A 53997-nucleotide genomic window follows, 5' to 3' on the forward strand; every position below is an offset into this window, starting at 1 on the left:
CCGTCTCAAGCAGAAACTCAAGGACACCACCGGCATCGGTACCGAGGCGACGCGCGCCGGGATCATTCAGGGATTGCTCAATCGGGGCTATCTGATCAAGCAGGGCAAGGCATTAGCCGCCACCCCGGCAGCCTTCAGCCTGATCGACGCCGTGCCCCGAGCCATCGCCGATCCCGGAACCACCGCCATCTGGGAGCAGGCGCTGGATATGGTTCAGAGCGGCGAGATGAGCCTGGAGGACTTTGTGGCCAAACAGTCAGCCTGGATGAGCAAACAAGTGGATCGTTGTGCTGGCTTGGGCCTGAGCATTGCCGGACCTGCGAGCCCGGCGGGTCGCGGCACTACGCCCTGGAAGAAGAAGCGCAGTGCAGCCGCACCCAAGACCGCGACCGCCAGTAAGCGCCGCAAAGCCAAATAGCCTGGCTTGATTGAGACGCGGGTCCCAAAAAACGGGTGATGGGGCGACCTCACCGAATCCACTGCGACGGGAGAAATAGGCAAAAGATGCAACGTTTGCCGCTGCAGGCGCTCATAGAAGTAGGCAACAGCGCAGACAGGATTGGTTCAAGGATGTTCATATCGCTTTAGGCATTCTTCTCCAATCCACCTTAAAGAGGGAGTGACTGAACAGATGACAACCCCGGACAAGCAGTATGTGGAGTGGCTGGTTGAGCAGTCGATGCTCAATGCCGCCAAGCAGCGCGCCAAATTGTATTCGGGGCAGGGCAGGCTCTGGCAGAGGCCTTATGCGCAGACTCGTCCCCGAGATGCTTCGGCCATTGCATCGGTCTGGTTCACCGCTTACCCGGCATCGATTGTGACCCGTGAGGGCGGCTCTGTGTTGGAGGCGCTTGCCGATGAGACGCTGTGGCACGCCTTGTCCGAAATCGGTATTGAAGGCATTCACAACGGCCCACTCAAAACCTCCGGTGGTTTGCAAGGGCGTCTTCGTACACCCAGCATTGATGGCAACTTCGACAGGATCAGTTTCGAGATCGATCCAGAGTTGGGCACCGACGCGCAATTTCAAAGTTTGAGCCGCATCGCCGCTGCGCACAACGCCGTCATCATCGACGATGTGATCCCCTCTCACACGGGCAAAGGCGCTGATTTTCGTCTGGCTGAAATGGCTTACGAAGACTATCCAGGCCTCTACCACATGGTCGAGATCAGGGAAGAGGACTGGCACCTGTTACCTGACATTCCGCAAGGTCGGGATGCGGTGAATCTCACGCCGGAAATCGTCGATTGTCTCAGAGACAAGCATTACATCGTGGGGCAATTGCAGCGGGTTATTTTCTTCGAGCCGGGTATCAAGGATACCGATTGGAGTGCCACGTCGGTGGTTCAGGGCGTGGACGGAAAGGACCGGCGCTGGGTGTATCTGCACTATTTCAAAGAAGGCCAGCCATCACTCAATTGGCTGGACCCAAGCTTTGCCGCACAACAGATGATCATCGGCGATGCGTTGCATGCCATCGATGTCATGGGCGCACGGGTCTTGCGTCTCGACGCCAATGGTTTTCTCGGGGTCGAGCGCAAGGCTGAAGGCAATGCCTGGTCAGAGAGTCACCCGTTGTCGATCACCGGTAATCAACTGCTGGGCGGGGCCATTCGCAAAGCCGGAGGGTTCAGCTTTCAGGAGCTGAACCTGACCCTGGATGACATCGCCGCCATGTCCCACGGCGGTGCCGATCTGTCCTACGACTTCATTACCCGACCGGCTTATCAGCACGCGTTACTGACCGGCAATACTGAGTTCTTGCGCCTGATGCTGCGTCAGGTCCATGTGTTCGGGATTGATCCTGCGTCGCTGATTCACGCGCTGCAAAACCATGATGAGTTGACCCTTGAACTGGTGCACTTCTGGACGCTGCACGCCCACGATACTTATCACTATCAGGGGCAGACCTTCCCCGGAAACATCTTGCGCGAACACATCCGCGAAGAAATGTACGAACGGCTGGCAGGGGAGCACGCGCCCTACAATCTCAAGTTCGTCACTAACGGCGTGTCCTGCACCACGGCCAGTATCATCACGGCCGCCTTGGGCATTCGGGACCTTGAGGCCATCACTGAGGCAGACATTCAGCGGATCCAGCACATTCATGTGCTGTTGGTGATGTACAACGCGATGCAGCCGGGGGTTTTCGCCTTGTCCGGCTGGGACTTGGTGGGCGCGCTGACACTGCCGGCCGAACAGGTTCAACATTTGATGCAGGACGGCGATACGCGCTGGATTCATCGGGGGGCTTACGATCTGGTCGACCTCGACCCTGACGCGGAGTTTTCGGCCGGCAACATGCCGCGTCCGAAGACCCTATACGGCAGCCTGGTCGATCAATTGCAGCGGCCGGACTCCTTTGTTTCTCTGCTCAAGAAAATACTGGCTGTGCGGCGCGCGTATGACATCGCCGCCAGTCGCCAGATTTTGATCCCTGACGTGCAGCATCCAGGTCTGCTGATCATGGTTCACGAACTGCCAGCCGGGAAGGGCACCCAGATCACCGCACTGAACTTCAGTGCTGAACCCGTCGTCGAGACCTTGCATCTGCCCGACATCGCCCCCGGCCCGGTCGTTGACATCATCAATGAACGAGTCGAGGGGGATCTGACCGAGCAAGGCGAATTCACCATCACCCTGGACGCTTATGAAGGCCTCGCGTTACGGGTGGTGAGTACATCGCCGATGGTTTGAGGATGACCGGCTGGCTTCGCTCCTGTGGTCCATAGGTTTACTGACCCTAGGGGCGCTCTGGCGCCGTTTGCCCAAACAGGATTTTCTTGCCGTCCTCGGTGACGGCAGGGCGGCTAGAGAAGGGTTCGCCTTTGGCGTAAGCCCGTATCGTCGCCGGACGGGCTTGCACGGCTTCAAACCAGCGACGCAGGTTGGGGAAGTCGTCAAGGTTCTGTTGCTGTTGTTTCCATGGGACAACCCAAGGGTAAGATGCCATGTCCGCGATGGTGTAGTGCTCGCCGGCAATAAACTCCCGACCGGCCAGCCGACGGTCGAGCACGCCGTACAGTCGCTTCGTCTCGTTGACGTAGCGATTGATCGCGTAAGGGATTTTTTCGGGCGCATAGAGGCCGAAGTGATGGTTTTGTCCAGCCATGGGGCCCAAGCCGCCTACTTGCCAGAACAGCCACTCAGACACGGTTTTACGACCGCGAACATCGCTGGGCAGGAATAGCCCGGTCTTCTCCGCGAGGTACATCAGGATGGCGCCAGATTCAAAAATCGTTATTGGCTCACCGCCGTCCGCCGGTGCAGTGTCGATGATGGCGGGCATTCTGTTGTTGGGCGAGAAAGCCAGAAACTCTGGTTTGAACTGATCGCCCGCACTGATATCGACCGGGTGGAGGGTGTAATCCAGCCCGGCCTCTTCGAGAAATAGGGTGATTTTATGGCCATTGGGGGTGGGCCAGTAATAGAGCTCAATCATGGCGGATGCTTCCCATTGCAGTGGTGTGATGGTCGAGTAGGGCGAGGGCTGGACGCACCAAGCCTTCCAGCAGGTCGCGCTCTGGCCGTGCGCGGGCGAGGACGCGAATGCCCAGTAGGACGCCCAGAAGAAGGCGCGCCAAGTCATCGGCAGGCTGTGAGGTGGAAATTGCCCCGGTGTGCTGACCCGTTACCACGCACCGGCGAAAAAAAGCCTCCATCTGTGTGAAGACTTCGGCAATGGCGCGTTGGAACTCCGGGTCAAGGGGGGAGGCTTCGAGCGCCCCGTTCACCAGCATGCAGCCTTTGTTCTGCGGGTCGTTCAGGGACCGTTCGATGATTTCGCTAAAGAATGCACCAATCGCTTCACGCGGGGGCAGCTTCTCCAGACGATTGATGCGCTCAACCAGGCGTTGCTTCAGATAGTGGTCCAGCGCGCGTCGATACAGTAAACGCTTATCACCGAACGCGTTGTAAAGGCTGGCGCCCGTGATCCCCATTTTCTGGGCAAGGTCGCGAATCGAGGTCGCTTCATACCCTCGTACCCAGAAGCATTGCACGGCTGCATCGAGCACTGCGGCTTCATCAAATTCTCTTGGTCGAGCCATCTCGCGGTTCCTCAGCATGCGGCAGACAAAGCTGTTGCCCCTTTGTCGTTTCCAAACTATTCTAAATCAATCGTTCTAGAACGCAAAGGCGAGCAGCACCCCCGAGTTCCGCGCCATCTTGCTCTACCTCAGTGAGAAAACCGGACGCTTTATCGGCACGCCTGTTGATCTTCCCGAGCTGCTGTCGTGGCTGTTGTTCATCTGCACGGGCCAGGCCTTGCATTTCCAATACGCAGCGCCAAGATGCGAGTCTCGGATTTAACCATGCATCCATGACCCTATTCCCTGTCGCGACGTATTCAACCTATTAATTGCCCCTTGGCGTGCGTTATCCATGGCTATCAATTTCGACCTGAACGATCTCCAGGCTTTCCGCGCCGTGGTGGAAAAAGGCAGCTTTGGAAAAGCTGCCGAAGCGATTCATATTTCTCAGCCCGCCCTGAGCCGACGTATCGAAAAGCTTGAGGATGCATTGGGCGTCAAGCTGTTTGAACGCACCACTCGCCGTGTCAGTCTGACCATGGTCGGGCGTGCGTTCGCACCGCGTGCCGAACGTTTGCTCGACGACCTCGACGACGCATTACTGGGTATCAGCGATGTCGCGTCGACACGCCTGGGCCATGTCACGATCGCATGTGTGCCGTCGGCGGCCTATTACTTCATGCCGCGGGTGGTCGCTCGCTATCATCAGCTCTACCCAAAAATCAGAGTAAGGGTGCTTGATGCCAGCGCTCACGATGTACACGACGCGGTGGTCAGTGGCGAAGCCGATCTGGGCCTCAGTTTCATGGGTAATCTGGATGTCGGGCTTGAGTTTGAGTTATTGGTACAGGATACCTATGTGCTGGCCTGCCGCCGTGACCATGCACTGGCGAGTCGGGAGGCCGTGACGTGGAGCGAGTTTTTTGAGCACGACTACATTGCGGTAGATAAAACGTCAGGCAATCGCTTCCTGCTCGATCAGGCGCTGATTCACATTAAACCGGCGCGGCCGAGTGTCTGCGAAACACGGCATGTGGTGACGATGCTGGGGTTGGTCGAGGCGGGCCTGGGGATTGCTGCCGCGCCAGCGATGGCGATGCCGACCGCCGGACATCCGATTTTAATGAGTGTGCCGCTGACCGCGCCGCAGGTGATACGTAGCGTTGGCTTGATCAAGCGCCGGGGGCGCACGTTGACGCCGGCGGCGCTGGAGCTGGAGCGACTGATTGTCGAGATGAAAGCGCTGCCGCCGTCAGTCCAGGGGCCGACGGCGGTGCATTAAGACTGCGTGCCGTCAGTTATGGCTGACGGAATCGAGTCCGGTCGCACGCACCTCCGATTGGACGCCAGGTGATGCAAGGTAATCGAGCAAGGCCTTTGCTTGCTGTGGATTCTGGGCATCGACAGGGATCCCTGCGGCGAAGCGCGTGACCGACTGCAGCGACTCCGGGATCTTGCCAATGAAGATTACGCCGGAAACCGGTAGCAGTTCGCTGACCTGCTGGAAGCCCAGTTCGTAGTCGCCTGTTGCGACCACGGAGGCGACTGGGGTTTTCACAATCATCTTGGATTTTGGCTGCAATTGGCTTTCGACTCCCAGGCGCTTGAACAGTTGATCCTGGATATATACTCCGCTGGCGCTGTCGGAGTAAGCGACTGAGCGAGCCTTGAGCAAGGCCGCTTTGAGTTGGTCTTCGGACGCGATTTTCGGCGTGTCCGCCCCTGCACGTACGACGGCACCGATTCTCGAATCTGCAAGCTCGACCCGTGAGCCAGGTATCACTTTGCCTTGCTTGATCAGATCGTCGAGTGCATACCCGACCATGATCACCACGTCAGCTTTTTCACCGCGCTCAAGCCTATTGGGAATGGCTTCAGGCGCCTTGCCCATGGATGGACCCAGCGTGGTATCCAGCGTATTGCCGGTGTTTGCGGCGAATTTTGGGCTAAGTGCCTTATAAGCAGCGGTAAAGCCGCCGGACGTCATCACGTGGATTTCGGCGGCGTGCACTGCCGCCGTCATGCTCAGGCTGCCGAGCAATACCCATGCGGCAAATCTCAAACATTGTGCTTTCATAAACTGTTTCTCCACGCCGGGAAGTAAGGCTTATTACACTGCAAGGCGCAGTTGCACGGCTTTGCTGCGGTACAGAAACAGAGTCGCGGACAACGCGCAGACGGCGGCAAAACTCATCCAGTAGCCGGGTGCTGCCTTGTCACCGGTGAGGTGGATAAGTGCCGTGGAAATGGCCGGTGTGAAACCGCCGAACACCGCAGTGGCAAGGCTGTAGGCCAAGGAAAAACCAGCGACGCGAACTTCAACGGGCATAATTTCGGTCAGGGCCGCGATCATTGCCCCGTTGTACATGCCGTATAGAAAGGACAACCACAACAGCGTTTCCAGCATATGGCCGAAGCTGGGTGCCTGGGCCAGAAATGACAGGGCAGGGTAGGACGTAACAATGGCCAGCGCGGCCATGGTCACAAGCACTGGTCGCCGCCCGACGCGGTCAGACAGCGCGCCGCCGATAGGCAGCCAGATGAAGTTAGAGACCCCCACCAACAGCGTCACCATCAAGGCATCGGCGGTGCTCAGGTTGAGTACGGTCTTGCCGAAAGTCGGCGCATAGACAGTGATCAGGTAAAAAGCCGTGGTGGTCATCGCGACCATCAGCATGCCTGCGACGACGATCCCCCAGTTCTGCATCAAGGTATTGAACACTTCACGCATGGTCGGGCGGTGCGTGCGCGCAGAAAACTCTTCGGTTTCCTCAAGTTTGCTGCGCAGGACGAAGATGAACGGGACGATCAGGCAACCTATCAGGAAGGGCACGCGCCAGCCCCAATCGGCGATCATCGATGAAGGCATCCACTGGTTCAAGGCGAAGCCTAGCCCGGCAGCGACGATGATCGCGACCTGCTGGCTTGCCGACTGCCAACTGGTGAAAAAGCCCTTTTTACCGGGAGTCGCCATCTCGGCCAGGTACACCGAAACGCCCCCCAATTCTGCGCCTGCAGAGAAACCTTGAAGCAAGCGCCCGATCAGCACCAGGGCCGGAGCCAGCAGGCCGATGCTCTCGTAGCCCGGTACCAACACGATCAGAATGGTGCCGCTGGCCATGATTGATAGCGTGACGATTAGTCCCTTGCGGCGGCCGACGTCATCGATATAGGCACCTAGAATGACTGCGCCCAGCGGGCGCATGAGAAACCCTGCACCGAACACGGCGAAGGTCATCATCAACGATGCAAATTCGCTGCTCGCCGGGAAAAAGGCGGCTGCGATATAGGTGGCATAAAAACCGAAGAGGAAGAAATCGAACTGCTCGAGAAAGTTACCTGACGTTACCCGGAAAACCGCACTTGCTTTGGAACGGGCGGACGCTGTTACGCTTTGAGTTGAGCCCATCTACTTGTCTCCCGACACTTTTATGCATGCACCTGGCGTGCACGATTGTTATAGGAGCGAATAGTGTCTGAGAGGGGCTGAGTTGAGAAATGCATAGTTCGCATTCATTGATGCGTCATACGTATAAATAATCGGGATAAGCTTGGCGCTGGCAGTCCGGTCCGGCATGCCTTGAGTGGCAGGGGGTGCAGTGTCGGCACGGCCCCGCACAATCAAAAAAATCTGCTCAAACCGCTGCTTTCATCAGTGCCGCACACGCGGTTTTATAGGCCTCGTGCTGATATTTGTTTAGCGAGGTGGCCAGTGCAAAGTCATGTTTTTTATGTTGAGCGCTGACGGTTTGCGGCGAAACGAGGGACACCTCGCACTGACTCAGGAGCTGTAAAATCCCTTCGATTTTGAAGGTGGTCGGGCCGCCCGCGAATTCGCCTTTTTTGCTGCGTTTCTTGATCGCGATGTGGTCGATACCGTGATCACGAACAAACGCCTCGACGAGGGCCGCGAACGCTTTGACGTTCGCCGACTCGTCATCGTCCTCAAGGGTGATTTTTTTTGTGGTCAGAGGCAGATGTTCAAACGCGTTATTTTGACGCGTGGCGACCGCGAAAATGGCTTCGCTGCCTTTGATTTCGATACCGCAGATTTTCATGTGGCTGCCTTGCGCAAGTTAAAAGGCAGTCATTTTCTTCTCTTTTTTCATCGATGGCTAACTGATAAACACTCCGCGCGCCATGCCTGCGGCTGCCACGAGTATGACGATGATCAGACCCACTTCGATGTGGCTGATTTTGGAGTACAGCTGGGCGCGCCGGGTATCGATCGGGGTGCCATTTTTAAACGCGTTGCGCCACTTGATCAGGGCAACCATAGGCGCGATTTCAAGCAGGATGATCGCAATGAACGCCGTCATCTTCAGGTGAAACAGCGGTTGATGCAGATAGTAGAAGGTTCCCTTCTCAAGCCCGCCAAATGCACGCAACACCCCGGTTACCAGCAGCACTGCTACAGCAATACCCCAGAAGTTGTCGGCCACAAACACATCCCTAAGCTTGGAGGGGTTGGTGCGGCTCAGCCGCCGCAAAGATCTTCCACGGCTGAGTACCGCCCCCAGTGCAACGCCGTATGCCAATAGATGCAGTGTTGCCAGGAACCATTTGAAGAGCATGGTTGTGAATCTCCATTCATGACGATAAAAAAACAATCTATCCAGCAGCCGGTATTCAAGTCGTAGTGTACTGTTCGACATTTTGCCCGAACCTCACACTGTTCCGGGCTTTCATTGACGAGCAGCTCTTGCTGCGGTTTGCAGGAACATTGCATCGGAGCGCCGTCCGTTGACCCGGGCTTTCAGGAGAGGAAACAAACACGGTCGGCAAGTCCGAAAGTATCCTTGATTACTCTTTCGGCTGAATCCCTGCCTGCCTCATGGTCAGGTTTTTCTGAATCTTGTATTGCACGGCAACTTGCGGGGCCGGGTTGCTTTTCCCTGTTTCCATCCAATTGCGCAAACGAGTCGCATCGGCGAAGTGAGTGTATTTGCCGAATGCATCGAGAATCACCACCGACACCGGCCGATTGGCCATCGTGGTCAACAACACCAGGCAGTGGCCCGCTTGATTGGTGAACCCGGTCTTGGTCAGGGTGATGTTCCAGTTGGATTTTCTGATCAGGTGGTCGGTGTTGCTAAAGCCCAGGCTGTAGGTGGGCTTATGGAATGTCACGGTTTTTTCGGGGGTGGTGCTCAGTTCGCTCAGCATGGGGTATTTGCGCGAGGCGAGTACCAGTTTGGTCAGGTCGCGGGCGGTGGACACGTTGTAGATGGACAAACCGGTGGGCTCGACATAAACCGTGTGCTTCATACCCAGCGCCTTGGCCTTGGCATTCATCGCCAGGATGAACGCGTTATAGCCACCCGGATAACTGTGAGCGAGGCTCGCCGCGGCCCGGTTTTCCGAGGACATCAGGGAAATCAATAGCATGTTCTTGCGGTCTAGCTGACTGCCTAGCTTGACCCTGGAGAACACACCTTTCATTTCCTTGGTGTTGGTGATCGACACTGGAATCATTTCGTCCATGGGCAGTTTCGCGTCCAGCGTCACCATGGCCGTCATCAGCTTGGTCACCGAGGCGATAGGGACGACGATGTCCGGGTTGCTCGAATACAATACTTTGTCGGTTTGCAGGTCAACCACCATGGAGCTGCCCGAGGCCAGGTGAAGTTGTGAAGGGTCGCGATTAAGAGGGGCGGGTTCATTTGCCAACGCGCTCTGAGAGAGTGCGGCGCCTGTATATACAAATAATAGGCTCAGAATGGAATGACGAATTTTCACGAGCTGGGCTCACTAATAATGGAATATGCCGTTTAACACGGGGTCTCTACGCAAACACTTCATTTTATGAGCACGCTCCGGGCGCTGTCGATGGGTCTTGTCGGTTGAATTCAGGTTTAGAGCAGCAATGCGCTTTTATAGGTGAAAAAACCACGATTGCTAACCAAAACCAGCAATAGACATGGTGTCTGACGAGCACACCGATTAGCATCCTGTGCGGTTAATGCCACGTGTTCTCAAACGACTCAGGAGTCGCGCAATGCCCAAGAGTTTTATCAGCAAGGATTACCTCGCACTGGTAATAGTAGCGGCTGTGGTTGCAGTGCTCTTGCTTGGGGTTGGTTTTTTTCAGAAATCTGCGGATTGGGCGGGCTGGATTCAGGCGACCGGTCTTATTGTTGGCTTGATGGTCGCGATAGCGGTGCCGGGCATTCAGAAAAAGCAGGACGCTGCGAGCCAGCACAAACTAATGCGTGAGCGGGAGGTGGGGTACGCTCGCCGACTGCAATACTTGTGCGGTGAGCTCAATGAGCTGCTGGCAAAAATCAATATTAACCTGACGCATCTTCGCGCCACCGACAGGCATCGGCTGCAGCATACCCTTCAGGATTTCCTGCATCGCTTGTTCGAATCGCATAAGCGTGATCTGAATGATGACCGTGTGGTGATTGCTCACGAACTGCGGCAGGTGGCTAACGAGTTGGTCGATGAGCTTGAGAGCGGCCGTGCAGATCGAGTGGTCATGATGAATCTGGATAAGCGCCTGCAAAAACTGGCGCACCGGACTCAGGTCAATGCGGCAATGGCTGAGCGTCTCTGATCAGACTTTTTGCTGCGCATAAAAAAGCCCACATCAGAGATGCGGGCAAGGGGATGTGCGGAGCAACGCACGATGTCAGGGCAACACGATTCGCTAGAACGGGTATTTAATCAGTCAGCCCGCGTCAGGCGTTCATCTGGCACGTGTCGAACTTCTTGGACAAGGCCTGGGCCGCTGGCAGGGAGGCGAAGGGGCCGCTTATGGGCTCGCCTTCCTGTACCAGGTACCAGCAGGCAAGCAGGCCACACGCTCTGAGCTGGGCTGGAACTGCGCTACCGACTACCGACATGATCTGAACCTTGGTCATAAGTACCTCCATCAATCAATGCCGCTACTCTACGGCGCCCTGCGAGCGAGTGATAATCACTGCTCTCGATAGTGGACATTGATGATAATGGGGTTCGTTGCGGTTATTGCCGTTGCGTGTCCAGGGCTGATCAGTCGACGACCTGATCGAGCATTGCCATCACTTCATGATTGTTCAGAAGACCTTTTTCAACCAGGTTCTGTGCCAGCAAGGACAAAAACTTTGCGCTACGATGGCCTTCCAGACTCTTGAGTTCGGTCAGTGCGCGATACACTTTGTCCGATGTGCACAATCCCTCCGCATGGTGGGGATGCTGAGTCGGCATAGGGGCGTCCTTATTGTTATGAAGGCTGATGTCGTTGAGTAAGCGTTGCTGAAGAGCACCGTACTCACAACGATGACGTCAATAATGACGGACTCAAGCAAACACGCTGTCCCCCCAGCGACCTCCATCGAACTGATGTAGACGCTAAAAAAACAGCCCCGCCTTTTTGGGGGCAGGGCTATTTTTCAGAATGTTACCAGCGCCCAGGGCCGTCACCCCGGTAGCCTCGTTCATCCCTGTCATGACCATAATAGCCATGTGGACGACCGTAGTAGCCTGGCGGTGGGCCGTAATACCCAGGACGATAATAAACCGGGGCTGGAGCCACTACGACCGGCTGGTAGTACACCGGTGGCGGCGGTGCCTGATAGTAAACCGGTTGTGGTGCATAGACCGGTTGCGGTTCCACATAGACTGTCCGGGGTTGGTTGGATGACATCACGGCACCCGCCACGACGGCCCCGACCACGGCGCCTACCACTAGACCTGGACCACCCCAACCTCGCCCGTCTGCTGACGCTTGGCTTGCGATGGCTAGGGCACCTAACAACAAGGCAACCTTGGGGATGTGACGAATCATGAGTATTCCTCGGCTTTCAACCCCGTTGTCGCGAGCCTGCGTTACGCTCAGGCACTGCCACGGGATACTACTAAGACAGCGGTTTCGGAGAAATCTGCGAATCGCGTGAGTAAAGATTGTGTAAGTGTGTCCGGCGGCTATTATCGCGGACTTGGCCGCGTTGGCAAAGGCCATTCTGTGCGCCGCAGGGCGAGGTTATTCAAGCTTTGCCAAACGCTCTTCCAGCGCCGTAATCCGCGCTTCGAGTTCGTCCAGACGCTCTGTCGAGGCCGACCCGCCACCGGCGCGTTCGGGCTGATTTTGTCGGGCCGCGAGAATAGCCTCGATGTCTTCCGGGTCACCGAGTGAGTGCATATATCGATCTTCACGCTGGCCGGATTGACGCGGCAACAACGTCGCCAGCCCTCGGGCGATCAAGCGTTCCAGTTGATGGGCGACTTGCTCGATATCTTCAAAGTCGTGCATGCGGTTGCTTCGAGTGAGCAATTCATTGACCGTTTGCGGGCCTCGCAGGAACAACAAACCACTCAAGATAACTTGTGCAGGCACTAATTCCAGGGCTTTATCAGCGCGATGCTCCCAGCGATCAGCACGGCTGCCCATCACCAACCGTGTTAAGCCACGGCCTTCGAGGGCGCGCAGACTTTGGCCGACTTGGCCCTGAGTCAGGCTCATCACCGGTTCGCGGCTGGTTTTTTGATTGCAGGCAGTGACCAGCGCATTAAGGGTCAAGGGGTAGGTTTCGGGGTTGGTGGCCTTTTTTTCGATCAGGCAGCCGAGGATGCGAACTTCCACATTGTTGAGTTGCAGCTTATCGGCGGAGTCGGTAGACACGGGCTCGGTAGACATGGCGCTTTCCCTGGGCGTTTGAAGGCAACTAGCCTAGGGGCTCAGTGATATAAAAGACAAGCCGCTTTCGTGCGCCCTCCATGACTATAATCACGTCACCTTCAATTCAGGATCTGCCATGACTATTTCCTTGTACGCCGCTTCCGTCCCGGTTTTCAAACAAATGCTCACTGCTTTGAGTGACGTACTGGCCAAGGCTGAAGCCCATGCCACTTCAAAAAACATTGAACCTGACGCCTTGCTGCAAGCTCGCCTGTTCCCGGACATGTTCCAACTAATCCGTCAGGTACAAATCGCAGCTGATTTCGCCAAAGGCGTATCCGCCCGTCTGGCGGGTATAGAGCCACCGAAGTTTGACGACACCGAAAAAACCTTCGCCGACCTGCAAGCCTTGATCGCCAAGACCCTGGCCTTCATCGGTAGCATCAGCCCTGAGCTAATCAATGGCCAGGAAGGTCGCGAGATCGTCACGCGTCAGGGCACTCCTAAAGAGAAGCGCTTCGACGCTCAGACCTACCTGTTGGGTTATGGTCTGCCGCAGTTCTTCTTCCACATCACCACGACCTACGCCATCCTGCGCCACAACGGCGTTGAAGTCGGCAAGCGCGATTACATGGGCGCGTACTGATTCGTTGAGCGACCTGTTGGATTGACGCCAAGCCGTTGCACGAGATGTTTCGTGCCGCGGCTTTTTTATGCCCCGTGTCACGTGTAGATGTATTTACTGACAGATCGGTCCTTATGGCTTGATCTGCTTCGTTGTTCTGGAGTGTTCATGTTGTTGCCTATTTTGCTGTTGTCGGCTGCCGGTTTTACGGTATTGACCACAGAGTTCGTCATCGTCGGCCTGTTGCCTGCGATAGCCCGTGACCTGGATATCTCGGTGTCTCAGGCCGGTTTGTTGGTGACGTTGTTTGCTTTCACCGTGGCCGCTTTCGGGCCCTTCCTCACGGCGTATTTTTCGCGCTTTGAGCGCAAACGTCTGTTTATCACCATTTTGATCATGTTCGGTTTTTCCAACCTGTTGGCGGCATTGGCACCCAACATTGCCGTGATGGCGGTGGCGCGACTGATTCCCGCGCTCGGGCTGCCAGTGTTTTGGGCGCTGGCCAGTGAGACAGCAGTGGATATTGTGGGTCCGGAATACGCCGGGCGAGCCATTTCAAAGATTGGTTTCGGCATCGTCTGTGCGACGGTATTCGGCATTCCGGTCGGGACATTGATTTCTGATGCCTGGGGGTGGCGTAGCGCGTTCGCCATCCTGGCGGTGGTAGCGTTCGCCAAAGCATTGCTGTTGTTGATCTACCTGCCCACGACGAATAAGCACAAAGAGCCGGTTTCATTGCTCGCGCAGTTCAAGATTTTACGTAGCCCATTGATGCTCGGGCATGTGCTGTTGTCGGTGCTGGTGTTCAGTGGCATGTTCACAGCCTATACCTATCTGGCGGACATGCTGGAACGTCTGGCCGGGTTCAATGGCACGGTGGTGGGCTGGTGTCTGATGGGATTTGGCGCGGTCGGCTTGCTGGGTAACTCGTTGGGTGGGCGCATGGTTGACCACCACCCATTGATTGCCAGCCTGTTCTTCAGTGCGTTCATGATCACCGGCATGGTGGCCGTGGTGCCTAGCATGCATTCGACGCTTGGTCTTGGTCTGGCGTTAGCCGTCTGGGGCATCACGCAGGCAGCGTTGTTCCTCGTCAGCCACGTTCGGTTGATGAAGGCGGCTCCCCATGCGCCCGCTTTTGCGGCTTCGTTGAACATTGCCGGGGCGAATCTGGGGATTGGCATTGGCGCGATCATCGGTGGGCAGGTAATCGACAACTTCGGTCTGGGCAGTCTGGGGTTTGCGGCGGCGGGGATTATCCTGCTGTCGATTCTGCTGGCGCTGCTGTTGATGTCCGCCAAGCCCGTACCTGTTTGGGCTTAATCAGACTGGATGAATAATCCGCGTCGAGCGCCCTCGGTAATGGCAACAATGCCTGGGTGCTTGACCTTGCGTTCGACTGAGATCGCGTAGAAAGACTCGGTTACGGCGTTGGTCTGACCGATCATTTGCACCCCGTACTGCACCTGAACTTCATCGGCAATCACGCTCGGGGCGATGAAAATCCCACTGCCGGATTTTCCGAAAGCCTTCATCAGCGCGCTGTCGTCGAACTCGCCGATAATCCGTGGTTGCACATTTTGCTCGGCAAACCAACGCATGAGGCGGTTGCGGATTACGGTTTCCTGTCCCGGAATCAATAGTGGCGCGCCTTGCAAGCCGTGAGGGAAATTCGGCCCATAGCGCTCGGCCAGCGCCTGAGTCGCGAAAAAGCTGATCCCGCATTCGCCCAGCTTCTGGCTATAGCCTTTGATGTCCATGTGCGAAGGCATTGGACTGTCGGAGATCACAAGGTCCAAGCGCTGAATGGCCAGATCGGCCAGCAAGCGCTCAAGTTTGTCTTCGCGGCAGGTGATGCGGATTGGCTCGGCCAGCTGCATGGTCGGCGAAATCAGGCGGTACACAATCGACTTGGGCACCACATCTGCAACCCCGATGCGAAACAGGATTTGCTGCTCATTGGGCTGGGCGCGAAGCAGCGCTTCCAGTTCACCTCCAAGCTGAAACATTTGCTCGGCATAGGGCAGGGTAAGGCGACCTGCCTCTGTTAACTCCAATTGCCTACCCACCCGGCGAAACAAGTCGATACCGAAGGTTTGCTCCAGCAAACTGATCTGTCCGCTGATGGTCTGCGGCGTCAGGTTCAACTGCTCGCTAGCCCTTACGATGCTGCCGGTTTTAGCCACGACCCAGAAGTAATGCAGCTGTCGATAATTAAGCATGAGCAGCCCGATTCGTAAAAACCGAAGTATACACGGCAAAAATACGAATTTTTCTGATGTGTTTGTCTCCCTAGAATGCAGCGCTATCGCCGGGTCTACTTACGCCCCGGAAATTCATTCAATTTTTCAGGCTGAATCAGGGTTCACTCACATGGAATATCTATTACAACTGGCTGCAAGCCCTACCGCCTGGATCGCTTTGGCGACGCTGGTGGTGATGGAAATCGTGCTGGGCATCGATAACCTGATCTTCATCTCGATCCTGACCAACAAGCTGCCAGAGCATCAACGTGCCAAAGCACGGCGTCTGGGGATCGGCATGGCCTTGTTCCTGCGTCTGGGCTTGCTCAGCACCATCGCCTATATCGTGCAATTGACTGAGCCGGTGATCGAACTGTTTGGGCAGGTGTTCTCCTGGAAAGACATGATTCTGATTGCCGGTGGTCTGTTCCTGTTATGGAAAGCGACTACCGAAATTCACCACAACGTCGAAGCCAGGCATGAAGACGAGAAGGTGGCCTCTTCAGGCGTCACACTAGGCTTGGCTGCCGCCATCGGCCAGATTTTGATACTTGATATGGTGTTTTCCATCGACAGCATCATCACTGCCGTGGGCATGACCGAACACTTGCCGATCATGGTGATCGCTGTGGTGGCTGCCGTTGTGGTGATGCTGGTCGCGGCAGAGCCATTGGCGAAGTTCATCAATGACAATCCGACCGTTGTGATGCTGGCGCTGGGTTTCTTGATCATGATCGGCATGACACTGATCGCCGAGGGCTTTGGTGCGCACGTTCCGAAGGGCTATGTCTACGCGGCGATGACGTTCTCAGCGGTAATCGAAGGTCTGAATATGCTGTCGCGCAGGTCGAAGCTCAAGGCGAAGTCGAAGGCCGTGGCTGTCTGAGTGTGAGGGTTTGTTGCGGGTGAAAGTCCAAGGGTCGGTGTGGAGTTTTCCATTACCGGCCTTTTTCAACGCAAGCGGAAGGAGTTTGAAGTGGAGTGATCGTGCCTGGTCTCGATATTCGCGGGGTTTTCGTGTTCGATTTCACGGTGATGATGCCGGCGAGAAATGCGCATCACCCCCCACAGCATGGCTGCGGCGACTGCCAGCCAAGCGGCTATCAGCATTGCAATTGTTATTTCCGGGCCCATACGTGCCTCTGCTGTTTTCAGCGTCTCTGTGCATCTGACTGACAGTCTAGTACTGCGCATGTTTCCAACAATTGACTAATGGTCTGCAATGCATGATCGATTTGATCTATGTAAGGCAAAAGTCCGCACTAAATGAACTATGCCGAAGGCTTGAGCCGACCTATGATCAGGGTCCGAGCCGGGTCGCGGATTGCCCGGCGCTTGTTGAAGTGAGTGAAAATGCTGCTGGTATTACCTCGAATTCTTGCCGCTCGCTCGAAGCGGATGTACCTGGCCCTTGCCCTTCTATCGACCCTGACTGCCTGCGCTGGCAGCGTGGCCCCTGGGATCCAGCGTTTACCTGATCGGGTTGAGCTCAATTCGGTACCGTTCTTCAAAGGCAACGTTTACCAAAGCGGGCCAGGGGTATTGGCCAGCATGTTGTCGCAACAAGGGGTGATTATCACGCCTGGATTGCTGGACAAGCCCCTGCATTTGCCAGGTGGCGAAGCCAAGCTCGAGCAAAATATGCAGGCCGTGGCGCGTGGGTACGGATTTATGGTCTATCCCCTCGATGGGGAATTACAGGACCTGCTGACTCAGGTGTCGGCGGGATACCCCGTCATGCTGCGTTACACCGATGGCTCGGCCTGGTGGGCGGAGCCCCGTTACGCGGTGCTGATAGGCTACAACCGCAACAAGCAGACGGTCCTGCTGCACTCGGGCATGAACCGTCGTCAGTTGATGAGTTTCAGCAGCTTTACTTCTGCCTGGAAAGACGCAGGCAGTTGGGCTGTACTGGTGCAAGGTCCACGGCAGATCCCGGCGCAAGTCGACCAGCCGCGCTGGCTGAACGCGGCGAATGATTTGACCCAGGCTGGACAAGCGCAAGCGGCAGGCGAAGCGACCAAGGCATTAAAGGCGCGATAAATAGCACCGACTGAAATAATAAAACGGCGCCCTCGGCGCCGTTTTTATTGGAAGGCTGCTCAAAAGCCAAACTTGTCCCGCAGGGCGTAGTACCAAGCGCCCAGCGCCGTCAACGGTGTACGCAACAACTGGCCGCCAGGGAAGGGATAGTGGGGCAGGTCGGCAAAGGCATCAAAACGCTCTGCCTGCCCACGCAACGCTTCGGCCAATACCTTGCCGGCCAGGTGGGTATAGGTCACACCGTGACCGCTACAGCCTTGTGAGTAATAGATGTTGTCGCCCAGACGACCGACTTGTGGCAAACGCGACAGCGTCAGCAGGAAATTTCCGGTCCAGGCGTAATCAATTTTTACGTCCTTGAGCTGCGGAAAGGCTTTAAGCATCTTCGGCCGGATGATCGCTTCAATATTGGCCGGGTCCCGCGCGCCGTACACCACGCCGCCGCCAAAAATAAGGCGTTTGTCAGCGGACAGTCGATAGTAGTCGAGCAGGTAATTACAGTCTTCAACACAATAGTCCTGCGGCAACAGCGTCCTCGCCAGCGCCTCACCCAGCGGCTCGGTGGTGATCACCTGAGTACCGCAAGGCATCGACTTGGCCGCCAGCTCCGGCACCAGATTACCCAGGTAAGCGTTGCCGGCTACGATGACAAACCTGGCTCGGACTCGACCGTGTTCGGTATACACGACTGGATTGGCGCCGCGCTCGATTCGAATCGCCGCCGACTGCTCATGAATCACACCGCCCAGCGACTCCACCGCAGCAGCCTCACCCAACGCGAGGTTCAAGGGATGGACATGACCGCCGCTCATGTCGAGCATGCCGCCGATATACTCATCACAGGCCACCACCTCGCGAATACGGCGCTTGTCCATCAGTTCCAGCTGAGTGTGTCCGTATCGCTCCCAGAGCTTCTTCTGTGCTTCCAGGTGGCCCATCTGCTTGTTGGTGATGGCTGCAAACACGCCGCCATCCTTCAGGTCGCATTGAATCTGATACTTGGCCACCCGATCACGAATGATCGCGGCACCTTCAAATGCCATTTGCCCCAGCAGTTGCGCCTGCTTGGGCCCGACTGTGCGCTCGATCACGTCGATGTCGCGGCTATAGCTGTTGACGAGCTGTCCGCCATTACGCCCCGATGCACCAAAGCCGACTTTGGCAGCCTCAAGCACCGTCACACGAAACCCGTGCTCCAGCAAAAACAGCGCACTGGAAAGCCCGGTATAACCTGCGCCAATCACGCAGACATCGGTTTCCACCTCACCTTCCAGTCGAGGGCGCTCAGGCACCGCGTTCGCAGACGCTGCGTAATAAGACTGTGGGTAAGGAGTGTTCGCCATCCTGCAACCTCTGTTTTATATTTTTTACGGATGCCGAGATGCTACCTGAGAAAAAAAACCTCGACCAGTGAGCGGTGAGATCACAGGCAGAGGACGATCCGTAAAAAATACGCATATTCATGGAGTTAGCGCGAAAAAGGTGTTGACACGAATCCATATATCCGTAGAATGCCGACCCACAGCAGGCGCGTAGCTCAGTTGGTTAGAGCACCACCTTGACATGGTGGGGGTCGCTGGTTCGAGTCCAGTCGCGCCTACCAAACAAAATCCGCTCCTGCTGGCGGTCTAGAAGGGTCAACCGAAAGGTTGGCCCTTTTTTGTTGTTGGCGTTTGGAAAAACTTTGGAAATATTTTGGAAAAACGAACCAGCGGTATCAGTATTTCAAGTCTGCTCCGACGGTCTGGTATTCGATAGTCTTCTCGGTGTGTCCCTCCTGATAATGCCGCGTCATCTTCGCATCCGAATGCCCTAGACGTGCCTGGACGTATTCCTCAGGAAACTCTTGCTGCTCGTAAAGCCATGAGCCCAAAGCGCGAACTTCGTGGAAAGTGGGTCGCTCAGCCGGCCCAATGTGATCGTAAGCATGCGCGGCGTCTCTTGCCTTGGTGAACTCCTTGGTCAGATAGTCAGGCGTGACTGATGACCAATGCTCCTTGGCTTCCACTTGTTCGCGCCGCCGGGACTTCGTTTTGTAATGGATGAGAAATGGAGAGACGATAGGAGATCGTAGGCACTCCAGTACAACCTCCCTCAACGACTGCCCCATTACAATTTCAAGGTGTATCGGGTTTTCGTAACCTTGGGTTTTACCGGGGGATATACGTGGCTCACGCGGGTGCGCTGCTTGTACGCAAGCTCGCTTGGCTCGTCTTTGTCGATCCAGACACCAGCGAATATCGATGGGGCAATTTCTACCAGGCGCTTGCTGAGCTTCTTCTCGATGCGGGCCTTCATCACTGCAATCCCGAGTAGATGCGCCATGCCATTCAGGCGAGGGCGATCACGGTGTCACTACCCAAGCAGCACGTCCTCGGCATCATTGAAGCTTTGGATCGCCTTAGCCTTAGCCTCAACGCCAGCCTCGCTCAATGGAGAATCCTTCGACTCTCTCCAATCCTGATTCGATCAAGCGCCCGGTTTAATGCGTCCAAGGCGTCGAGGAGAGCTTTCGCCTCAGCCTCTCGACCATCTCCCCAAAGGCGTTCCGCCATTTTGTTCAGGGCCTGGATAGAGCGCTCAATTTCAGCAGCAGTCGCTGCAACTTTACTTTCCGGTTGTTTCTTCGGCATTCAGTAACCCTTCTGCAGGGTATTGCTTTGTCTTTCAATTTTTAGTGCGAATACGTCGCCCACCAAAATGCTTGGGCTAGGATCGCGAGCTATTCAGCCTTCCCCCGCACAATCCTTCCCGCCTTCACCTCATCCGCAAGCGCCGCCAGCCGATCTGCTTCCTCATATAGCTTCGCAATTAGCTTTAGCGCAGCGACAACATAGGCATCCCCGCAGCTCTTGGTAATTTCGAGTACTTCAGACGCTGCCTGCTCCAGGCTCAGCGCTGCGTCTTTGAGTTCGCGATTCAGCTCTTGCGTTGGTCTGTTGAGTCCCATTTCGACCTCCTACAAATCCCCAGCGCGCCAACTACTCAGCCTTGCCCTGATCCTCGCTGCCCTTTTCGGCGGCATCAGCAAGAGCCCTCAGTTGGGAGGAGGTGTAAAGAAGTTGGTTTATCAGGTCTGTTGATTCTGTATCAATTAACCCTTCAGCTTTCCTTAGCTCGCTCAAGCCTTTTGCAGAAAACTCGAACTCTTCCGCGAGCCTAGAAAGCTCGGAAATCATGTGTGCTCTGGCAATCTCGGTGCTCACAACCACGCTCCTGATTTTACAAATCGCCACACCGCTCGCGCTTATTTGAACAGGGCGCGCTGCCATTGGTGTTCGCCGATGATAGCTATAGGGGAGCCGGCTTGGCGTAGCTCTGCAGCTTTCATGATTTTCACCCCATAATTACTGTGACGCCACTGCTCATTCCCGATACTTCCGACAACCAGAGAGTGGATTTTCTTGCTAACGCCACCTCCAATAATTCCGCCGCGCTCCTCTACCAGTGTCTGACAGTCTTTTCGTGGACCGTAGGCGCGGCGTTCTGTAGTGGTCAACTAATCCCGGACACGACGTTAAGTTTTTCCTCGGCCTGAGCTGGCGCCAGCCCACCGTTGAACTGATGCGGCCGAATCCAGTTGTACCGATGTATCAAAAAATGGCTGATATCGCGCTGTGCTTCCTGCGCAGTTCTATAGCCTAAGGTCGGTATCCATTCAGTTTTCAAACTCCGGAACACCCGCTCCATCGGCGCATTGTCCCAGCAATTTCCCCGGCGACTCATGCTCTGACGTATGCGGTATCGCCACAACCGCTGGCGAAATAAGCGGCTTGCATATTGCGACCCTTGGTCGGTGTGGAACAGCAGATCCGAAGGCCTGCCACGCTGCTCGTAGGCCATATCCAGGGCCCGGATCACGAGTTCGGCGTCCGGCTTTTCCGACAGTGCCCAGCCCACTATCCGGCGCGTGCAGAGATCCAGAACGACAGCCAAGTAGTGCCACTTTCCTTGTGCCCAAATATAGGTGATGTCACCGCACCAGACCTGATTAGGAGCTGGCACATCAAACTCACGGTTCAAGGTATTCGGGATATCGAGTCTTTCTACTGTCGCTCGTTTATAGGCATGTGAGCCGGGTTGTTTACTGACTAAATCAAGCTCGCGCATCAAACTGCGCACTTTGAATCGACCGAGTTGCTCACCATCTTCACGCATCAGTGACAGGATGCTGCGACTGCCCGCAGCGCTGCGACTTTGCGAGAACAGCTCACTGACCCGGCTACGCAACCGAAGCCGTTCAACATCGGGAGTGCGGCGCCGCAGGCGCTGGGCGTAGTAGCACGAGCGGGTGACTTCAAACACCTTACACAGCCAATCAACCGGCTCATGGGCACTCAACTGATCAATCAGCGCAAACGCTCGTGATCTTCCGACATCAAGAGCGCGGTAGCCTTTTTTAGTATGGATTTTTCTCGCTCAAGCCGAGCGATCCGGGCTTCCAGTTCCTGAATTTTCTGCTGCTCTGGGGTCAGCGCCTTGCTCTGCGGAGTGACGCCTTGGTGCTCTTTCTGAACCTGGTCAACCCAGCGGCGCAGCGCTGACTCACCAATGCCGAGTGAGCGGCTGGCTTCGATGTAGCTGTAGTTTTGCTTGAGCACGAGGTCAGCAGCCTCGCGTTTGAATTCAGCAGTAAAGGAGCGGCGTTGTTTGGTCATCTGACACCTCGATCTGGCGAGCATTCTCGCCTAAATGGGTGTCCGGTTTCATTAGACCACTACATTCAGGGAACGACCTAGATACCCATGCAGCATCTCACTACGAACCCTATACCGTTATAGGTGCTCCATTTCTTGGCTGCTCAACTGATCTGATATGTGCAGTTATTATTGCATTCAAATGGATATTTATTTTCTCTTGGTTTAATCCGAATGGATATTGATCAGTGATGTCATTGCGCCATTATAATGGCGCCATTGTTATATCCAAGGGAATGGCGTTGATGAATCTGGGCATGCGATTAAAACTCGAGCGTGAAGCGTGTAGCCTGACCCAGAGCGCCGTTGCTGCCATTGGTGGCATACAACCCAATGCGCAATTACTCTATGAAAGCGGAATGAGGTGTCCGAGGGCTGACTACCTGAGCCGATTGTCTACTACGGCTATCGATGTGCTGTTCGTCGTGACGGGCAAACGAACGCCGTATGCTGTTGCTGAACTTTCTGCTGATGAATATGCACTTATTAAGTTTTTACGGACTGCGGACTTTTCCGATAAACACGCCGTAGAACATATTATAAATAGATTAGCCGTGACCTTGCGAAATAAGAGTCATGACTAATTTTAAGTTTCACATGTTCCTGGTGTTATTGGCTGGGTCGTTCCTGGCTGTGCTGTGGGCTATGGCCAATTTCCTTTAGAAACCCTCAGAACTGACTTCAAGGTCAGCGATGGGGCTCATTGATGGCTTTATGCGTTGGTGACACGGATTCAGAGGCCCCGTACAGCATATCGGGCGTGGGCATCATGTTACCGGCGCTTTGGAGCTGGGTCATGCGCTTACAATAACCTTTTCCGAGTGCCTATAAAAAATAGGGGTTGTGTTCGGTCGGTAGGACGCCGGTGAGGGGCTACTACTGTATGAAAATACAACGCTAAGCTATTGATTCTTATAGCGTGTATTTGGGCTTTTTGGCCAGTTGATACAATGGATATTTTATTTTATATTCAATGGGTTAGGTGTGGCTAGAAGTCACCTTGACATGGTGGGGTCGCTGGTTCGAGTCCAGTCGTACCTACCAAACAAAATCCGCTCCTGCTGGCGGTCTAGAAGGGTCAACCGAAAGGTTGGCCCTTTTTTGTTGTTTGCGATTTGCAAAACTGTTGCAAAGCCCCGCCTCAAAATGCCAATCCGCGCCCACATAATCAATCACCTTGTCGGTATGGTCTTCCTGAACTCCTTCGTCAGGTAGTTCGGTGTAACGGACGTCCAATGAGGGGAGGCAGTAGGGGGCGCGCACTCGCTCACTGTCCACTTCCTGCAAGTCTAGGCCCATCTTTATGCGCAGGTGTGCCGGATTTCCGTACCCCTCTGCATCTTCCCAGTCGGCACCGAAGCCGCCGCACAGTTGCCGTGACAAATGTCGATCGTTGGGTGCTGGTTTGCTGGCATGAGTGATCCTCGGTGGTCGGTACCTGCAGCGTAAATTTTAAGGGAATGTCCCGCCGTGTTGGTAAGTGGTGTGTGGATAAGAGGAAGGAGCGGTAAGTGGTTATGACCGATTGTCACTTTAAGCATTGAACGATGCGTTGCTATTTGTATGGTATGCAAAAGGGTGGTTGAATGCTGCTTTTGGCACCCAAACGAATTGTTTTGTTCGGGGGGGTTGTAAGGTGGTTCTGTAAGCCACTAAGGGAGCTGATATGACAATCCGATCAGAAAGCGTTTACGCGCAAACGCTTGTGGCAATATTCGGTGCGGCGTTTGAGCTCGGATTTGACCCATATGCCTTGGCTCTGCAAGCCAAACTCGATGTGGACACTTACGACAAGTGGGAGCCTTTAAGGCGCACTGAGAGCGTTCAGCAGGTTATCGACGAGTCCTTATTGGCGGCCAAGCTCCTTCGCAGTAGTTGAAGCAATGAAGGCCCATCCTGTAGGGGGCACGTGTTCTCTGTTTGAATTCGACGACCCAGCCCCGATTTTTATTGTTTACATTCCATGGAGTAATTTCCGGGCACAACTGCGTGATACATCGCGATCTGGGCTAGGCATTCTTCAAGCGTGGGCCATTGACTGAGCGGCTTGGTTTCGCAACCTTGGGCTGTGCAGTAGTGGATATACAAGGTAAACAGGACGGCTACCATAGTCGACCTCCAGGAACGCTGAGTAAGCGAGCAGCTTGGCGATCAGGTGCCAAAAAGGTTAATTGTGCCGCCACCTACTGCTATTCCTGGCGCAGAGCCGACTGTATTGCTGCGATGATCCGGCACATATAACGGTAGTCAGGGTTTGATACCTCTGCACGACCTTTCGCAACCGTCCCGGTGTACAGATCAGTCAAAGCTATAGCCATATCGAAGATAGCCGCGTGTCCGGGGTTTGCATAGGACGTGCCTGGGCATATTCCTCTGGAAACTCTTTTTGCTCGTAAAACCATGAGTCGAATGCGCGACCTTCGCCGAAGGTGGGCCGCATCATGGGTGCGGGGCTGCATGGGGGTGAATTACTGGCGGATACGAATTTGATCGCAATGGCTTTCAACGATGACGGCACTGTGACGCTGAAGTGGATATAGCGACCGAAGATAACGAGGTGGTCGAGAAGAAGGCGGTTTATCCGCCTGATGACGCTCGCCATCTTGTGGTCCCGAGCACTGCGTAGCAGGTCCCTGAGACGGTCGCGCAAGCGATGCAGGCTCATCCTCGCCACCCTTAGCCTCGGCGGTTGATGCCAGCTCATCCCGTCGCCTCGGGACGCTCGGTAGTACAGTGGCAAACGTTCAGATATCCCAAGGTAATTTGCCTCGGGCTTCCTTCCGGTTCGCAATCGCCCGCGACACCCTTGCCTTTGGCTAACACTTCCCTTTGCCGGGTGTGTAGAGGACTTTCATCTCCAAGTCACCCGCGTGGTCACCACAGCCAAACTGGTTACGCTTGCGCGCAACGTGTCATGCCTGACGCACCCACAAAAAAGCCCGCGCTGGGCCGGCTCTCTATTTCACACATGGGTACTGATCCTTCAGTAGGATCAGTGTGCGCAGCGGGGTGACGCGAAATCAATGTCGAGGCGACGAAGGGGGGGCTAGTACAGACGGCCCGATCAATGGCGGGCCATCTAATCGTTTCGGAGTAGGTGAGGGTGATTCGTTGCGTACAGATAGCTCGAAAGCTACATTCAGTCATGAGCGAATTTTGGCGCAGTGGCCGCGGCCAGTAGAATGGGAAACTTTACAGTCCTGCGGTGGAAACTGATGCGAAGAGAAATAGGTTACTGGGATCGAGAGGGACGTGAGCTGTTTTACTACTTGGAATTCAGGGCAGAAACCGCAGAGTTCTTTATCACCTGCGAGCATACGCCTCTTGGTGGTGAGGGAAGCGTCAGGTCCATACCGCTAAGTGAGGCTCGCGGTGAGCGTTACTACGATGACGCGTTGCTGATTATCAAAGAGGAGCTTTTCAGGGATTATACAGTCTGAACATGCATCCAGATGCTCAACTATATTTCTGCGGCCATAGGTACCCGGGAGGCCTATGGATCATCCGGTGGAAGTGGAAGTCTCTCGGTTAACCCGACTGGCACCTACCCGGATTGCAGCCGCCAGAAGCCTTTGCGGGATACTGGGACGGACAGCAAAACGGGTTCGCGCTATTGGAGCAGCTTACCGGCGATAATCCTGGTCTCCACCATCGCGATCACGCCCGCGGTCATGGTCATATCCCCGATCATCGCCACGGTCATTACCACGTTCGTGATCATGACCGCGGTCATGATCACGACCACGTCCTCCTCCATCCTCCCAGTACGGCCAGCAGCCTCCTAGCAGAAGGGAGCCCGAAATCACCAAGATAAATATAGCTGTTCGTTTCATTTTATCGTCCGATAAAGCAAGGACAGAACCCCTGCGAAGAGTTGTCGCTGCCAGTGACTTTTAGTCATGGGGCGATCAACAAGTAATACGACCATTAAATAGATCAATGATTCACTGTGTGACACTGTCAGCCTGGAGGCTGCGCCCATCGCTTGTACCTGCGTCAGACAAGCTATGCATGTAATGCTGAGGTTTGCGCTAACCTCCTATGAATGTTTGCTTCGGCTTCAAAAGGAGGTCACATGAATGGCATTGGTTTGCGACTAAAAGAAGAACGAAAAAGACTCGGGCTTTCTCAAGCCGGCCTGGGCGCCGCTGGCGGAATTGAAGCCAATGCGCAAGGTGCGTACGAAAGAGGCAAGCGCTTCCCGAACGCGACCTATCTCTCCTTGATCGCAGCCGTGGGCGTAGACATATTGTTCGTGGTGACCGGCGTCAGGAAAGCCAGGTCGATCGACAGCATCACTGCGTTGGATGCCAAGGTTCTGGAAGAGTTGGACGGTTTGCCAGAAGACGTCCAGAACGACATCAAGCGTTTGATTAGCACGCTTTTTGACTCCGATGAGAAAGAGACGAAAGGTAACGCCGAATCCTCCTGATCCATTCTGTTTACATCACCACCTGCCCTGTCCGCTCTATCATAGCGTCAGGCTTTTATTTTTGGTTGCCATCCCGAAAGCTTCACAGTCATTGGAGCCACATAGGTGAAAAATCAAGCCCAATGCAGTTGAACCATCAAGAGAGCATCACCGAGTAGCGGACTACCGGGAGGCCCCCTTAACGCAGGTGGCCACATCAAGCTTGGCTTATAGTGCCAGAGCATACGGATCAAATCCGAGCTCAAACGCCGCACCGAACACCACACGTCATCACTGCAGGGTATTCACTTACAATACGTGCAGCCGGTGCCGCCAGACGAGAATTCTCCATGCCCGATAATCAGCGCCCCATCCTTTGCATTTACCACGGTCACTGTGCAGACGGTTTTGGCGCCGCCTGGGTTGTCCGTAAAGCCTTGGGCGCCGACATCGAGTTTCATGCTGGCATTTACGGCAAGCCGGTGCCGGACGTTGCGGGCAAGCATGTCGTGATTGTGGATTTTTCGTACCCTGCCGAGGTATTGATAGCGATGGGCGAAGCTGCGGCTTCTGTTTTGATCCTGGATCATCACAAGACGGCACAGGACGATCTCAAGTCCCTACCGTTTGCTGGCAACACCTATGCGCAGTTCCAAACGGATTGCCGGAGCAAATGCATCAGCTCAGGTTCCCCCCACATAGGCGCACTGTTTGATATGAACCGCTCGGGCGCAGGCATTGCCTGGGACTTCTTTTTTCCAGAAACACCTCGCCCCGCGCTAATCAATCACATCGAGGATCGGGACTTGTGGCTGTTCAAGCTGGACGGCACCCGCGAGATACAGGCCAGCGTCTTCAGTTACCCCTATGACTTCGACGTCTGGGACAGGCTGATCGAGTCTGATCTAGCCATGCTTCGATCAGACGGCATCGCTATCGAGCGTAAGCTGCAAAAGGATGTCGCGGAATTGGTTGGCGTGACCAAGCGCCGGATGGTGATCGGCGGCCATGACGTGCCGGTGGCAAACCTCCCGTATACGCTGACCAGCGATGCAGGGCACCTGATGTGTGCGGGCGAGCCTTTCGCCGCCTGCTACTGGGACACCCCGGACGGCCGATTCTTCAGCCTGCGTAGCTCAGACGCAGGCGAGGATGTCTCGGTAATCGCTCAGCATTACGGTGGCGGTGGCCACCGTAATGCTGCTGGCTTCAGCGTTCCGTTCGGCCATCCGCTCACACGTTAATCCCCATGTGCAACAGCATCGCTGACATGAACGAATTCACTTTTTGTGCTTCTCAAGAGTGAGCATGACCCTTACTCGGTGTGCAGTCTGCGCACCTCTTGTCGATCTCTTTTTTTAAGCAACTTTGGCGCGACTTTATTTCTGTACCATGCAGAGGTTCAGACAAATATTATTAAGTGTATAAAATGGCTCAATAAGGTTCAGAAGTGTTTATATGTGTATGTGAGAGCGCAACTATCATGGCTCACGAGTAGGACTGCATAGAGGGGCGCGCGGTTTAAGCAGGGGCGAACAATGTACGAACCTGAAGATCCGATTAAAGCGCAGAGGCTGATTGAAATCGCCAGAGCCGCAGATACGGACTGTGAACTGTTCCTGCAGCAAGAATCCTCGATGGATACACGATGCAAGCAGGTAGAGCTCAAGCTTCTTCAGCGGAGGGCAAGCCTGGCAAATTCCAATGTCACCAGCTTCTGCATAAACCAGCGCAAGCGACATCCGATTTGAGCCTCCAGTTGAGTCGTCGGGTATGCAGTCAATTGTCAGGTTGGAGCGTAGACCCCGGCGACATGCTGGGGTCGATCAATGGGCGCTGAATGTCTGGAATATCGAGCCTGAAAACGATGGGCGCTCGTAAGTGAGGCAAACGGGCTCCAACCCCGGAGAGGCCCGTGCGGCGGGATTATTTGTTTTTGGTTTTAACCTCGGCCACAAGACACTCAAGGGCGAACTGCTCTGTATAGGTCATCTGAATAGGGCTGGTTACCCCTTTGACGGTTCGTGAGCCATCAAGGATGTAGCGTATGCGCCTGTCGGTGACGCCGATGCGTTTTGCGATCCATGCAGGTGTCTGCCCGATGCGTGTGACCAGTTTGTCGGCATATTCGGTGGATGGATTGTAGAGTTCTGCGTTGGGGATCATTTGACGTCCAGATGAAAAAATTAGGCTGCGATGCGTTCGCGGTTGTGCAATAGATTGCGCGAATCATCGAAGGGTGTCGCGACATAATTTTCTTTTCGGCTTACTCACGGTACCGAGGTCTCAAAAAAAATTCGCATCATGCAGCTGATGGCCACACAAGCCTATAATTGATCCGGAATCAGGCGGGCTGGTTCCACTGTTACAGGCTTATGTTTCATTAAACGGCAACACCGTATTATCAGGATTAGTCAGTGCCTCCACTCATCAATGCTTTGCCCGCTGAAGAATTAAAACGCATACCTATGCTGAAATGCGCGGTGGTATTCATCATCGTGGTCTGTTCATCCATCATCGGTTTGTCTTTGCTTCAACTGCAGCAGTCCAAGGTCCACGAGCTGGCGCAAGCTGAGATATCGTCTTCAAACCTTGCGCGCTCGATGGCGCAGGAGGCGGAGGACACCTTTGACGAAGCCGATATTGTACTGGCCGGATTGGTAGGATGGCTGCAAGCTGACGGTTATGGCCCCGGTCAAATAGACCGTTTGCATGAGGTTTTTGTCGATCGTGTGAGTGCGATTGAACAGCTGCATGGACTATTCTTTTTTGATAAACATGGTCAATGGGTCGTGACTTCGTTTACTGGCATCCCTGCTGAGATGAACAGCTCTGATCGAGACTATTTCATCTATCATCAAAATAATGATGATCCAAACCCGCGGATCGGCCATGCGATCCGCAGTCGAGCGACGGGCGAGTGGGTTGTTACTATCTCCCGTCGGGTGAATGACCGAGAAGGTCATTTTAACGGTGTGGTGTTGGCGGCCATCAAGATGTCTTATTTCGATAAGTTCTTTGAAGGTTTTGATATCAACAAAAACGGTGCGATGTTTATTGCGCTAACCGATGGGACGCTCTTGGCCAGACGTCCGTTCAACGACGCGTTGATCGGGACGTCTGTCGCGCAAGGGGATATATTTAAAAACTATCTGCCACGGTCCAGTTCCGGCACCGCAATGATAACGTCAGTGGTTGACCAGACCGTAAGGCTCTGTGGATACCAACAGTTGAAAACCTATCCGCTGGTAGTGGTAGCCGCCATCTCTAGAGATTCTATCCTTAACGAATGGCAAAAAAATGTGTACAAATCTGCCGCGATCATTGGGGCCGTGCTCATTATCAATTGCCTGTTCGGGGTGTTATTCATACAGCAGTTGCGGAACGGTCAGCGTGTCGAAACCGATTTACGCAGCGCGAAAGACGATTTGCAGATTATGGCAACGCACGACGGTCTGACAGGTCTTGCGAACCGTAGGCTTTTTCAGGAAACCTTAAACGCTGAGTTTAAGCGAGGCGCACGGACGACCCTCCCAATGAGCCTTATCATGTTAGATATCGATTATTTTAAAAGCTTCAATGATGCCTATGGTCACGTTGCTGGCGATCACTGCATTGCCGCAGTAGCACGTGTTGTCCGTGAGTCTTTGCAGCGGGAAGCAGACCTTGCTGTGCGCTATGGGGGCGAGGAAATCGCGGTGCTTCTGCCTGATACGGATGAGAAGGGCGCATTTGTCATCGCGGAAAAAATCAGACTGGGGGTTATGAGTGAACATATTATTCATCAACGTAACCCGCTCGGTAACCTCACCATAAGCCTTGGATGCTATACCTGCTTTCCAGGCGTCGATGGGAATATTGAGCAGTTTATTGAGCGTGCTGATTCAGCGCTTTATTCTGCTAAAGAATCGGGGCGCAATGTGTCAGTGTCTTTTGGCGAAGCGACGACCGTGGGTTCGTTCTATAGCGAGGTGCATATGAACACTGATCAAAAAAAACAAAGAGGCGATCACTCTCCTGATTCCGGATCGGGAATGCCTGATCCGGACAACAGCCTCCCTGTCGAAGACGAAACTCCTCCTTCGCAAGACTGGAAGCATCCCGATGACGGGAAAAGCTTGTCAGAACAGGACGAAGAGTTTCCGCTTAAGCCCTGACCGGTCATTCTGAGCGTTGAGGAATTGCCTGGCGAAGAGGGCATTTTGATCGACGAAGGGGAGGGCGCGGCGTGAGCAGGTTCAAACACTTTGAAAGAAACACGCAGGGCCGTGACTTCGTCGTGGGTGATATCCATGGGCATTTCACTCGGTTGCAAGCCGCGTTAGAAGCAGTTGGTTTCGCTCCGGAGGTCGATCGCTTGTTTAGCGTGGGAGACGTGGTTGATCGTGGCCCTGAAAGTGAACGGGTTCTCGATTGGCTGGCCCAGCCTTGGTTTTTTGCGGTGCAGGGCAATCATGAAGCGTTGGCTATCAAGCATGTGCAGCACAGCGATCTTGATTATCCGATGTATCGGGCAAGCGGGGGCGCCTGGTTTCTCAGGCTTGCCCCTAGCGAGCAGCAGAAGTTCGTCGCATATTTTAAGCAGATGCCCATCGCTATTGAAGTCGATACCCCGTCAGGGTTGATAGGCATGGTGCATGCCGACTGTCCGACACCTACCTGGGCAATGCTTCGTGGCGCGCTTTTGGGGCATCTGCCGGATTCGGGGCGTCTCGAGGAATACTGCCAATGGTCACGTGAGCGCCTTCGCCTCAGAGATTCCAGTGGAATACCCGATGTGCGCGCCCTGTTTGTCGGTCATTCTCCCTTGAGCCGACCCGAACTGTTGGGCAACGTTTTCCACATTGATACGGGTGGCTGGCGTTTTAATGGCAGCGGTTATTTCACGCTGGTGAATCTGGCTACACTCGAAATTATTTCGCCGCGGCCCACGAAACCCGACGAAGACTTGGTCATGCGCTGACGAGTGAGCCTCCGTGTAGTCGCTTCAAAACGCCAGCGGCCCCGATAACACCTCTGAAAATTGATTATTGCCGGGCCTGAATTGTTCAGACCATGGAATTAGAATCTCCATTGGTCGGGCTGTTTTGATGGAGGTATTCGGGGGCTGACCGCACGCCGCTACCGAAGCGTCCAGCGATTGCCCTGTGTTCTGATGGAGGAAGGCGGCCGACTGCCAGGTAGCTGCATGCCGTGCTCGCCTGATTATTCAACGTCGCAAGTAAAGTGAGCGTATCGTTATGAGTGACATTCCTCTTTAGGTAAACCCAAATGAATCATCTTGGTTCGCGGTTGAAGGAAGAGCGAAAGACCCTAGGGCTTTCTCAGCAGGAATTTGCTGCAATTGGCGGTGTAGAGGCCAATGCACAAGGCAAGTATGAAAGTGGCGAGCGTACCCCGCGCTCGGACTATTTGGCGGCGCTGGGTGTCAAGGGTGTCGATGTGCTCTATCTCCTCTCCGGGTGCCGAACACCGTTGCGCATCGACAGTCTCAGTGATGCGGAACGAAATGTAATCATTCACTACCGCGCACTGACCGACCTGGACCAGGATGCGATCAGCCAGTTGGCGCTGTCGCTATCGGAATGCCTGACTGAATAGCAGTGTCTCACTGTGTTGCTACATCCTGTTTCATCTGCAACGCGTCCTCTACCGCTCCTCGCTCTTGATCGTTGATATATGAATCGTATATGATTCATATATTATTTTCCTGAGGTGATCCTGTGGGCCTGGTAAAAATTTCGGAACACATGCATGCCAATGCTCGGACCGCGAGCGCAGCGTTAAGCCGCTCTATCAACGCTCAAGCTGAGCATTGGATGAAGATCGGCATGATGGCTGAACTGCATCCTGCACTCAATTACAGCGACATCTGCCAATTGCTCATTCGTGCCGAAAATGCTGGTGGCACGGTCCTGTCGGTAACCCCGTTCGGTCTCTCTCCGTCGATGGAAAATTTGCAGGAGGCGTTGTAATGAGTGCGGCTGTCAGCATTAAGACTGAAGATGATCTGGTCAGGCTTCGGGTTGCCGGAAGGTTGGCTGCAGATGTGCTCGCGATGATTGGCAGTCATGTCAAAGCGGGTGTCAGCACTGAAGCGCTGGATAAGATTTGTCACGCGTATATCGTTGATGAGTTAAAGGTTATTCCAGCGAACATCGGCTATCACGGCTTTACCAAATCCACCTGTATCTCGCCGAACACTGTGGTATGCCACGGAATCCCATCGGCGTCGGATATTCTCAAAGATGGGGATATCGTCAATATTGATGTGGCTGTGATCAAGGACGGTTGGTTTGGTGATACCAGTCGGATGTATTTCGTGGGAGACGTCAGCCCGACCGCGAAGCGCTTGGTGCATACCACTTATGAGGCAACCCTTGCCGGGATTCACGCTGTCCGACCGGGAGCGACCTTGGGCGATATCGGTCATGCCATTCAGACGGTAGCGCACCGCGAGGGCTTCAGTGTTGTGCGCGAATACTGCGGACACGGCATTGGTCGTAACTACCATGAAGAACCGCAGGTGCTGCATTACGGTAGCTCACGGCAAGGGCTCAAGCTCAAGGTGGGCATGGTGTTTACCATTGAGCCGATGATTAATGTCGGCAAGCCTGGGACCAAGGTGCTGCCCGATCGCTGGACCGTACTGACCCGCGATCAATCCCTCTCCGCTCAATGGGAGCATATGGTTGCTGTCACTGAGACCGGTTTTGAACTGCTGACACCATGGCCCGAGGGCACCGGTGAATATGCGCCTGTTTGACCGTCCTGCGGCTCCACGCACATGGGCAGACCAATAAAGTCACAGTTGTCGGGATGACGAGTATTAGACACCCGCTGTAACCCGCTTCCCGTTCCCCTGATGCGATGCAGTTCTGACCGGCTCATAGATGATCAGAGCCGCATCGTGCAGGGAGGACACCAAGTCTACGTGGCTCGCCGCCATTGAACTTCGGTTACACCAAGACCTTCAGCCTGGCGGAGTGCCAGCCGAACGGGTCCTGCCGCTACATTGTCGTTGACGCTTCCTACCCCCGCATGCAGCGTAGCGAAGTGCAATGCATCGCTTTCGCACAGGTGCAGGGCCTCATGAAAAAAATGCCGACACTGCCCCTTGAAATGATAATTAATCTCGAACGCTTTCAACTGATCCATATCGCCCCTCCGCTCGTTAGACGTATCACGTCTCTGAAAATATGCACGTTCCCTTGTACCCGTAGGGCATCCACGCAGAAGGCGTAATGCACTACTTTTCATTTCTACGTCGATGTAGGCATGCAAACAATTTCAAGCGGCTACGGCGCGGATGCCATTGCTTGGTGAAGTGTGTATCCCCGATATCGGGCTCAGGATTGCCGTACTTTAGTGGGGATTAACCCCGCAAAAATAATTACGCCGTTTTGCACTACTTTGTATCAATTAGAATGCCTATCCGATCAGTGGCACTCTGCCTGCGCAAAGCTGAAACGGTTGAGTGGCTTATGGCTCTTGGTGATTCTGAGGGGAAGTCGGACGGTGAAGTCAGCATCTGGTGTTACAGTGCCGTCTACATTCAAATGAGGAAGTACACATGTCACTGCTTGATGATGAACAAGACATTTGGGATATGTTTGCGGCCTCTGCCTTGACCGGGTTGATCAGTCGTGGTGCCATCGAACCGCTTGATGCTGCCGAGCTGGCCGCTGATTACGCCTCGGAGTTGATGATCCAGCGTTCTCTGCGCATTCAGGCGGAAGAGGATGCGGCTGAGGCGCCATAAAATCTGGTCCAGCCGCGAAAAAAGCTCGACACTTTCACACGTGCCGGGCTTTTTTGCTGTTATGTGCAGGCTTTCAGGTTAACGGGGCCAACGAAGGCATTGCCTCGGCCCATCACACACGCCACGCGTTGATTGCGCTGAATTTCCCACGCATCGACAGGATAAGTCTTGTTCCAGGCCTCATAGAGTCGGCGATCCTGTTTGGACAAGGGCAGGCTGTATTGCTTGCTCATATAAAAATACGTTCTGGCGATCATTCCGCGAACTGACGGACGAGGCATCACTTTCTTTGCTTTGAAATCCACCTGCGTCAGGCAAGACCCGTACTGCCCTGTCTGAACCGGAAGCCAGCCGAAGCTGAAGTTATTTCGGTCACCGTTCACCTCGCCAATACTGGGCACCAGATTATGCAGATCAGCTTCGGCGCGTTGGTAAACAGGGTCGTTTTTTGTGCAGTTTCCCCGGCCGCCGTTTTGCCAACATTGACGTAAATGGCCAATTTGCCAGGCAGGTACAATGTGCTCCCATTCGATCCGCTTGGCGCGGTTGGCATTTTTGCGCGGAACATAACCGCAAGCGGCGAGATTGACCCGGTTACCGCTGTATTTACAGCCGCAATAGAACTCTGTCGACTGCGGGGCATACAGGCCCGAGGCGATCTTTTTTGCTTCACTGAAGGTGCGAGGTGCGTCGGCATGGGCAGCGATGCAGAAACTTAGGGTCAGCAGGGCAATTATTCGAACAATCATGCCGTTAATCTTCCTTCGGCACGGTCCAGAATATCTGCACGCCACCGTCATCGCGGTAGGCGAGGGTGACGTTGTCGTTCTCCGCTATTTCTTCAAGTAACTGATTCCACTCGTCTTCTACCTCGTCGGTCAATCGGTATATCAGTGCTGCCCGGGCCTTTTGCGCGGTTGGTGAGTTGATCACTTTCTGAACCCGGATGCCGAGTCGTTCGTAGGAGCTGGGGGCTGAAGGTGCTGCTGCAGAATTCTTTGCCACGGAGGAGATCCTTGGTTGGCTGTATGCGCATACAGTATTTCAACGTGGGGATTTTCGCAACTGCCTGTCGAGTCTCTGCCTCGATGTGCAGGAGTAAAGCGCGCTAAGGTCTGACAACAAGATGGAGTGGCACTTGCCCGCTCTACGCAGTGCAGCGCGCAGAGCGGGCAAGTGCAGGAATGATCAATACTCCCAGAAAATCCGTTGCAGCTCTTTGCTGTCGTTGGTCTTGGTCAGCGCGACCATTGCAAGAATGCGGGCTTTTTGAGGGTTCAGATCGTGGGCGACGACCCAATCGTATTTGTCATCAGGTTGTTCCGCATTGCGCAGTACGAAACCGCCAGCGTTAACGTGGGATGAACGGATGATCTGGATCCCGTCTTTGCGCAAGGCCTGCAGGGTGGGCACTACGTTGGACGATACCGAGCCGTTGCCAGTGCCTGCGTGGATGATCGCTTTTGCGCCTGCCTGAGCCAGTGCCTTGTAAGCAGTGTCCGAGACATTTCCATAGGAGTAGGCAATATCGACTTTAGGCAGCGTGCTGATTTGCTTGATGTCGAATTCCGAATCCATGGTGTGACGCTTGGCGGGCAAGCGGAACCAGTAGGACTTGCCTTCGACCACCATGCCTAGCGGACCCCATGCGCTTTTAAAGGCTTCGGTCTTGATATTGATCATTTTGCTGACGTCGCGACCCGACTGAATCTCGTCGTTCATCGTCACTAGAACACCCTTGCCACGTGCCTCTTTGCTGCCCGCAACGGCAACCGCGTTGTACAGGTTCAACATGCCATCCGCAGACATCGCTGTCCCTGGACGCATGGAGCCTACGACAACGATGGGCTTGTCGGTCTTCTCTACCAGATTGAGAAAGTAGGCCGTTTCTTCCAGGGTATCGGTGCCGTGGGTGATTACGATGCCGTCCACATCTTTGCTGTCGGCCAGTTCGGCGACACGTCTACCCAGTTGCAGCAGGTTTTCGTTGGTGATGCTTTCCGACGCGATTTGCATGACTTGTTCGCCGCGCACATTGGCCAGTGCACTCAGCTCCGGCACACCCGCAATCAATTTATCAATACCGACCTTGGCCGCCTGGTAAGTCGCGCTGTTGGCAGCGCTCGCGCCAGCGCCAGCGATGGTGCCGCCAGTGGCAAGAATGACGACGTTAGCGAGCTTTTGTTGTTGTTCTGCTTCTTTGGCTGAAACGCCTGTCGGCAACAGCAGCATCAGCGCAAGGGCGCTCGGTACAAAGCTATGGAATATAGTTTTCAATTTTTATTTCTCTTGTTATGGGAGTGCTTGATTCATGAGCCTTGCGAACCTGATGCAGGCTCACCTGACCCGGGCCGCACTAGACAAGAGCATGATCTATACCAACAGAATTGATCATTATGTATTGATCTAAGATACTGATTTATAACTATTTATTTTTATAGGTGGGTGTGTTGGTATTCGGCTTTCCGAACATTGGAGACTTTGCTGTTCGGCTATCCGAAAGCAGAATGGAGGAATAGCGCTCTGCAACTTTATTATCCCGTATGGCGGCGCGCCGTGGCGGTTGACAAAAATGGCCGCCGTTCTCATAGTCCGGCAAAGCAAACGTTTGCGTGCGCGCAATCGATGCAAAATAATCATAAGATCGGAGTGAACTCATGAAGCTGCCATTCGCTGCACGTCTTCTCGCTGTCGCTATGCTCACCGCAGCCTCTGCCATCCTGCCGCTTTCTGCTGCGCATGCTCAAACCACGGAAAAGCCCAAAGTCGCGCTGGTGATGAAGTCGTTGGCCAATGAGTTCTTCCTGACCATGGAAGACGGCGCCAAGGCCTACCAGAAAGAGCATTCGGCTGATTTTGATCTCATCTCCAATGGCATCAAAAATGAGTCGGACACCAGTGCCCAGATCGCTATCGTCGACCAGATGATCGTGCAGAAAGTCAATGCGCTGGTCATTGCTCCTGCGGACTCCAAGGCGCTGGTGACGGTGATCAAGAGGGCTAGGGATGCCGGTATTATCGTGGTTAACATTGATAACCAACTGGATGTCGATGTGCTGAAAAGCAAAGGCATCAGCGTGCCGTTCGTAGGCCCGGACAACCACAAAGGTGCACGTCTGGTGGGTGACTACCTGGCCAAGCAGTTAGCAGCTGGCGATGAAGTCGGCATTATCGAAGGCGTTTCGACCACCACTAATGCCCAGCAACGCACAGCGGGTTTCAAGGATGCCATGGATGCCGCGCAGATGAATATTGTCTCCACGCAATCGGGTAACTGGGAAATCGATAAAGGCAACGCCGTAGCTTCGGCCATGCTCAACGAGTACCCGAATCTCAAGGCATTGCTGGCCGGTAACGACAGCATGGCGCTGGGCGCGGTCTCGGCGATTCGGGCGGCAGGTAAGGCAGGTAAAGTAAAAGTGGTTGGTTACGACAACATCAACGCCATCAAGCCCATGCTGCAGGACGGCCGCATATTGGCCACTGCCGATCAGTTCGCGGCCAGACAGGCGGTGTTCGGTATCCAGACTGCGCTGAAAATGCTCAAGGGTGAAACTGTCGAGGGCGCCGCCAATGGCGTGATCGAAACGCCAGTTGAACTGATCACCAAGAAGTAGTTTCCCGCATGCAGCGTTCGCTCATCGTGGCGGGCGCGTGGAGAGTGTTATGTCTGTGTCTGCTCAGGCGGCTGTTCTATCTGTCAGCGGCGTCGGTAAAACCTACGCCCAACCGGTTCTCAGCGACATCGACCTGACGCTTCTGCGCGGGGAAGTGCTGGCCCTGACGGGCGAAAATGGCGCCGGTAAAAGTACCCTGTCGAAGATTATCGGCGGGCTGGTCTCGCCCACAACCGGGCAGATGCAATTTCAGGGACAGGCCTACGAACCCGGCAGTCGAACCCAGGCGGAAAAGCTGGGTATTCGCATGGTCATGCAGGAGTTGAATCTGCTGCCCACGTTGTCCGTGGCGGAAAATCTATTCTTGGACAACCTGCCGAGTCGCGCGGGCTGGATCAATCGCAAGCAACTGCGCGCTGATGCTATTCAGGCCATGGCTCAGGTCGGGCTGGATGCTATCGACCCAGACACTCTGGTCGGCGAGTTGGGGATTGGGCATCAACAGATGATCGAGATTGCCCGTAACCTGATCGGTGACTGCCATGTCCTGATTCTCGACGAACCCACCGCGATGTTGACGTCTCGAGAAGTCGAGATGCTGTTCGAGCAGATCACTCGCCTGCAAGCCCGCGGGGTGTCGATCATTTATATCTCTCATCGGCTGGAAGAACTGGCCCAGGTTGCACAGCGTATTGCCGTGCTGCGTGACGGCCGGTTGGTGTGTATCGAACCGATGGCTGACTACAGCAGCGAGCAACTGGTCACGCTGATGGTCGGGCGTGAACTGGGTGAGCAGATCGACCTCGGTCCACGTCAGATTGGCGACGTTGCCCTGGCGGTTAAAGGCCTGGGTCGCGCGGACAAGGTGCGTGATGTCTCTTTCGAGGTGCGTAGCGGCGAGATTTTCGGTATTTCCGGATTGATCGGCGCCGGGCGCACCGAGCTTCTGCGCCTGATCTACGGTGCTGACATCGCCGACACGGGCGGTATCGAGATTGGCAGTCCCCTGCAGTCGGTGACCATCCATTCGCCAGTCGATGCCGTCAAGCAGGGTATTGCGCTGATTACCGAGGATCGCAAGGGCGAAGGTCTGCTACTGACCCAATCGATCAGCGCCAATATCGCGCTGGGCAATATGCCGGCAATTTCCAAAGCCGGCGTGGTCAATCGTCATGATGAACTGCGTCTGGCCCAGCGTCAGGTCGATGCCATGCGCATTCGCAGCGCCAGTCCGATGCAATGTGTCTCCGAGTTGTCTGGTGGCAATCAGCAAAAAGTCGTCATCGGTCGCTGGCTTGAGCGTGACTGCACAGTGATGCTGTTCGATGAGCCGACCCGAGGCATTGATGTTGGCGCCAAATTCGATATCTATGCGTTGCTGGGAGAGTTGACACGCCAGGGCAGGGCGCTGGTCGTCGTGTCGAGTGATCTGCGTGAGTTGATGCTGATCTGTGATCGTATCGGGGTGCTATCGGCCGGGCGTTTGATCGATACCTTCGAACGCGACACTTGGACCCAGGATGAATTGCTTGCCGCCGCGTTTGCCGGCTACCCAAAACGTGATACGCGGCTCACTGAAGTCGCTCCCAGGAATAACTGATGAAAACTTCAGCCGCACCCCAAACATTGCCTTCGTCGGGCAAGCGCAGCAGTCATTATTTCGGACTCGGCACCTACCTGGGACTGGCCGGTGCGTTATTCGCAATGATTGCGTTGTTTTCCGTGCTCAGTGATCACTTCCTGTCTTATGAGACTTTCAGCACCCTGGCCAACCAGATACCGGACTTGATGGTGCTGGCGGTGGGCATGACTTTCATCCTGATCATCGGCGGCATCGACTTGTCGGTGGGATCTGTTCTGGCACTTGCAGCTTCTGCAGTCAGTGTGGCAATCCTCGGCTGGGGCTGGGGCGTCGTGCCAGCAGCCTTGCTGGGCATGACCTGCGCGGCCGTCGCGGGCACCATCACCGGTTCGATCACGGTGGCTTGGCGCATTCCATCGTTTATCGTTTCCCTCGGCGTGCTGGAAATGGCCCGTGGTGTGGCCTACCAGATGACGGGGTCGCGAACCGCTTATATCGGTGATGCATTCGCGTGGCTATCGAACCCGGTCGCTTTCGGGATCTCTCCGTCCTTCATCATTGCGCTGCTGATCATCTTCATCGCCCAAGCCGTGCTGACCCGCACCGTGTTCGGCCGTTACCTGATCGGTATTGGCACTAATGAAGAAGCGGTTCGTCTGGCCGGCATCAATCCAAAACCCTACAAGATTATGGTGTTTTCGCTGATGGGGCTGCTGGCCGGGGTCGCAGCGTTGTTCCAGATCTCGCGTCTGGAAGCCGCAGACCCTAACGCTGGCTCCGGTCTGGAATTGCAGGTGATCGCGGCGGTCGTTATTGGGGGCACCAGCCTGATGGGTGGGCGCGGCTCCGTGATCAGTACGTTCTTCGGGGTCCTGATTATCTCGGTACTTGCTGCTGGATTGGCACAGATCGGAGCGACCGAACCGACCAAACGCATCATCACGGGCGCGGTAATCGTTGTCGCCGTGGTGCTTGATACTTATCGCAGCAATCGCGCACGTCGGAAGGCTTGATATGTCCACGATCAAAGATGTAGCCGCGCTGGCAGGAATTTCCTACACGACGGTGTCCCATGTGCTGAACAAGTCGCGCCCGGTCAGCGACGACGTCCGCCGGAAGGTCGAGGCGGCGATCATTCAACTCGACTATGTGCCGAGTGCCGTGGCTCGATCCCTTAAAGCCAGGGCGACGTCGACCATCGGCCTGCTGATTCCTAACGGTATCAACCCGTACTTTGCCGAGTTGGCGCGGGGGATTGAGGACTACTGCGAGCGCAACGGGTTTTGCGTGATCTTGTGCAACTCCGATGACAACCCGGAAAAACAACGCAGTTACCTGCGCGTGCTCCTGGAAAAACGTGTCGATGGTTTGATTGTCTCGTCGGTGGGTGGCGATCCAGGATTGGCGGCTGGATTAGCCGCCGTGCGTACGCCGATGGTTATTGTCGACCGAGATCTGGAAGGCATTGTTGCCGATCTGGTGCGCATCGATCATGAGCTGGGCGCGTACCTGGCGACCTGCCACTTGCTTGAGCTCGGTCATCGGCATATTGCCTGCATTTGTGGGCCAGCGGAAACGAGCGTCGCCCAGATGCGCCTGGCGGGTTACCGTCGCGCCATGCATGAAGCTCAGGTGCCTGTACCGAACGAGTGGGTGGTGGAAAGCGACTTCACCAGTCCCGCTGGTTATCAGGCTGCAGTGGGACTCCTGACGCAAAACTCGCCGACCGCGATATTTGCGGGTAACGACATGATTGGCATCGGCGTTTTGCGCGCTGCCGCCGAGCGCAACATTCGCGTCCCCTGTGATTTGTCGGTTATTGGGTTCGACGATATTCAGATGAGTCGCTACGTGTATCCAGCGCTGACCACTGTTGGGCAGTCGATCCTGAAATTGGGTGAAATGGCCGCCGAGATATTGTTGCGGCGTATCGCTGCGCCCGCTGCCACGGCTGTCGAGCATCGGATCGTGAAGCCCGACATTGTCCTTCGCGAGTCCACGGCACCCCCAGCCAATATCTTCAACGCCTTTCGCTGAAACAGATTAAAGAGTGCTGACGCATGCAAGCAAAAGTAGTGGTAGTGGGCAGCTTGAATATGGACCTGGTCACCCGTGCCGAGCGTCTGCCTCGTGCTGGGGAAACATTAGCGGGTGACTCGTTCGCGATTGTGTCGGGAGGCAAGGGCGCCAATCAAGCCGTAGCCGCTGCGCGCCTGGGGGCGAGTGTCGCCATGATAGGTTGCGTTGGCGATGACGCCTATGGCGAGCAACTGCGTGCAGGCCTGTTGGTCGAGCGCATCGATTGTCAGGCCGTAACCACGGTGACCGATGTTTCAAGTGGTGTTGCGCTGATCGTGGTAGATGCCAGCAGTCAGAACGCCATTGTCATCGTGGCCGGGGGCAATGGTCGGCTTTCGCCGGATATCGTTGCAGCATTTGATGCGAAGCTGGCTGAAGCCGATGTGATCATCTGTCAGCTTGAAGTGCCGATGGATACGGTGGCCTATGCCCTCAAGCGCGGCCGCGAGTTGGGCAAAATTGTCATCCTTAACCCTGCGCCAGCCAACGCGCCGTTGCCTGCTGACTGGTATTCGCTGATCGATTATCTGATTCCCAACGAAAGCGAGGCGGCTGCGTTGAGCGGTTTACCGGTTGATTCGCTGGCATCGGCGGAAGCTGCCGCGACCCGGCTTCTGGCAGCTGGCGCCACAAAAGTCATCATTACGCTGGGCGCCCAAGGCTCACTCTTCGCCGACGGTCAGCGCATCGAGCATTTTCCTGCGCCCAGGGTTCAAGCGGCGGATACCACCGCCGCTGGCGATACCTTTGTGGGCGGGTTTGCCGCGGCATTGGCGCAAGGAAAAAGCGAGGTGGAAGCGATTCGGTTTGGTCAGATTGCAGGCGCGCTATCGGTTACTCGTGCCGGTGCTCAGCCCTCTATTCCTACTCTTAATGACGTACAGGGCTTCCATCAGCCATGAAAAAAAAACCTTTGCTAAACATCGCCCTGTCGCGGTTGATTGCTTCCCTCGGCCATGGCGACATTGTCATGATCGTCGACGCCGGAATGCCGGTGCCGCCGGGTGTCGAGCTTATTGATCTTGCACTCACACAAGGAACCCCGGACTTTGTCAGCGTGTTGCGCGTGGTGCTTACGGAAATGCAGGTCGAGAGACATGTACTGGCTGAGGAAATGCTGCTCAAACAGCCACCGGCATTGGTGGTCATTGAAGGTTTGAGTTTGCAGGGCGAGCTGGGCCAGCAGTGCCTTGTCAGCCATGACGAACTGAAGAACCTGAGTTGCAAGGCCCGGGCCATCGTGCGGACGGGCGAATGTAAGCCCTACACCAACATTGCTTTGGTCGCTGGGGTAACGTTCTAAGTGCATCACTTTCGGAACCGGAAGTTTCCTGTGCGCGGCGATGCCAATACCTGCACCAGCTTCGGAGCGTGATATTCGTGTCTTTACTAAGTGCCGCTGTCGTTCAAATTGTCGAAAGGCATGACCTGATTATTGACACCGATCCTGGGGCCGACGATGTGGTAGCGCTGCTGCTGGCCCTTGCATCGCCTGATGAGCTGAACGTACTGGCAATCACAACTGTGGCGGGCAATGTGCGTCTTGATAAAACCTCGCGCAATGCCCGGCTTGCGCGTGAATGGGCTGGGCGCGAAGAGGTGCCGGTATACGCCGGGGCGTCAAAACCGCTGGTGCGGACACCGATTTATGCCGAGAACATGCACGGTAAGGAGGGGTTGCCGGGTGTTGCTGTGCATGAGCCGAAGGTGGGCATGGCCAAGGGCAATGCGGTGGATTACCTGATCGAAACCTTGAGCAAGGCAGCCCCGCACAGCATCACCCTCGCAATGCTTGGACCGCAGACCAACATGGCGTTGGCTCTGATGCAGGCGCCGGAAATCACGCAAGGTATCAAAGAAATAGTGGTCATGGGGGGCGCGCATTTCAATGGCGGCAACATGAGTCCGGTGGCCGAGTTCAATATCTATGCCGACCCTCATGCCGCACAAATCGTACTTGCCAGCGACGTAAAACTGACCTACATCCCGCTGGACGTGACCCATAAAATCCTCACCAGCGAACAAAGGCTCAAGCAGATCGCGGGTTTGAATAATCAGGCGGGCATGCTGGTCTGCGGCATTCTCAATGAGTATGTCAAAGCGGACATGGCGCATTACGGTTTGCCCGGTGGGCCGGTACATGACGCCAGTGTAATCGCTTACTTGCTACAACCGGAGTTGTTTACCGGGAAGCAGATCAATGTGGCCATCGATAGTCGCGAAGGCATCACCTTCGGTCAGACGCTTGCCGATTGGTACGACACGCTCAAGCAAGATAAGAACGTGTTCTGGGTCAAAAATGGCGACGCCCAAGGGTTCTTCAACCTGCTGACCGCGCGTCTGAGTCGCTTGAAGTAAGTCCCGCTCAGGTCGCCGCAAGTCCTCACTCGCTGCTATCGGCAGCGGAATGGTCGTGCGGGTATTTTTCGAAGACCTGGCTGACGAATGCCTGGGCGGCTGCGGTGCCCAATGCTTTGAACAGCAAGTCTATCGCTATGATTGCCAGTTCTTCCGGGCTGCCCGGACTGTAAGAACATTGCCCTTGGGGCCATTTGGCCTTGATGTCAGCGTCGATTGATACGATTGCCATTTGTGTCCCGTATTGTCCGAAAAAAAGCCATTGCGCGTGTGGCACCCATCGGTGAGCTGTTGCGCAGCGGCGGGCAAGTAAACCATTTCCGACATCATTTGGCACTGCGACTTAGGCATGGGCCGACGCTCATGCCAAACTTGTCGACAAATTTCCGAGGACGCCGACGTGCAAATTGATCTGAACAACTCCGTTAGCTTTACCCTTGATGCTGTGCGCCAGCTTATTGCTGCAGCCAACGATGATGTCCACAACCAGCTGCGTGTGAGCAAGGCGGGTATTGCCTGGATTTCATCTACCCATGTGGGTGGCGTAGCCATTGACGGGCTGCTGTTTCGTTTGGAGACCTGGTCGGCAGGCTCCGGGTGCGTTGGTCCGGTGGCGGCCAGTGATAGCGTCTGGGTCATGCAGATATTCAATGCACTCAAGGACAACTGGGCTAACCCACGTTTTGATTATGTAGACGTGTACTGAAAACGTTTTGACATGATTTGGCTGCGCGCCTGTTTGTCGACTGGGGCAGACTTCCACTGATCCACTGATCCACTGATCCACTGTCGGAGCGGGGTCGCGGGTAACCGTTGCAACAAACGCATCGCAACCGTTGTCGCACATGTTCTGGTTAATATTTATTTAGTGAGGAGGTCGCATATGCCTTGGAAGTTCGCATCATTGGGTTCCGTTATCGCTGCGCTCGTGCTGTCTGGGTGCAGCAGTATGTCCGAGCCCAAAGAGCCTGTGGTTTCGGCGGCTGAAGCAGGGGCTGGCCGATGCAATGCAGCTGCAGCAGAATTTGCCATTGGTCAGAAGGCCTCCGCGGAACTGCTGGAGCAGGCTCGCGTCAAGTCGGGTGCGCAGAATGCCCGCGTGCTTAAGCCCAGTGACATGGTCACGCTGGAATACAGGTCGGATCGCTTGAATCTGAACGCAGATGACCGCTCGATCATCACTCGAGTCAACTGCGGCTGAATGCACGAGACCTTTGTCTTGCCCATAAAAAACCCCGTCACATGGACGGGGTTTTTTTAGTCCGGGGAAATTACTCCGCGCGAACCTGAGCAGCTTGCATGCCCTTCTGGCCTTTTTCAGGTACGAAGGAAACGGCTTGGCCTTCTTTCAGGCTTTTGAAACCGTCGCTTTCGATAGCTTTGAAGTGTACGAACAGGTCGTCACCGCCGTTTGCAGGAGTGATAAAGCCGAAGCCTTTTTCATCGTTGAACCATTTTACGGTGCCGTTTTGGCGATTAGACATGGTGTATCTCCAAGAACATAATTTTTCAGTAGTGCTGTGCTGCTCAGGCCAACTGGGCACACCGGGCTATCATAGTCGAAATGTTTGGATGTAGAAGTCTTTCGCAAAACAGTTTGCGAAAGCAATACGCTCCGCTCATTGGCTAATGCGCCCGGAGGCCTTGATTTATCTTGCTTGCGGCCAATTTCAGTCACCCGTAAAAAAAATCCATTTTTGCTGTTTGGACTGTCGGGAAATGGCTGAAATTGGCCGGGGATTTCCAGTTTTGCCAAGCTGTCACGTTTATTTTTTGGCTGTGCAGGACGCATCGATTTCTTTTAGCAATCTCGCACGTAACGCCCCGCCTTCGGCAGTCTGGCTGTTTAACTCCTTCGTCTCTGCCGTACTGAATTTTTTTTCGATGACGTTCGCGCCGCAGGTGCAATGCGTCTGGGCGGTGGCCTTATCGACACTTTGAGTGGCGGTGGCGATGCACTCGTTCATGTACTGATCGCGCGCGCCAGGGGGCCAGGCGGCTTGGGCGCTCAGGGGCAACAACATGGCGATAGGGGCGGCGAGAGTGAGTAAGCGATAAAGACGCATGGTTGAATGCTCCTTGTAATGAGGGGGCTGTGTCACAACATCCACTCATTATTTGAGGGGTGTTGGTCGCCTCAAGTTCACCGGATCATTTCATTTGTTCGCGGCAACCGATTGGGCTCAAGTTGAAGTGCTGTTGTCAAACATGTGTGATAGCATGCGGCGCCTGAACATCCGCGACGTCTCAAGGGTTTCTCGACAGGTCGCACCTGTAGCTATTTTATTTTCACTCCAGTCACTCTGGTTCGGTTAAACGGTTGGCCCTAGGGCTCCTGCCACTGTGAGGCAGGCATACCACCGGATCTTGTACTGGCTCATCCCAACCCACGTGACCTTTGGTAGGGGTCACCACTAGGAGAGGAGGCGCCATGCCCACCATTACTCTTCCCGACGGCAGTCAGCGTTCATTCGATCATCCGGTTTCCGTAGCCGAAGTCGCGCTATCCATTGGCGCTGGCCTGGCTAAAGCCACCGTGGCTGGCAAGGTCAATGGCCAGCTGGTCGATGCCAGCGATCTAATCGACGGCGACGTCAGCCTGCAGATCATCACGCCCAAGGATCAAGAGGGGCTTGAGATCATTCGCCACTCTTGCGCTCACTTGGTCGGTCATGCAGTCAAGCAGTTGTTCCCGACGGCCAAAATGGTCATCGGTCCGGTAATCGACGAAGGCTTTTATTACGATATCGCTTATGAGCGTCCGTTCACGCTCGACGATTTGTCGGCGATTGAGCAGCGTATGCAGCAGCTGATCGAAAAAGATTACGACGTCATCAAGAAAGTCACTCCGCGCGCCGAAGTGATCGAAGTGTTCACTGCTCGCGATGAAGACTACAAGCTGCGTCTCATCGAAGACATGCCCGATCAACAGACCATGGGTCTGTACTATCACGAAGAATACGTCGACATGTGCCGTGGTCCGCACGTGCCGAATACGCGCTTCCTGAAATCGTTCAAGCTGACCAAGCTGTCTGGCGCCTACTGGCGCGGTGATGCCAAGAACGAGCAGTTGCAGCGAATCTATGGCACGGCCTGGGCAGACAAGAAGCAATTGGCTGCCTATGTCCAGCGGATCGAAGAAGCTGAAAAGCGCGATCATCGCAAGCTTGGCAAGCGTTTGGGGTTGTTCCACACCCAGGAAGAAGCGCCGGGTATGGTATTCTGGCATCCGAACGGCTGGACCCTGTACCAGGTTCTTGAGCAATACATGCGCAAGGTTCAGCACGAGAACGGTTATCTGGAGATCAAAACTCCACAAGTGGTCGATCGTTCCCTGTGGGAAAAGTCCGGTCACTGGGCTAACTATGCCGACAACATGTTCACCACCGAGTCCGAGAACCGCGACTACGCCATCAAACCGATGAACTGCCCGTGCCACGTACAGGTGTTCAATCAGGGCTTGAAAAGCTATCGCGAGTTGCCGATGCGTCTGGCGGAGTTCGGTGCTTGCCACCGCAATGAGCCATCAGGTGCATTGCACGGTATCATGCGTGTGCGTGCTTTCACTCAGGATGATGCTCACATCTTCTGTACTGAAGAGCAGATGCAGGCAGAATCCGCCGCGTTCATCAAATTGACGCTGGACGTGTACGCTGACTTTGGCTTCAAGGACATCGAGCTCAAGCTGTCCACGCGTCCCGAGAAGCGCGTAGGTTCCGACGAGTTGTGGGATCGCGCCGAAAGCGCATTGGCGGCCGCACTCGACAGCGCTGGTTTGCCGTATGATCTGCAGCCGGGCGAGGGTGCCTTTTATGGCCCCAAGATTGAATTTTCGCTAAAAGATTGTCTGGGTCGGGTATGGCAATGCGGTACATTGCAACTCGATTTCAACTTGCCGATCCGTTTGGGCGCCGAGTATGTCTCGGAAGATAACAGTCGCAAGCACCCGGTCATGTTGCACCGTGCGATACTCGGTTCCTTCGAGCGTTTCATCGGTATTTTGATCGAGCATTACGAAGGCGCTTTCCCGGCCTGGTTGGCACCCACTCAAGCAGTGATCCTCAATATCACTGATAAACAGGCAGATTTTGCCCTTGAAGTGGAAAAAACTCTCGCTCAAAGCGGGTTTCGTGCCAAGTCTGACTTGAGAAATGAAAAGATCGGCTTTAAAATCCGCGAGCATACTTTGCTCAAGGTTCCTTATCTCTTGGTGATTGGAGATCGGGAAGTCGAAATGCAAACTGTCGCTGTGCGGACACGTGAAGGTGCTGACCTAGGCTCGATGCCGGTCGCACAATTCGCTGAATTTCTCGCTCAAGCGGTTTCCCGGCGTGGTCGCCATGATTCGGAGTAATTATTATTAAGCGTGAAATGAGACAAGATAAACGAGCTGCACCGAAGGCCCCGATCAACGAGAATATCTCGGCACGCGAGGTTCGGTTAATTGGGGCTGAGGGTGAGCAGCTTGGGATTGTGTCAATTGAAGACGCGCTTCTTAAGGCTGAAGAGGCCAAACTGGATTTGGTGGAAATTTCCGCCGATGCAGTACCCCCTGTTTGTAAGCTGATGGACTACGGCAAATCGATCTTCGAGAAGAAGAAACAGGTTGCCGCTGCGAAGAAAAACCAGAAGCAGATTCAGGTTAAAGAAATCAAGTTTCGTCCAGGGACGGAGGAAGGGGATTACCAGGTAAAACTGCGCAACCTGGTACGTTTCCTGAGTGATGGGGACAGGGCCAAGGTATCGTTAAGATTCCGTGGTCGTGAGATGGCCCACCAGGAGCTGGGGATGGAACTGTTGAAGCGGGTTGAAGGTGACTTGCTTGAATACGGTTCGGTCGAACAGCATCCTAAGATGGAAGGACGCCAACTGATCATGGTCATCGCCCCGAAAAAGAAGAAGTAACCACCAGGGCACGGCAGGCCTTGCGGTTATGTTTATCAACTGAATGCGGAGTACCGAACATGCCAAAGATGAAAACGAAGAGTGGTGCAGCTAAGCGGTTCTTGAAAACCGCTAATGGCATCAAGCACAAGCATGCTTTCAAAAGCCACATTCTGACCAAAATGTCCACCAAGCGTAAGCGTCAATTGCGCGGTAGCAGCTTGCTGCATCCGTCTGACGTGGCAAAAGTGAAGCGCATGCTGCGCCTTTGCTAATTTTGGTCAAGAATAGAGGAAATAGATCATGGCTCGTGTAAAGCGTGGCGTAGTCGCCCGTAAACGTCACAAAAAAATTCTGAAACTGGCTAAAGGTTACTACGGCGCGCGTTCACGCGTATTCCGTGTAGCCAAGCAAGCGGTAATCAAGGCAGGCCAGTACGCCTACCGTGACCGTCGTCAGAAAAAACGTCAGTTCCGCGCTTTGTGGATCGCTCGTATCAACGCTGGTGCTCGTATTAACGGTCTGTCCTACAGCCGTTTCATCGCCGGTCTGAAAAAAGCGTCCATTGAGATCGACCGTAAGGTTCTGGCTGATCTGGCAGTGAACGAAAAAGCGGCGTTTGCTGCGATTGTCGAGAAAGCTAAAGCCACTTTGGCCTAAGTCCCCGACAATCACCGGGCCCGGTTTCCGGGTTCGGTGTTAAACGTCATAAATAGGGGAAGAGCCTTTTAAGCTCTTCCCCTATTTCGTATCTGGAGTCTGTAAATGGAAAACCTGGATGCGCTGGTCTCTCAAGCACTTGAGGCCGTGCAACACGCTGAAGATATCAATGCCCTGGAGCAAATCCGGGTTCACTTCCTTGGTAAAAAGGGTGAGTTGACTCAGGTGATGAAGACCCTGGGTAATTTGCCTGCTGAAGAGCGTCCGCAAGTCGGCGCACTCATCAATCTCGCCAAGGAGCGTGTCACAGAGGTTCTCAATGCGCGTAAAGCGTCGTTGGAGCAGGCGGAACTGACCGCCAGGCTCGCGGCGGAGTGCATTGACGTGACCCTGCCGGGACGTGGTCAGACCTCGGGTGGGCTGCATCCGATTACCCGAACGCTGGAGCGGATCGAGCAATTCTTCACTCATATTGGCTACGGCATCGCCGAAGGCCCCGAGGTCGAAGACGATCACCACAATTTCGAAGCGCTCAACATCCCTGGCCACCATCCGGCGCGGGCGATGCATGACACCTTCTATTTCAATGCGAGCATGCTGCTGCGCACCCACACCTCTCCGGTGCAAGTGCGGACCATGGAAACGCAACAACCGCCTATTCGCATCGTTTGCCCGGGCCGGGTTTATCGCTGTGATTCGGATATCACCCATTCGCCGATGTTCCATCAGGTCGAAGGCTTGCTGATTGATCGCGATATCAACTTCGCTGATCTCAAGGGCACGATCGAAGAGTTCTTGCGAGTGTTCTTCGAAAAAGAACTGGCGGTGCGTTTCCGTCCGTCCTTTTTCCCGTTCACCGAGCCATCGGCTGAGGTCGATATCCAGTGCGTCATGTGCAGCGGCAAAGGCTGCCGTGTGTGCAAGCAAACTGGCTGGCTGGAAGTCCTGGGTTGCGGGATGGTCCATCCGAACGTACTGCGTATGTCCGGCATAGATCCTGAAGAATTCCAGGGATTCGCTTTCGGTATGGGTGTTGAACGTTTGGCCATGCTGCGTTACGGCGTCAATGATTTGCGTCTGTTCTTCGACAACGACTTGCGGTTCCTCGCGCAATTTCGCTAGGTCGCACGCCCGTAACGAATCTATTTGGAGAGCAGGATGAAATTCAGTGAACAATGGCTGCGTGGCTGGGTAAGCCCGCCAGTTTCCCGCGACGAGCTGGTCGCTCGTCTGTCTATGGCCGGTCTTGAGGTTGACAGCGTTACGCTGGCCGCCGGTGAATTCACTGGCGTGGTGGTAGGCGAGGTGCTGAGCACCGAACAGCATCCAGACGCCGACAAGCTGCGTGTGTGCCAAGTAAGCAATGGCGCAGAGACCTTTCAGGTCGTGTGTGGCGCGCCCAACGTGCGTCCTGGTTTGAAAATTCCGTTTGCCATGATTGGGGCTCAACTGCCCGGCGATTTCAAGATCAAGAAAGCCAAGCTGCGTGGCGTTGAGTCGAACGGCATGCTGTGCTCCGCAGCCGAGCTGCAAGTGGGCGAGGGCAACGATGGCTTGATGGAGCTGCCTGCCGATGCGCCAGTGGGTCAGGATATTCGTGTTTACCTTGAGTTGGACGATGCGAGCATTGAAGTCGATCTGACGCCTAATCGCGGCGATTGTCTGTCGGTAGCCGGTCTGGCACGGGAAGTGGGCGCGTTGTACGCCACTGAAGTCAAACGTCCTCAGGTGGCTGTAGTGCCGGTTGTGCACGACGAAGTGCGTCCTATCGAGGTGCTGGCGCCTGCTGCTTGCCCACGTTATCTGGGCCGCGTGGTGCGCAACGTGGATCTGTCCCGTCCGACGCCGCTGTGGATGGTGGAGCGTCTGCGTCGTTCCGATGTGCGCAGCATTGATGCCGCAGTCGATATCACTAACTATGTGATGCTCGAACTGGGTCAGCCGCTGCACGCATTCGACCTGGCTGAAATCAACGGCGGCATACGCGTCCGCATGGCAGAAGATGGCGAGAAGCTTGTTCTGCTCGACGGTCAGGAAGTCAGCCTGCGTGCCGACACCCTGGTGATCGCGGACCATCAGCGCGCTTTGGCCATTGCCGGCGTTATGGGGGGCGAACACAGTGGCGTCAGCGCCAAGACTCACGATATTTTTCTGGAGAGCGCGTTCTTCGACACCATTATGGTCGCTGGCAAAGCGCGCTCTTATGGCTTGCACACGGATGCTTCTCACCGTTACGAGCGCGGTGTGGACTGGCAGCTTGCACGCGAAGCCATGGAGCGGGCGACAGGCTTGTTGCTGGAAATAACTGGCGGCGAAGCGGGTCCGATCGTAGAAGCTGTCAGCGAACAGTATCTGCCTTCGGTTGCTCCGGTCATTCTTCGCGCTGAACGGATCAGCCAGATGCTGGGCATGGAAATGGATTCGGCTGAGGTCGAGCGCCTGCTCACCGGTCTTGATCTGAAGGTTTCCTCTGAATCAGCTGGGCAATGGCGGGTAGAAGTACCAAGCCATCGCTTCGATATCAGTCTGGAAGTCGACTTGATCGAAGAGCTGGCGCGGCTGTATGGCTACAACCGCCTGCCGGTTCGTTACCCGCAGGCACGCCTGGCGCCTCAAGCCAAGGCGGAAGCGCAGGGTGATCTGCCTGCGCTTCGTCGCTTGTTGGTTGCCCGTGGTTATCAGGAAGCGATCACCTACAGCTTTATTGATCCAAAATGGTTCGCGCTGTTCAATCCGGGCGTAGAGCCTCTGCTCTTGGCCAACCCGATTTCGGTCGACATGGCCGCCATGCGTTCTTCTTTGTGGCCAGGTCTGGTCAAGGCCCTGCAGTACAACCTCAATCGCCAGCAAGATCGTGTGCGCATGTTTGAAAGCGGTCTGCGGTTTGTCGGTCAATTGGAAGGTTTGAAGCAAGAGCCAATGCTTGCTGGTGTCATTTGTGGCAGCCGACTGCCTGAAGGTTGGGCACAAGGCCATGATGCGATTGATTTCTTTGATGTCAAAGCCGACGTCGAAGCAGTGCTCGGTTTCGCCGGTGCGCTGGAAGCGTTCAGCTTCACGCCGGGGCATCATCCCGCGCTGCACCCAGGCCAGACCGCTCGCATTGAGCGTGATGGTCGGGAAGTTGGGTATGTGGGTGCGCTCCATCCAGAATTGGTGAAAACCTTGGGTCTGGACCGTCCGGTTTTCGTTTTTGAGCTGGTGCTGGCGGAAGTGGCTCAAGGTCGTTTGCCGAAATTCCAGGAGCTTTCGCGCTTCCCGGAAGTTCGTCGGGACCTTGCTTTAGTAGCTGATCGTGATGTTCCGGCAGCGGCGGTGCTGGATGTTATTCGTGAAAACGCAGGCGAATGGCTCACGGACCTCAGGCTATTTGACGTGTATCAGGGTAAAGGCATTGATCCGCATAGAAAAAGCCTAGCAGTTGGCTTGACCTGGCAGCATCCATCGCGCACTCTTAATGACGATGAGGTAAATGCGACGACGCATAAAATCCTCACCTCGCTCGAGGAAAGGTTAAACGCCACGTTAAGGAAGTAGCGTATGGGGGCTCTGACGAAAGCTGAGATGGCCGAACGTCTGTATGAAGAGCTAGGCCTGAACAAACGAGAAGCCAAGGAACTGGTAGAGCTTTTCTTTGAGGAAATCAGGCACGCTCTGGAAGATAACGAGCAGGTCAAATTGTCCGGTTTTGGCAATTTCGATCTGCGCGATAAACGCCAGCGGCCTGGTAGAAATCCAAAGACGGGAGAAGAAATCCCGATTACGGCTCGCCGTGTGGTCACCTTTCGTCCAGGGCAGAAGTTGAAGGCCCGAGTTGAGGCTTATGCTGGAACCAAGTCATAACGACGAGCTACCGCCCATTCCAGGCAAACGCTACTTCACCATCGGTGAAGTCAGTGAGCTCTGCGCGGTAAAACCGCACGTTCTGCGTTATTGGGAGCAGGAGTTTCCTCAACTCAATCCGGTCAAGCGACGCGGAAACCGCCGGTATTATCAGCGACAGGATGTGCTGATGATCCGACAGATCCGCGCTTTGCTCTATGAGCAGGGCTTCACCATCGGCGGTGCGCGTTTGCGCATGTCCAGTGATGAGGCAAAGGACGACACCACGCAATACAAGCAAATGATCCACCAGATGATTTCAGAGCTGGAAGATGTATTGGTGGTATTGCGCAAGTGAATCGGTTGTCCCGATACTTCCATAATTCAAACGGTTAGGGTATATTTCTAATCGTTTTTCGCAGGTTGCGATAATAGATTCACGCCTAGTCGGGGCGTAGCGCAGTCCGGTAGCGCACTAGCATGGGGTGCTAGGGGTCGAGTGTTCGAATCACTCCGTCCCGACCATATAATTCAATGACTTAGCCCAGTCTGAAAAGATTGGGCTTTTTCATTTTTGCGA

The 53997-nt window shown here is 54.9% G+C and carries 66 protein-coding genes, 3 tRNA genes and 2 pseudogenes (1 of these 71 running past the window's edge); 38 read left to right on the forward strand and 33 right to left on the reverse strand.

The window, feature by feature from the left end:
• On the forward strand, window positions 1-418 hold the 3' portion of the coding sequence (locus RHM55_RS23975; RefSeq protein ID WP_322178634.1) for a DNA topoisomerase III. 1520 nt of this gene lie to the left of the window's left edge; 418 of the gene's 1938 nt are visible here — the last part of the coding sequence; the start codon falls outside the window, past its left edge; the stop codon is at window positions 416-418.
• Between the two features lie 213 nt (window positions 419-631).
• Entirely contained in the window at window positions 632-2698 is a 2067-nt protein-coding gene (treS, locus tag RHM55_RS23980; RefSeq protein ID WP_322178635.1) for a maltose alpha-D-glucosyltransferase, read from the forward strand.
• A gap of 46 nt (window positions 2699-2744) precedes the next feature.
• Here the strand turns inward: treS and RHM55_RS23985 are convergent, their stop codons facing one another.
• Both RHM55_RS23985 and RHM55_RS23990 read right to left on the reverse strand, forming a co-directional pair.
• Window positions 2745-3443: a glutathione binding-like protein gene (locus RHM55_RS23985; protein ID WP_322178636.1), complete on the reverse strand. Its 699-nt coding sequence runs from the start codon at window positions 3441-3443 to the stop codon at window positions 2745-2747.
• Window positions 3436-4050: a TetR/AcrR family transcriptional regulator gene (locus RHM55_RS23990; protein WP_322178637.1), complete on the reverse strand. Its 615-nt coding sequence runs from the start codon at window positions 4048-4050 to the stop codon at window positions 3436-3438. The genes RHM55_RS23985 and RHM55_RS23990 overlap by 8 nt, the downstream gene beginning before the upstream one ends.
• A gap of 334 nt (window positions 4051-4384) precedes the next feature.
• On the opposite strand from RHM55_RS23990, the gene RHM55_RS23995 reads away from it, so the two are divergent.
• Window positions 4385-5314, forward strand: a complete 930-nt coding sequence (locus RHM55_RS23995) for a LysR family transcriptional regulator (RefSeq protein WP_322178638.1) — start codon at window positions 4385-4387, stop codon at window positions 5312-5314.
• A 12-nt stretch (window positions 5315-5326) separates the two neighbouring features.
• On the opposite strand, the gene RHM55_RS24000 is transcribed toward RHM55_RS23995, so the two are convergent.
• The 5 genes from RHM55_RS24000 to pbpG form a co-directional block, all read right to left on the reverse strand.
• On the reverse strand, window positions 5327-6055 hold the full coding sequence (locus RHM55_RS24000) for a substrate-binding domain-containing protein (protein ID WP_407074592.1): 729 nt from the start codon (window positions 6053-6055) through the stop codon (window positions 5327-5329).
• Window positions 6056-6142: 87 nt separating this feature from the next.
• Window positions 6143-7441, reverse strand: a complete 1299-nt coding sequence (locus RHM55_RS24005) for an MFS transporter (protein WP_322178640.1) — start codon at window positions 7439-7441, stop codon at window positions 6143-6145.
• A gap of 226 nt (window positions 7442-7667) precedes the next feature.
• On the reverse strand, window positions 7668-8090 hold the full coding sequence (locus RHM55_RS24010; RefSeq protein ID WP_322178641.1) for a DUF3010 family protein: 423 nt from the start codon (window positions 8088-8090) through the stop codon (window positions 7668-7670).
• 57 nt (window positions 8091-8147) lie between these two features.
• The gene (locus RHM55_RS24015) at window positions 8148-8606 is read right to left on the reverse strand and encodes a DUF2214 family protein (RefSeq protein WP_322183095.1); all 459 of its coding nucleotides are present in this window, start codon (window positions 8604-8606) and stop codon (window positions 8148-8150) included.
• A gap of 229 nt (window positions 8607-8835) precedes the next feature.
• Window positions 8836-9771 (reverse strand): D-alanyl-D-alanine endopeptidase, encoded by a 936-nt coding sequence (gene pbpG, locus RHM55_RS24020; protein WP_322178642.1) that lies wholly within the window; start codon window positions 9769-9771, stop codon window positions 8836-8838.
• Window positions 9772-10030: 259 nt separating this feature from the next.
• Between pbpG and RHM55_RS24025 the strand changes: the two genes are divergently transcribed.
• Window positions 10031-10591 (forward strand): hypothetical protein, encoded by a 561-nt coding sequence (locus tag RHM55_RS24025; protein WP_322178643.1) that lies wholly within the window; start codon window positions 10031-10033, stop codon window positions 10589-10591.
• Window positions 10592-10715: 124 nt separating this feature from the next.
• Here RHM55_RS24025 and RHM55_RS24030 read toward each other — a convergent pair whose 3' ends face one another.
• The 4 genes from RHM55_RS24030 to RHM55_RS24045 form a co-directional block, all read right to left on the reverse strand.
• Complete coding sequence (locus tag RHM55_RS24030; RefSeq protein ID WP_322178644.1) at window positions 10716-10898, reverse strand: hypothetical protein; 183 nt, start codon at window positions 10896-10898, stop codon at window positions 10716-10718.
• Between the two features lie 130 nt (window positions 10899-11028).
• Entirely contained in the window at window positions 11029-11223 is a 195-nt protein-coding gene (locus RHM55_RS24035) for a hypothetical protein (RefSeq protein ID WP_322178645.1), read from the reverse strand.
• A gap of 193 nt (window positions 11224-11416) precedes the next feature.
• Window positions 11417-11803, reverse strand: coding sequence for a hypothetical protein (locus RHM55_RS24040; RefSeq protein ID WP_322178646.1), 387 nt, complete (start codon window positions 11801-11803; stop codon window positions 11417-11419).
• 195 nt (window positions 11804-11998) lie between these two features.
• Window positions 11999-12652: a YceH family protein gene (locus tag RHM55_RS24045; protein ID WP_322178647.1), complete on the reverse strand. Its 654-nt coding sequence runs from the start codon at window positions 12650-12652 to the stop codon at window positions 11999-12001.
• A gap of 118 nt (window positions 12653-12770) precedes the next feature.
• Between RHM55_RS24045 and RHM55_RS24050 the strand changes: the two genes are divergently transcribed.
• Both RHM55_RS24050 and RHM55_RS24055 read left to right on the forward strand, forming a co-directional pair.
• Complete coding sequence (locus RHM55_RS24050; RefSeq protein ID WP_322178648.1) at window positions 12771-13280, forward strand: DUF1993 domain-containing protein; 510 nt, start codon at window positions 12771-12773, stop codon at window positions 13278-13280.
• A gap of 147 nt (window positions 13281-13427) precedes the next feature.
• Entirely contained in the window at window positions 13428-14582 is a 1155-nt protein-coding gene (locus tag RHM55_RS24055) for an MFS transporter (RefSeq protein ID WP_322178649.1), read from the forward strand.
• Here RHM55_RS24055 and nhaR read toward each other — a convergent pair.
• Window positions 14579-15481: a transcriptional activator NhaR gene (gene nhaR, locus RHM55_RS24060; protein WP_322178650.1), complete on the reverse strand. Its 903-nt coding sequence runs from the start codon at window positions 15479-15481 to the stop codon at window positions 14579-14581. The two genes, RHM55_RS24055 and nhaR, sit on opposite strands and share 4 nt — an antisense overlap.
• Window positions 15482-15632: 151 nt before the next feature.
• Here nhaR and RHM55_RS24065 point away from each other — a divergent pair, with 151 nt between their 5' ends.
• The gene (locus RHM55_RS24065) at window positions 15633-16388 is read left to right on the forward strand and encodes a TerC family protein (RefSeq protein ID WP_322178651.1); all 756 of its coding nucleotides are present in this window, start codon (window positions 15633-15635) and stop codon (window positions 16386-16388) included.
• A gap of 65 nt (window positions 16389-16453) precedes the next feature.
• On the opposite strand, the gene RHM55_RS24070 is transcribed toward RHM55_RS24065, so the two are convergent.
• Window positions 16454-16636, reverse strand: a complete 183-nt coding sequence (locus RHM55_RS24070) for a hypothetical protein (RefSeq protein ID WP_322178652.1) — start codon at window positions 16634-16636, stop codon at window positions 16454-16456.
• 219 nt (window positions 16637-16855) lie between these two features.
• Here RHM55_RS24070 and RHM55_RS24075 point away from each other — a divergent pair, with 219 nt between their 5' ends.
• Window positions 16856-17545 (forward strand): PA2778 family cysteine peptidase, encoded by a 690-nt coding sequence (locus tag RHM55_RS24075; protein WP_322178653.1) that lies wholly within the window; start codon window positions 16856-16858, stop codon window positions 17543-17545.
• Window positions 17546-17604: 59 nt separating this feature from the next.
• On the opposite strand, the gene RHM55_RS24080 is transcribed toward RHM55_RS24075, so the two are convergent.
• Window positions 17605-18888 (reverse strand): FAD-binding oxidoreductase, encoded by a 1284-nt coding sequence (locus RHM55_RS24080; protein ID WP_322178654.1) that lies wholly within the window; start codon window positions 18886-18888, stop codon window positions 17605-17607.
• A 183-nt stretch (window positions 18889-19071) separates the two neighbouring features.
• On the opposite strand from RHM55_RS24080, the gene RHM55_RS24085 reads away from it, so the two are divergent.
• Window positions 19072-19148 (forward strand) — tRNA-Val (locus RHM55_RS24085).
• A 114-nt stretch (window positions 19149-19262) separates the two neighbouring features.
• Here the strand turns inward: RHM55_RS24085 and RHM55_RS24090 are convergent.
• The 7 genes and pseudogenes from RHM55_RS24090 to RHM55_RS24120 all read right to left on the reverse strand — a co-directional run bounded on the left by RHM55_RS24090 (window position 19263) and on the right by RHM55_RS24120 (window position 22203).
• The gene (locus tag RHM55_RS24090; RefSeq protein ID WP_322178655.1) at window positions 19263-19553 is read right to left on the reverse strand and encodes a tyrosine-type recombinase/integrase; all 291 of its coding nucleotides are present in this window, start codon (window positions 19551-19553) and stop codon (window positions 19263-19265) included.
• Between the two features lie 101 nt (window positions 19554-19654).
• Complete coding sequence (locus RHM55_RS24095; protein ID WP_322178656.1) at window positions 19655-19843, reverse strand: hypothetical protein; 189 nt, start codon at window positions 19841-19843, stop codon at window positions 19655-19657.
• A gap of 131 nt (window positions 19844-19974) precedes the next feature.
• Window positions 19975-20178 (reverse strand): hypothetical protein, encoded by a 204-nt coding sequence (locus RHM55_RS24100; RefSeq protein ID WP_219062023.1) that lies wholly within the window; start codon window positions 20176-20178, stop codon window positions 19975-19977.
• 89 nt (window positions 20179-20267) lie between these two features.
• On the reverse strand, window positions 20268-20495 hold the full coding sequence (locus tag RHM55_RS24105) for a hypothetical protein (protein ID WP_322178657.1): 228 nt from the start codon (window positions 20493-20495) through the stop codon (window positions 20268-20270).
• Between the two features lie 31 nt (window positions 20496-20526).
• Complete coding sequence (locus tag RHM55_RS24110) at window positions 20527-20751, reverse strand: hypothetical protein (protein WP_322178658.1); 225 nt, start codon at window positions 20749-20751, stop codon at window positions 20527-20529.
• 41 nt (window positions 20752-20792) lie between these two features.
• A pseudogene (locus tag RHM55_RS24115) lies at window positions 20793-21023 on the reverse strand (NAD-dependent DNA ligase); the annotation flags it as partial.
• A gap of 17 nt (window positions 21024-21040) precedes the next feature.
• Window positions 21041-22203, reverse strand: a protein-coding gene (locus tag RHM55_RS24120; protein WP_322178474.1) for an IS3 family transposase whose coding sequence is annotated in 2 segments (ribosomal slippage) — window positions 21041-21948 and window positions 21948-22203 — 1164 coding nt in all. Because the reading frame shifts where the segments join, the coding sequence is not laid out codon by codon here.
• A 230-nt stretch (window positions 22204-22433) separates the two neighbouring features.
• Between RHM55_RS24120 and RHM55_RS24125 the strand changes: the two genes are divergently transcribed.
• Entirely contained in the window at window positions 22434-22826 is a 393-nt protein-coding gene (locus RHM55_RS24125) for a helix-turn-helix transcriptional regulator (protein ID WP_322178659.1), read from the forward strand.
• Window positions 22827-23217: 391 nt separating this feature from the next.
• Window positions 23218-23286 (forward strand) — tRNA-Ser (locus RHM55_RS24130).
• Here the strand turns inward: RHM55_RS24130 and RHM55_RS24135 are convergent.
• From RHM55_RS24135 to RHM55_RS24145, 3 genes and pseudogenes are all read right to left on the reverse strand, one after another.
• On the reverse strand, window positions 23281-23625 hold the full coding sequence (locus RHM55_RS24135; RefSeq protein WP_322178660.1) for a hypothetical protein: 345 nt from the start codon (window positions 23623-23625) through the stop codon (window positions 23281-23283). The two genes, RHM55_RS24130 and RHM55_RS24135, sit on opposite strands and share 6 nt — an antisense overlap.
• A gap of 1183 nt (window positions 23626-24808) precedes the next feature.
• Window positions 24809-24955 (reverse strand): annotated as a pseudogene (locus RHM55_RS24140) (group II intron reverse transcriptase/maturase); the annotation flags it as partial.
• A gap of 897 nt (window positions 24956-25852) precedes the next feature.
• Window positions 25853-25987, reverse strand: a complete 135-nt coding sequence (locus RHM55_RS24145; RefSeq protein ID WP_322178661.1) for a hypothetical protein — start codon at window positions 25985-25987, stop codon at window positions 25853-25855.
• 330 nt (window positions 25988-26317) lie between these two features.
• Between RHM55_RS24145 and RHM55_RS24150 the strand changes: the two genes are divergently transcribed.
• From RHM55_RS24150 to RHM55_RS24160, 3 genes are all read left to right on the forward strand, one after another.
• Window positions 26318-26674, forward strand: coding sequence for a helix-turn-helix transcriptional regulator (locus RHM55_RS24150; protein ID WP_322178662.1), 357 nt, complete (start codon window positions 26318-26320; stop codon window positions 26672-26674).
• Between the two features lie 329 nt (window positions 26675-27003).
• The gene (locus RHM55_RS24155; RefSeq protein WP_322178663.1) at window positions 27004-27897 is read left to right on the forward strand and encodes a phosphohydrolase; all 894 of its coding nucleotides are present in this window, start codon (window positions 27004-27006) and stop codon (window positions 27895-27897) included.
• A gap of 294 nt (window positions 27898-28191) precedes the next feature.
• Entirely contained in the window at window positions 28192-28404 is a 213-nt protein-coding gene (locus RHM55_RS24160) for a hypothetical protein (protein WP_322178664.1), read from the forward strand.
• A gap of 175 nt (window positions 28405-28579) precedes the next feature.
• On the opposite strand, the gene RHM55_RS24165 is transcribed toward RHM55_RS24160, so the two are convergent.
• Window positions 28580-28819: a hypothetical protein gene (locus RHM55_RS24165; RefSeq protein WP_322178665.1), complete on the reverse strand. Its 240-nt coding sequence runs from the start codon at window positions 28817-28819 to the stop codon at window positions 28580-28582.
• A 302-nt stretch (window positions 28820-29121) separates the two neighbouring features.
• On the opposite strand from RHM55_RS24165, the gene RHM55_RS24170 reads away from it, so the two are divergent.
• The 5 genes from RHM55_RS24170 to map all read left to right on the forward strand — a co-directional run bounded on the left by RHM55_RS24170 (window position 29122) and on the right by map (window position 33419).
• Complete coding sequence (locus tag RHM55_RS24170; RefSeq protein ID WP_322183097.1) at window positions 29122-30810, forward strand: diguanylate cyclase; 1689 nt, start codon at window positions 29122-29124, stop codon at window positions 30808-30810.
• 71 nt (window positions 30811-30881) lie between these two features.
• Window positions 30882-31616 (forward strand): metallophosphoesterase, encoded by a 735-nt coding sequence (locus RHM55_RS24175; RefSeq protein WP_322178666.1) that lies wholly within the window; start codon window positions 30882-30884, stop codon window positions 31614-31616.
• 308 nt (window positions 31617-31924) lie between these two features.
• On the forward strand, window positions 31925-32254 hold the full coding sequence (locus RHM55_RS24180) for a helix-turn-helix transcriptional regulator (RefSeq protein WP_322178667.1): 330 nt from the start codon (window positions 31925-31927) through the stop codon (window positions 32252-32254).
• A 122-nt stretch (window positions 32255-32376) separates the two neighbouring features.
• The gene (locus tag RHM55_RS24185) at window positions 32377-32628 is read left to right on the forward strand and encodes a ParD-like family protein (protein WP_322178668.1); all 252 of its coding nucleotides are present in this window, start codon (window positions 32377-32379) and stop codon (window positions 32626-32628) included.
• Complete coding sequence (gene map / locus RHM55_RS24190; RefSeq protein ID WP_322178669.1) at window positions 32628-33419, forward strand: type I methionyl aminopeptidase; 792 nt, start codon at window positions 32628-32630, stop codon at window positions 33417-33419. The genes RHM55_RS24185 and map overlap by 1 nt, the downstream gene beginning before the upstream one ends.
• Window positions 33420-33583: 164 nt before the next feature.
• On the opposite strand, the gene RHM55_RS24195 is transcribed toward map, so the two are convergent.
• The gene (locus tag RHM55_RS24195) at window positions 33584-33811 is read right to left on the reverse strand and encodes a DUF6555 family protein (protein ID WP_322178670.1); all 228 of its coding nucleotides are present in this window, start codon (window positions 33809-33811) and stop codon (window positions 33584-33586) included.
• A 415-nt stretch (window positions 33812-34226) separates the two neighbouring features.
• On the opposite strand from RHM55_RS24195, the gene RHM55_RS24200 reads away from it, so the two are divergent.
• Entirely contained in the window at window positions 34227-34415 is a 189-nt protein-coding gene (locus tag RHM55_RS24200; protein ID WP_219062004.1) for a hypothetical protein, read from the forward strand.
• Window positions 34416-34474: 59 nt separating this feature from the next.
• Here the strand turns inward: RHM55_RS24200 and RHM55_RS24205 are convergent, their stop codons facing one another.
• The 3 genes from RHM55_RS24205 to RHM55_RS24215 form a co-directional block, all read right to left on the reverse strand.
• Window positions 34475-35164 (reverse strand): endonuclease I family protein, encoded by a 690-nt coding sequence (locus tag RHM55_RS24205; protein WP_322178671.1) that lies wholly within the window; start codon window positions 35162-35164, stop codon window positions 34475-34477.
• A gap of 4 nt (window positions 35165-35168) precedes the next feature.
• A complete protein-coding gene (locus tag RHM55_RS24210; protein ID WP_322178672.1) occupies window positions 35169-35420 on the reverse strand; it encodes a DUF1654 domain-containing protein in 252 nt (83 codons plus the stop codon).
• A 183-nt stretch (window positions 35421-35603) separates the two neighbouring features.
• Window positions 35604-36647, reverse strand: coding sequence for an asparaginase (locus RHM55_RS24215; protein WP_407074670.1), 1044 nt, complete (start codon window positions 36645-36647; stop codon window positions 35604-35606).
• A gap of 425 nt (window positions 36648-37072) precedes the next feature.
• On the opposite strand from RHM55_RS24215, the gene RHM55_RS24220 reads away from it, so the two are divergent.
• The 7 genes from RHM55_RS24220 to RHM55_RS24250 are packed head-to-tail and all read left to right on the forward strand — an operon-like array spanning window position 37073 to window position 44051.
• Entirely contained in the window at window positions 37073-38032 is a 960-nt protein-coding gene (locus RHM55_RS24220) for a sugar ABC transporter substrate-binding protein (protein ID WP_322178674.1), read from the forward strand.
• Between the two features lie 49 nt (window positions 38033-38081).
• A complete protein-coding gene (locus tag RHM55_RS24225) occupies window positions 38082-39632 on the forward strand; it encodes a sugar ABC transporter ATP-binding protein (protein WP_322178675.1) in 1551 nt (516 codons plus the stop codon).
• On the forward strand, window positions 39632-40627 hold the full coding sequence (locus tag RHM55_RS24230) for an ABC transporter permease (protein ID WP_322178676.1): 996 nt from the start codon (window positions 39632-39634) through the stop codon (window positions 40625-40627). The genes RHM55_RS24225 and RHM55_RS24230 overlap by 1 nt, the downstream gene beginning before the upstream one ends.
• Window position 40628: 1 nt before the next feature.
• Window positions 40629-41651 (forward strand): LacI family DNA-binding transcriptional regulator, encoded by a 1023-nt coding sequence (locus RHM55_RS24235; protein WP_322178677.1) that lies wholly within the window; start codon window positions 40629-40631, stop codon window positions 41649-41651.
• 23 nt (window positions 41652-41674) lie between these two features.
• Window positions 41675-42595 carry a ribokinase gene (gene rbsK / locus RHM55_RS24240; RefSeq protein ID WP_322178678.1) on the forward strand — a complete coding sequence of 307 codons (921 nt, stop codon included), beginning with the start codon at window positions 41675-41677 and terminating at the stop codon, window positions 42593-42595.
• On the forward strand, window positions 42592-42996 hold the full coding sequence (gene rbsD / locus RHM55_RS24245) for a D-ribose pyranase (RefSeq protein ID WP_322178679.1): 405 nt from the start codon (window positions 42592-42594) through the stop codon (window positions 42994-42996). The genes rbsK and rbsD overlap by 4 nt, the downstream gene beginning before the upstream one ends.
• A 50-nt stretch (window positions 42997-43046) precedes the next feature.
• Window positions 43047-44051 (forward strand): nucleoside hydrolase, encoded by a 1005-nt coding sequence (locus tag RHM55_RS24250; RefSeq protein ID WP_322183099.1) that lies wholly within the window; start codon window positions 43047-43049, stop codon window positions 44049-44051.
• 25 nt (window positions 44052-44076) lie between these two features.
• Here RHM55_RS24250 and RHM55_RS24255 read toward each other — a convergent pair whose 3' ends face one another.
• Window positions 44077-44283 carry a hypothetical protein gene (locus RHM55_RS24255; protein ID WP_322178680.1) on the reverse strand — a complete coding sequence of 69 codons (207 nt, stop codon included), beginning with the start codon at window positions 44281-44283 and terminating at the stop codon, window positions 44077-44079.
• 168 nt (window positions 44284-44451) lie between these two features.
• On the opposite strand from RHM55_RS24255, the gene RHM55_RS24260 reads away from it, so the two are divergent.
• On the forward strand, window positions 44452-44757 hold the full coding sequence (locus tag RHM55_RS24260) for a hypothetical protein (RefSeq protein WP_322178681.1): 306 nt from the start codon (window positions 44452-44454) through the stop codon (window positions 44755-44757).
• 177 nt (window positions 44758-44934) lie between these two features.
• Window positions 44935-45252 (forward strand): I78 family peptidase inhibitor, encoded by a 318-nt coding sequence (locus RHM55_RS24265; RefSeq protein ID WP_322178682.1) that lies wholly within the window; start codon window positions 44935-44937, stop codon window positions 45250-45252.
• A gap of 70 nt (window positions 45253-45322) precedes the next feature.
• Here RHM55_RS24265 and RHM55_RS24270 read toward each other — a convergent pair whose 3' ends face one another.
• The 3 genes from RHM55_RS24270 to RHM55_RS24280 are packed head-to-tail and all read right to left on the reverse strand — an operon-like array spanning window position 45323 to window position 46117.
• Window positions 45323-45535, reverse strand: coding sequence for a cold-shock protein (locus RHM55_RS24270; protein WP_322178683.1), 213 nt, complete (start codon window positions 45533-45535; stop codon window positions 45323-45325).
• Window positions 45508-45843, reverse strand: a complete 336-nt coding sequence (locus tag RHM55_RS24275; RefSeq protein ID WP_322178684.1) for a hypothetical protein — start codon at window positions 45841-45843, stop codon at window positions 45508-45510. Before RHM55_RS24275 ends, RHM55_RS24270 begins: the two co-directional genes overlap by 28 nt.
• Window positions 45818-46117 carry a hypothetical protein gene (locus RHM55_RS24280; protein ID WP_322178685.1) on the reverse strand — a complete coding sequence of 100 codons (300 nt, stop codon included), beginning with the start codon at window positions 46115-46117 and terminating at the stop codon, window positions 45818-45820. Before RHM55_RS24280 ends, RHM55_RS24275 begins: the two co-directional genes overlap by 26 nt.
• A 365-nt stretch (window positions 46118-46482) precedes the next feature.
• Here RHM55_RS24280 and thrS point away from each other — a divergent pair, with 365 nt between their 5' ends.
• The 9 genes from thrS (at window position 46483) to RHM55_RS24325 (ending at window position 53942) form a co-directional block, all read left to right on the forward strand.
• On the forward strand, window positions 46483-48405 hold the full coding sequence (gene thrS, locus RHM55_RS24285; RefSeq protein WP_322178686.1) for a threonine--tRNA ligase: 1923 nt from the start codon (window positions 46483-46485) through the stop codon (window positions 48403-48405).
• The gene (infC, locus tag RHM55_RS24290; protein WP_172668659.1) at window positions 48405-48956 is read left to right on the forward strand and encodes a translation initiation factor IF-3; all 552 of its coding nucleotides are present in this window, start codon (window positions 48405-48407) and stop codon (window positions 48954-48956) included. The genes thrS and infC overlap by 1 nt, the downstream gene beginning before the upstream one ends.
• Before the next feature lie 59 nt (window positions 48957-49015).
• Window positions 49016-49210: a 50S ribosomal protein L35 gene (gene rpmI, locus RHM55_RS24295; RefSeq protein WP_003442181.1), complete on the forward strand. Its 195-nt coding sequence runs from the start codon at window positions 49016-49018 to the stop codon at window positions 49208-49210.
• Window positions 49211-49238: 28 nt separating this feature from the next.
• A complete protein-coding gene (gene rplT / locus RHM55_RS24300; RefSeq protein WP_047275143.1) occupies window positions 49239-49595 on the forward strand; it encodes a 50S ribosomal protein L20 in 357 nt (118 codons plus the stop codon).
• A gap of 105 nt (window positions 49596-49700) precedes the next feature.
• Window positions 49701-50717 carry a phenylalanine--tRNA ligase subunit alpha gene (pheS, locus tag RHM55_RS24305; protein ID WP_322178687.1) on the forward strand — a complete coding sequence of 339 codons (1017 nt, stop codon included), beginning with the start codon at window positions 49701-49703 and terminating at the stop codon, window positions 50715-50717.
• Between the two features lie 36 nt (window positions 50718-50753).
• On the forward strand, window positions 50754-53132 hold the full coding sequence (gene pheT, locus RHM55_RS24310) for a phenylalanine--tRNA ligase subunit beta (protein ID WP_322178688.1): 2379 nt from the start codon (window positions 50754-50756) through the stop codon (window positions 53130-53132).
• Between the two features lie 3 nt (window positions 53133-53135).
• On the forward strand, window positions 53136-53438 hold the full coding sequence (ihfA, locus tag RHM55_RS24315; RefSeq protein ID WP_002553164.1) for an integration host factor subunit alpha: 303 nt from the start codon (window positions 53136-53138) through the stop codon (window positions 53436-53438).
• Window positions 53419-53775, forward strand: a complete 357-nt coding sequence (locus RHM55_RS24320) for a MerR family transcriptional regulator (protein WP_219061984.1) — start codon at window positions 53419-53421, stop codon at window positions 53773-53775. The genes ihfA and RHM55_RS24320 overlap by 20 nt, the downstream gene beginning before the upstream one ends.
• Before the next feature lie 90 nt (window positions 53776-53865).
• Window positions 53866-53942, forward strand: a tRNA-Pro gene (locus RHM55_RS24325).
• Window positions 53943-53997: the final 55 nt, after the last annotated feature.

Source organism: Pseudomonas sp. MH9.2 (genome assembly GCF_034353875.1).
Lineage (GTDB): Bacteria > Pseudomonadota > Gammaproteobacteria > Pseudomonadales > Pseudomonadaceae > Aquipseudomonas.

Bases quoted from the DNA above. Each gene is read 5' to 3' on its own strand.
- rpmI (WP_003442181.1), top strand. From the start codon at position 49,016: ATGCCAAAGATGAAAACGAAGAGTGGTGCAGCTAAGCGGTTCTTGAAA.
- RHM55_RS24235 (WP_322178677.1), top strand. From the start codon at position 40,629: ATGTCCACGATCAAAGATGTAGCCGCGCTGGCAGGAATTTCCTACACG.
- RHM55_RS24150 (WP_322178662.1), top strand. From the start codon at position 26,318: ATGAATGGCATTGGTTTGCGACTAAAAGAAGAACGAAAAAGACTCGGG.
- RHM55_RS24065 (WP_322178651.1), top strand. From the start codon at position 15,633: ATGGAATATCTATTACAACTGGCTGCAAGCCCTACCGCCTGGATCGCT.
- RHM55_RS24025 (WP_322178643.1), top strand. From the start codon at position 10,031: ATGCCCAAGAGTTTTATCAGCAAGGATTACCTCGCACTGGTAATAGTA.
- RHM55_RS24200 (WP_219062004.1), top strand. From the start codon at position 34,227: ATGTCACTGCTTGATGATGAACAAGACATTTGGGATATGTTTGCGGCC.
- rbsD (WP_322178679.1), top strand. From the start codon at position 42,592: ATGAAAAAAAAACCTTTGCTAAACATCGCCCTGTCGCGGTTGATTGCT.
- RHM55_RS24170 (WP_322183097.1), top strand. From the start codon at position 29,122: ATGCTGAAATGCGCGGTGGTATTCATCATCGTGGTCTGTTCATCCATC.
- RHM55_RS24125 (WP_322178659.1), top strand. From the start codon at position 22,434: ATGTCATTGCGCCATTATAATGGCGCCATTGTTATATCCAAGGGAATG.
- RHM55_RS24230 (WP_322178676.1), top strand. From the start codon at position 39,632: ATGAAAACTTCAGCCGCACCCCAAACATTGCCTTCGTCGGGCAAGCGC.
- RHM55_RS24280 (WP_322178685.1), bottom strand. From the start codon at position 46,117: ATGCGTCTTTATCGCTTACTCACTCTCGCCGCCCCTATCGCCATGTTG.
- RHM55_RS24080 (WP_322178654.1), bottom strand. From the start codon at position 18,888: ATGGCGAACACTCCTTACCCACAGTCTTATTACGCAGCGTCTGCGAAC.
- RHM55_RS24045 (WP_322178647.1), bottom strand. From the start codon at position 12,652: ATGTCTACCGAGCCCGTGTCTACCGACTCCGCCGATAAGCTGCAACTC.
- rplT (WP_047275143.1), top strand. From the start codon at position 49,239: ATGGCTCGTGTAAAGCGTGGCGTAGTCGCCCGTAAACGTCACAAAAAA.
- pheT (WP_322178688.1), top strand. From the start codon at position 50,754: ATGAAATTCAGTGAACAATGGCTGCGTGGCTGGGTAAGCCCGCCAGTT.
- RHM55_RS24205 (WP_322178671.1), bottom strand. From the start codon at position 35,164: ATGATTGTTCGAATAATTGCCCTGCTGACCCTAAGTTTCTGCATCGCT.
- RHM55_RS24215 (WP_407074670.1), bottom strand. From the start codon at position 36,647: ATGCTGCTGTTGCCGACAGGCGTTTCAGCCAAAGAAGCAGAACAACAA.
- RHM55_RS24100 (WP_219062023.1), bottom strand. From the start codon at position 20,178: ATGCCGAAGAAACAACCGGAAAGTAAAGTTGCAGCGACTGCTGCTGAA.
- RHM55_RS24030 (WP_322178644.1), bottom strand. From the start codon at position 10,898: ATGACCAAGGTTCAGATCATGTCGGTAGTCGGTAGCGCAGTTCCAGCC.
- RHM55_RS24035 (WP_322178645.1), bottom strand. From the start codon at position 11,223: ATGCCGACTCAGCATCCCCACCATGCGGAGGGATTGTGCACATCGGAC.
- thrS (WP_322178686.1), top strand. From the start codon at position 46,483: ATGCCCACCATTACTCTTCCCGACGGCAGTCAGCGTTCATTCGATCAT.
- RHM55_RS24155 (WP_322178663.1), top strand. From the start codon at position 27,004: ATGCCCGATAATCAGCGCCCCATCCTTTGCATTTACCACGGTCACTGT.
- RHM55_RS24070 (WP_322178652.1), bottom strand. From the start codon at position 16,636: ATGGGCCCGGAAATAACAATTGCAATGCTGATAGCCGCTTGGCTGGCA.
- RHM55_RS24005 (WP_322178640.1), bottom strand. From the start codon at position 7,441: ATGGGCTCAACTCAAAGCGTAACAGCGTCCGCCCGTTCCAAAGCAAGT.
- ihfA (WP_002553164.1), top strand. From the start codon at position 53,136: ATGGGGGCTCTGACGAAAGCTGAGATGGCCGAACGTCTGTATGAAGAG.
- pheS (WP_322178687.1), top strand. From the start codon at position 49,701: ATGGAAAACCTGGATGCGCTGGTCTCTCAAGCACTTGAGGCCGTGCAA.
- RHM55_RS24105 (WP_322178657.1), bottom strand. From the start codon at position 20,495: ATGGGACTCAACAGACCAACGCAAGAGCTGAATCGCGAACTCAAAGAC.
- RHM55_RS24255 (WP_322178680.1), bottom strand. From the start codon at position 44,283: ATGGCAATCGTATCAATCGACGCTGACATCAAGGCCAAATGGCCCCAA.
- RHM55_RS24000 (WP_407074592.1), bottom strand. From the start codon at position 6,055: ATGACGGCGGCAGTGCACGCCGCCGAAATCCACGTGATGACGTCCGGC.
- RHM55_RS23995 (WP_322178638.1), top strand. From the start codon at position 4,385: ATGGCTATCAATTTCGACCTGAACGATCTCCAGGCTTTCCGCGCCGTG.
- RHM55_RS24195 (WP_322178670.1), bottom strand. From the start codon at position 33,811: ATGGATCAGTTGAAAGCGTTCGAGATTAATTATCATTTCAAGGGGCAG.
- RHM55_RS24015 (WP_322183095.1), bottom strand. From the start codon at position 8,606: ATGCTCTTCAAATGGTTCCTGGCAACACTGCATCTATTGGCATACGGC.
- RHM55_RS24075 (WP_322178653.1), top strand. From the start codon at position 16,856: ATGCTGCTGGTATTACCTCGAATTCTTGCCGCTCGCTCGAAGCGGATG.
- RHM55_RS24050 (WP_322178648.1), top strand. From the start codon at position 12,771: ATGACTATTTCCTTGTACGCCGCTTCCGTCCCGGTTTTCAAACAAATG.
- RHM55_RS24165 (WP_322178665.1), bottom strand. From the start codon at position 28,819: ATGATCCCCAACGCAGAACTCTACAATCCATCCACCGAATATGCCGAC.
- RHM55_RS24220 (WP_322178674.1), top strand. From the start codon at position 37,073: ATGAAGCTGCCATTCGCTGCACGTCTTCTCGCTGTCGCTATGCTCACC.
- RHM55_RS24180 (WP_322178667.1), top strand. From the start codon at position 31,925: ATGAATCATCTTGGTTCGCGGTTGAAGGAAGAGCGAAAGACCCTAGGG.
- map (WP_322178669.1), top strand. From the start codon at position 32,628: ATGAGTGCGGCTGTCAGCATTAAGACTGAAGATGATCTGGTCAGGCTT.
- RHM55_RS24040 (WP_322178646.1), bottom strand. From the start codon at position 11,803: ATGATTCGTCACATCCCCAAGGTTGCCTTGTTGTTAGGTGCCCTAGCC.
- RHM55_RS23985 (WP_322178636.1), bottom strand. From the start codon at position 3,443: ATGATTGAGCTCTATTACTGGCCCACCCCCAATGGCCATAAAATCACC.
- nhaR (WP_322178650.1), bottom strand. From the start codon at position 15,481: ATGCTTAATTATCGACAGCTGCATTACTTCTGGGTCGTGGCTAAAACC.
- RHM55_RS24225 (WP_322178675.1), top strand. From the start codon at position 38,082: ATGTCTGTGTCTGCTCAGGCGGCTGTTCTATCTGTCAGCGGCGTCGGT.
- RHM55_RS24320 (WP_219061984.1), top strand. From the start codon at position 53,419: ATGCTGGAACCAAGTCATAACGACGAGCTACCGCCCATTCCAGGCAAA.
- RHM55_RS24010 (WP_322178641.1), bottom strand. From the start codon at position 8,090: ATGAAAATCTGCGGTATCGAAATCAAAGGCAGCGAAGCCATTTTCGCG.
- RHM55_RS23990 (WP_322178637.1), bottom strand. From the start codon at position 4,050: ATGGCTCGACCAAGAGAATTTGATGAAGCCGCAGTGCTCGATGCAGCC.
- RHM55_RS24055 (WP_322178649.1), top strand. From the start codon at position 13,428: ATGTTGTTGCCTATTTTGCTGTTGTCGGCTGCCGGTTTTACGGTATTG.
- treS (WP_322178635.1), top strand. From the start codon at position 632: ATGACAACCCCGGACAAGCAGTATGTGGAGTGGCTGGTTGAGCAGTCG.
- RHM55_RS24095 (WP_322178656.1), bottom strand. From the start codon at position 19,843: ATGAAGGCCCGCATCGAGAAGAAGCTCAGCAAGCGCCTGGTAGAAATT.
- RHM55_RS24275 (WP_322178684.1), bottom strand. From the start codon at position 45,843: ATGCGTCCTGCACAGCCAAAAAATAAACGTGACAGCTTGGCAAAACTG.
- RHM55_RS24265 (WP_322178682.1), top strand. From the start codon at position 44,935: ATGCCTTGGAAGTTCGCATCATTGGGTTCCGTTATCGCTGCGCTCGTG.
- rbsK (WP_322178678.1), top strand. From the start codon at position 41,675: ATGCAAGCAAAAGTAGTGGTAGTGGGCAGCTTGAATATGGACCTGGTC.
- RHM55_RS24270 (WP_322178683.1), bottom strand. From the start codon at position 45,535: ATGTCTAATCGCCAAAACGGCACCGTAAAATGGTTCAACGATGAAAAA.
- RHM55_RS24160 (WP_322178664.1), top strand. From the start codon at position 28,192: ATGTACGAACCTGAAGATCCGATTAAAGCGCAGAGGCTGATTGAAATC.